The organism is Salegentibacter maritimus (assembly GCF_016236915.1).
GTDB lineage: Bacteria > Bacteroidota > Bacteroidia > Flavobacteriales > Flavobacteriaceae > Salegentibacter > Salegentibacter maritimus.
Window position 1 is genome coordinate 1 of the sequence record NZ_JAEHOK010000020.1, and the last position, 57671, is coordinate 57671.

General features: G+C 37.2%; 40 protein-coding genes (1 of these 40 running past the window's edge). 13 read left to right on the forward strand and 27 right to left on the reverse strand.

What is annotated here, in order from left to right; translation table 11 throughout:
- The first annotated feature begins 213 nt into the window (after positions 1-213).
- On the forward strand, positions 214-1194 hold the full coding sequence (locus I6U49_RS13490) for an IS110 family RNA-guided transposase (protein ID WP_198627550.1): 981 nt from the start codon (positions 214-216) through the stop codon (positions 1192-1194).
- 36 nt (positions 1195-1230) lie between these two features.
- Here the strand turns inward: I6U49_RS13490 and I6U49_RS13495 are convergent, their stop codons facing one another.
- The 15 genes from I6U49_RS13495 to I6U49_RS13565 form a co-directional block, all read right to left on the reverse strand.
- A complete protein-coding gene (locus I6U49_RS13495; protein ID WP_198629206.1) occupies positions 1231-2088 on the reverse strand; it encodes a 5-oxoprolinase subunit C family protein in 858 nt (285 codons plus the stop codon).
- Positions 2078-2809: a 5-oxoprolinase subunit PxpB gene (pxpB, locus tag I6U49_RS13500; RefSeq protein ID WP_198629207.1), complete on the reverse strand. Its 732-nt coding sequence runs from the start codon at positions 2807-2809 to the stop codon at positions 2078-2080. The genes I6U49_RS13495 and pxpB overlap by 11 nt, the downstream gene beginning before the upstream one ends.
- Positions 2802-3545: a 5-oxoprolinase subunit PxpA gene (pxpA, locus tag I6U49_RS13505; protein ID WP_198629208.1), complete on the reverse strand. Its 744-nt coding sequence runs from the start codon at positions 3543-3545 to the stop codon at positions 2802-2804. Before pxpA ends, pxpB begins: the two co-directional genes overlap by 8 nt.
- Before the next feature lie 72 nt (positions 3546-3617).
- Entirely contained in the window at positions 3618-4838 is a 1221-nt protein-coding gene (locus tag I6U49_RS13510; protein WP_198629209.1) for an Nramp family divalent metal transporter, read from the reverse strand.
- The gene (locus I6U49_RS13515) at positions 4838-5989 is read right to left on the reverse strand and encodes a DUF2891 domain-containing protein (protein ID WP_198629210.1); all 1152 of its coding nucleotides are present in this window, start codon (positions 5987-5989) and stop codon (positions 4838-4840) included. Before I6U49_RS13515 ends, I6U49_RS13510 begins: the two co-directional genes overlap by 1 nt.
- Positions 5990-6158: 169 nt before the next feature.
- Complete coding sequence (locus I6U49_RS13520; RefSeq protein ID WP_193709989.1) at positions 6159-7697, reverse strand: YifB family Mg chelatase-like AAA ATPase; 1539 nt, start codon at positions 7695-7697, stop codon at positions 6159-6161.
- A 48-nt stretch (positions 7698-7745) separates the two neighbouring features.
- Positions 7746-8606 (reverse strand): N-acetylglucosamine kinase, encoded by an 861-nt coding sequence (locus tag I6U49_RS13525; protein WP_193709990.1) that lies wholly within the window; start codon positions 8604-8606, stop codon positions 7746-7748.
- Positions 8607-8697: 91 nt separating this feature from the next.
- Positions 8698-9696: a type I glyceraldehyde-3-phosphate dehydrogenase gene (gene gap, locus I6U49_RS13530; RefSeq protein WP_193709991.1), complete on the reverse strand. Its 999-nt coding sequence runs from the start codon at positions 9694-9696 to the stop codon at positions 8698-8700.
- Between the two features lie 19 nt (positions 9697-9715).
- A complete protein-coding gene (gene pfkA, locus I6U49_RS13535) occupies positions 9716-10702 on the reverse strand; it encodes a 6-phosphofructokinase (RefSeq protein ID WP_193709992.1) in 987 nt (328 codons plus the stop codon).
- Positions 10703-10825: 123 nt separating this feature from the next.
- Positions 10826-12265: an alpha-amylase family glycosyl hydrolase gene (locus I6U49_RS13540; protein WP_198629211.1), complete on the reverse strand. Its 1440-nt coding sequence runs from the start codon at positions 12263-12265 to the stop codon at positions 10826-10828.
- A gap of 163 nt (positions 12266-12428) precedes the next feature.
- Entirely contained in the window at positions 12429-14285 is a 1857-nt protein-coding gene (locus I6U49_RS13545; protein ID WP_198629212.1) for a glycoside hydrolase family 13 protein, read from the reverse strand.
- 153 nt (positions 14286-14438) lie between these two features.
- Entirely contained in the window at positions 14439-16745 is a 2307-nt protein-coding gene (locus I6U49_RS13550; protein ID WP_198629213.1) for a glycoside hydrolase family 65 protein, read from the reverse strand.
- A 79-nt stretch (positions 16746-16824) separates the two neighbouring features.
- Positions 16825-17523 carry a beta-phosphoglucomutase gene (pgmB, locus tag I6U49_RS13555; protein WP_232804724.1) on the reverse strand — a complete coding sequence of 233 codons (699 nt, stop codon included), beginning with the start codon at positions 17521-17523 and terminating at the stop codon, positions 16825-16827.
- Positions 17524-17642: 119 nt separating this feature from the next.
- Positions 17643-18989, reverse strand: coding sequence for an MFS transporter (locus I6U49_RS13560; RefSeq protein WP_198629214.1), 1347 nt, complete (start codon positions 18987-18989; stop codon positions 17643-17645).
- A 130-nt stretch (positions 18990-19119) separates the two neighbouring features.
- Positions 19120-20148 carry a LacI family DNA-binding transcriptional regulator gene (locus I6U49_RS13565; protein WP_198629215.1) on the reverse strand — a complete coding sequence of 343 codons (1029 nt, stop codon included), beginning with the start codon at positions 20146-20148 and terminating at the stop codon, positions 19120-19122.
- A gap of 225 nt (positions 20149-20373) precedes the next feature.
- On the opposite strand from I6U49_RS13565, the gene I6U49_RS13570 reads away from it, so the two are divergent.
- From I6U49_RS13570 to I6U49_RS13590, 5 genes are all read left to right on the forward strand, one after another.
- Positions 20374-23292, forward strand: a complete 2919-nt coding sequence (locus I6U49_RS13570) for a SusC/RagA family TonB-linked outer membrane protein (protein ID WP_198629216.1) — start codon at positions 20374-20376, stop codon at positions 23290-23292.
- 24 nt (positions 23293-23316) lie between these two features.
- Positions 23317-24903: a RagB/SusD family nutrient uptake outer membrane protein gene (locus I6U49_RS13575; RefSeq protein ID WP_198629217.1), complete on the forward strand. Its 1587-nt coding sequence runs from the start codon at positions 23317-23319 to the stop codon at positions 24901-24903.
- A gap of 18 nt (positions 24904-24921) precedes the next feature.
- Positions 24922-26064: a SusF/SusE family outer membrane protein gene (locus tag I6U49_RS13580; RefSeq protein ID WP_198629218.1), complete on the forward strand. Its 1143-nt coding sequence runs from the start codon at positions 24922-24924 to the stop codon at positions 26062-26064.
- 165 nt (positions 26065-26229) lie between these two features.
- Positions 26230-27684, forward strand: coding sequence for an alpha-amylase (locus tag I6U49_RS13585; RefSeq protein ID WP_198629219.1), 1455 nt, complete (start codon positions 26230-26232; stop codon positions 27682-27684).
- Positions 27685-28286: 602 nt separating this feature from the next.
- The gene (locus I6U49_RS13590) at positions 28287-30842 is read left to right on the forward strand and encodes an adenosylcobalamin-dependent ribonucleoside-diphosphate reductase (RefSeq protein ID WP_193709994.1); all 2556 of its coding nucleotides are present in this window, start codon (positions 28287-28289) and stop codon (positions 30840-30842) included.
- A 259-nt stretch (positions 30843-31101) separates the two neighbouring features.
- Here I6U49_RS13590 and I6U49_RS13595 read toward each other — a convergent pair whose 3' ends face one another.
- From I6U49_RS13595 to pabB, 9 genes are all read right to left on the reverse strand, one after another.
- Positions 31102-31998, reverse strand: coding sequence for a hydroxypyruvate isomerase family protein (locus I6U49_RS13595; protein ID WP_198629220.1), 897 nt, complete (start codon positions 31996-31998; stop codon positions 31102-31104).
- Positions 31999-32203: 205 nt separating this feature from the next.
- Complete coding sequence (locus tag I6U49_RS13600; protein ID WP_193709996.1) at positions 32204-32908, reverse strand: NUDIX hydrolase; 705 nt, start codon at positions 32906-32908, stop codon at positions 32204-32206.
- Between the two features lie 209 nt (positions 32909-33117).
- Positions 33118-34794 (reverse strand): sodium/sugar symporter, encoded by a 1677-nt coding sequence (locus I6U49_RS13605; RefSeq protein ID WP_198629221.1) that lies wholly within the window; start codon positions 34792-34794, stop codon positions 33118-33120.
- Positions 34795-34876: 82 nt separating this feature from the next.
- On the reverse strand, positions 34877-35872 hold the full coding sequence (locus I6U49_RS13610; protein ID WP_227740288.1) for an aldose epimerase family protein: 996 nt from the start codon (positions 35870-35872) through the stop codon (positions 34877-34879).
- A 10-nt stretch (positions 35873-35882) separates the two neighbouring features.
- Positions 35883-37706: a DUF885 domain-containing protein gene (locus I6U49_RS13615; protein ID WP_198629222.1), complete on the reverse strand. Its 1824-nt coding sequence runs from the start codon at positions 37704-37706 to the stop codon at positions 35883-35885.
- Between the two features lie 3 nt (positions 37707-37709).
- Positions 37710-39557 (reverse strand): CocE/NonD family hydrolase, encoded by a 1848-nt coding sequence (locus I6U49_RS13620; protein WP_198629223.1) that lies wholly within the window; start codon positions 39555-39557, stop codon positions 37710-37712.
- Positions 39558-39753: 196 nt separating this feature from the next.
- A complete protein-coding gene (locus tag I6U49_RS13625) occupies positions 39754-41772 on the reverse strand; it encodes a protein-disulfide reductase DsbD family protein (RefSeq protein ID WP_198629224.1) in 2019 nt (672 codons plus the stop codon).
- Positions 41769-43079 carry a tRNA lysidine(34) synthetase TilS gene (gene tilS / locus I6U49_RS13630; protein ID WP_198629225.1) on the reverse strand — a complete coding sequence of 437 codons (1311 nt, stop codon included), beginning with the start codon at positions 43077-43079 and terminating at the stop codon, positions 41769-41771. Before tilS ends, I6U49_RS13625 begins: the two co-directional genes overlap by 4 nt.
- A 96-nt stretch (positions 43080-43175) precedes the next feature.
- Positions 43176-44474 carry an aminodeoxychorismate synthase component I gene (gene pabB / locus I6U49_RS13635; RefSeq protein ID WP_198629226.1) on the reverse strand — a complete coding sequence of 433 codons (1299 nt, stop codon included), beginning with the start codon at positions 44472-44474 and terminating at the stop codon, positions 43176-43178.
- Between the two features lie 209 nt (positions 44475-44683).
- Between pabB and I6U49_RS13640 the strand changes: the two genes are divergently transcribed.
- Entirely contained in the window at positions 44684-45640 is a 957-nt protein-coding gene (locus I6U49_RS13640) for a sterol desaturase family protein (protein ID WP_198629227.1), read from the forward strand.
- Here I6U49_RS13640 and I6U49_RS13645 read toward each other — a convergent pair.
- Complete coding sequence (locus I6U49_RS13645; RefSeq protein WP_198629228.1) at positions 45637-46185, reverse strand: NADPH-dependent FMN reductase; 549 nt, start codon at positions 46183-46185, stop codon at positions 45637-45639. The genes I6U49_RS13640 and I6U49_RS13645 overlap by 4 nt on opposite strands.
- A gap of 497 nt (positions 46186-46682) precedes the next feature.
- On the opposite strand from I6U49_RS13645, the gene I6U49_RS13650 reads away from it, so the two are divergent.
- From I6U49_RS13650 to I6U49_RS13660, 3 genes are all read left to right on the forward strand, one after another.
- A complete protein-coding gene (locus I6U49_RS13650) occupies positions 46683-48032 on the forward strand; it encodes a DEAD/DEAH box helicase (RefSeq protein ID WP_198629229.1) in 1350 nt (449 codons plus the stop codon).
- Complete coding sequence (locus tag I6U49_RS13655; protein ID WP_232804725.1) at positions 48007-48912, forward strand: aldose 1-epimerase family protein; 906 nt, start codon at positions 48007-48009, stop codon at positions 48910-48912. The genes I6U49_RS13650 and I6U49_RS13655 overlap by 26 nt, the downstream gene beginning before the upstream one ends.
- 567 nt (positions 48913-49479) lie before the next feature.
- Positions 49480-50001 (forward strand): DUF4494 domain-containing protein, encoded by a 522-nt coding sequence (locus tag I6U49_RS13660; protein WP_198629230.1) that lies wholly within the window; start codon positions 49480-49482, stop codon positions 49999-50001.
- A gap of 117 nt (positions 50002-50118) precedes the next feature.
- On the opposite strand, the gene I6U49_RS13665 is transcribed toward I6U49_RS13660, so the two are convergent.
- Complete coding sequence (locus I6U49_RS13665) at positions 50119-50286, reverse strand: Lacal_2735 family protein (protein ID WP_198629231.1); 168 nt, start codon at positions 50284-50286, stop codon at positions 50119-50121.
- Positions 50287-50616: 330 nt separating this feature from the next.
- Here I6U49_RS13665 and I6U49_RS13670 point away from each other — a divergent pair, with 330 nt between their 5' ends.
- Positions 50617-55113 (forward strand): excinuclease ABC subunit UvrA, encoded by a 4497-nt coding sequence (locus I6U49_RS13670; protein ID WP_198629232.1) that lies wholly within the window; start codon positions 50617-50619, stop codon positions 55111-55113.
- A gap of 110 nt (positions 55114-55223) precedes the next feature.
- On the opposite strand, the gene I6U49_RS13675 is transcribed toward I6U49_RS13670, so the two are convergent.
- Positions 55224-57107, reverse strand: a complete 1884-nt coding sequence (locus tag I6U49_RS13675) for a S9 family peptidase (protein WP_198629233.1) — start codon at positions 57105-57107, stop codon at positions 55224-55226.
- Positions 57108-57277: 170 nt separating this feature from the next.
- On the opposite strand from I6U49_RS13675, the gene I6U49_RS13680 reads away from it, so the two are divergent.
- Positions 57278-57670 carry a hypothetical protein gene (locus I6U49_RS13680; protein ID WP_198629234.1) on the forward strand — a complete coding sequence of 131 codons (393 nt, stop codon included), beginning with the start codon at positions 57278-57280 and terminating at the stop codon, positions 57668-57670.
- A protein-coding gene (locus I6U49_RS13685) for a helix-turn-helix transcriptional regulator (protein ID WP_198629235.1) crosses the window boundary here: on the forward strand, positions 57667-57671 show its start. The gene runs 193 nt beyond the window's last position; only the first 5 of its 198 coding nucleotides appear in the window; its start codon is at positions 57667-57669; its stop codon lies off the right edge, out of view. Before I6U49_RS13680 ends, I6U49_RS13685 begins: the two co-directional genes overlap by 4 nt.

Consider the following 57671-nt stretch of genomic DNA (forward strand, 5'->3'; position numbering starts at 1 on the left):
TTCCTTTAGACTTGCAAGAGTAAAATTTGTGTAAATTAAGGATTAAAAAAGAGTAGGCTAACTATAACAAGTTCCAGTTAAAAGAGCTATATGCTGATTCAGTACCTACTCTTTCCCTAAATAGTAACTCAAATAGAAATTCGGGATTAAAAGCCCATTATTAAGGAATTGAGTCCTATTTAATTTAATCCATTCATAACTAAAACCAAAATTATGAAAAATTCATTGACTTTTGTAGGTATTGATATCAGTAAAAACACATTGGATATTTGTTCTATAAAAGGTGAGAAGAAACTGGCCAAACGTATTGATAACAACAAAAAAGCTATAAAAGTTTTTTTTAGTGGCTCAAAGCCACAAAGTTTAAAAGTCTGTATTGAGAATACGGGGCGATATGGCCGTAAGATTATTGAAGTCTTAACCTCTTTAAATATCGTTTTTTACGAAGTAAATCCTTTGCATTTACACAAAAGTATTGGACTCACCAGAGGAAAAGATGATATTATAGATGCCTTCCGTATTGCTAAATTCCTGGAAAAAAACCACACAGAACTCGAACCACATCAAAAACCAGAACCGGGAATAGAAAAGCTGAAAGCACTTATATCCCATAGGAACCTGTTAATTAAGCAAAGAGCCCAACTCAAAGCAAAAAACAAAGAAAACCTACTGATTGCAGATCTTGACTTGCCGCAACTGGAAGAGCACGGAGCTGAACTTATTCAATTACTAACTGAAAAAATAAAACAAACCGACAAATCAATAATTGAGGTTATTGAGCACAATAGTGTATTGAAGCACCAATACCATTTAATACGTGCTATTCCTGGAGTAGGTCCTATTTTATCGTGGAATATGTTGATTAAAACAAATGCATTTAAATCGATCACAAATCCTCGTAAATTTGCCTGTTATGCTGGAGTGGCGCCATTTTCAAAAAGTTCAGGAACTTCTGTTTTTGGTAGGGCATCGGTTTCTATCTATGCAGATAAAGGCATTAAGAAAATACTGCATTTAGCAGCCATGAGGGCGATCCAATTGCCTTCTGATTTAAAACAATATTACCATCGAAAGGTAAATGAAGGCAAAAACAAAATGAGCGTCTTAAATGCTGTAAGAAATAAGATCATTCATAGAATTTTTGCCATCATAAAAAATCAAAAAATATATAATAATAACTTGCAAGTGTCATAGAAATCAGCATGACGTAAAAAGAATAGTAAAGAATAGTTAGGATTTCCACAAAAACCCTATACTATCTCCCGCCTTTTTCTGCGCCATCATATTAATTCCTTTTTCGCTTAGTTGCAAAACCCTGGGATAACCACCGGTGGTTTGACAATCGCGCATAAGAACGATTAATTTTCCGCCGGGAGTAAGTTGAACAGTACCGGGAAGCACCGGGCCGGTAATAATTGGCTGCAGTTCGTTCTCTAAGATCTCGCTCAGCTGAATCGCCATTCTATTATTATTTTTATCAATACTAAACTTACTCTGTCTCAAATGACTTTTTAAAGTTTCAGGCAGTTTTTCAAATTCAGGGCCGGGAAAAACTTCTATTTCTTCTGAACTCAAATATTCCTCATCAAACTTTATCCCAGCGTGAGTCTCATATTTTTCCTCCTCAGAAGCTTCGTATTGCAACTTCATCCCTTTCTCTAGCTTTTCGTGGCTGGTAATATCTTCGTACCAACTACGGCTTCCAAGAATCTTTTCAGTTTTAAATCCGTCGAGGATTGCTAAATAAGAACGCATCCCAAGTTTTGGCCTGCCAAAAGATAAAATATCACCTTCGTGAATTTTCACCACCTGGTTATTGTCAATTTCAATATCGTTCAGTTTTGGAGAAAGATTTGCTCCGCTAATGGCAATTTTTGTAGCTGCCGAAAATTTAAGTTTTGGCCCCATTTGGGTAATTTCCATCACCGCGGCGTCGGCCTGATTTTGCAAAATAAGGTTGGCGATTTTTAAAGCGATTCTATCCATCACTCCACTTAAAGGAACTCCATATTTTTGAAATCCGCGACGGCCAAAATCCTGTATCGTGGAAAATAATCCGGGATGTAACACTTTAACTTCAGCCTTCATAATTTTCTTTTTTTAGTTGAAAAGTTCCTTCGGAAATTTGCTCTGAAATCTCTTTAAATTCCTCTCTGGAAACCGAATAAAATTTCACTTTATCTCCGGCCGAAATCTCACATGGAGGATTGTTATTTTTATCAAAAAATTGCACGGGACAATTACCTAAAATCTGCCATCCACCGGGACTGGATTTCGGGTAAATTCCGGTCTGGTTTTCGCCTATTCCAACAGCCCCTTTTTCGATCTTCATTCGGGGTTGATCTTTACGCGAAATTTGAAGCTTTTTATCCAACCCTCCCAGGTATAAAAATCCGGGTAAAAATCCAGTAAAAAACACGGTATAAAACGGCTTGGTATGAAACTTAATAATTTCTTCTGTAGAGAGCTTTTTTTCTTTAGAAATGTATTCCAGGTCCCAACCAAATTCCTCATTATAGCAAACCGGCAAATAGAAAATTTGTTGGTTATTTATTTTTCCTATCTTGGCCTCTCCAAACAGCTTTTTGATGGCTAAAACCTCATTATAGATGTTTTCTATAGTAAACATATAACTAATTAATAACGAGTTATATGTATTGATTACCTCAATGTTTACTTCATCATAAAACTCCTCCAACTTATTTTTATAAAAAATCAATTTTTCAAGAAGATTTTCATCTATTTTAGGCTCAAATTCTATTAGAATTCCCCGCTCCCCCATCGGTGTTATCTTAGGAAAATCATTCATTCACATTCTTAATTTTAACGTTATGCTCAGCAAATTTCTGGTCTAAAAAACTCATAATTTCCACTGAATTTGGTGTGTCGCTATGCAGGCAAAAAGTAGTGGCACTGCAACTGATTTTCGACCCGTTATCGCTGGTAATTTTCCCTTCAAAAAACATAGAAAAAAGATGCTCAAAAACAGCTTCTTTTTGGCTTATCAAGGCGTTGGATTTTGAACGCGACACCAGGCTATAATCCGGGTTATAATTTCGATCTGCAAAAGCTTCAAAAACTATTGGAATTTTGCCTTTCGCAAGTTTAGAAATCACTGAATTTAATGGACAAAAAAGGGCTAATTTTTGATCGAATTCCAGTAAGGAATCTATGATGATTTGAGCTGCTTTTTCGTCTTTTGCAGCTTCATTATAAAGTGCTCCATGAGGTTTTACATGGGTAAGTTTTACCCCTTCTGCTTCGGCCAATTGTTTTAAACTTAAGATTTGCGCAACAATAGAACGCTGCAATTCTTCCGCAGAAATCTCCATAGTTTTTCTTCCAAAATTCTCTTTATCGGGATAAGAAGGATGTGCTCCTATTTCTACCCCATGCTCTAAAGCAAGTTTAATAGTTTGCTGCATAGTGTCCAAATTTCCGGCATGGCCTCCACAAGCAATATTACAGGCAGAAATATGCGGCATTAAAGCGGCATCAAAGTCGCCACCTTCACCTAAATCGCAGTTTATATGGATTTTTTTCATCTTTTTATTTTAAATTTTGCAATTCCTCAAAGCTATAAAAGCCTCTTAGTAAGATAGAATATTCGGAACTTATTAAAAACTTTGTAAAACGCTTAGAATCGCTTTAATCCCTAAAAATACGGAAAGTGCAATAACAAGTAATCCCAGTACATTCTGCAGCTTAGAATTGCGGTGTTTACCCAAAACCAAAGCTTTATTGACTACCCAAAATAAGAAAATGGCAATTACCGGCAAGAGGATTCCGTTAGCGATTTGAGCAAAACGTATAATTTCAATCGGATTAATTTGCAGGGAAGAGAAGAAAACGCCTAAAATAAGCACTGAAGCCCAAACCATTTTAAATTTTAATGATTTCATTCCCCCCTTCCATCCAAAACAACCTTTTACTACGTAAGCGGCCGCCAAAGGTGCTGTAATAGAAGAAGTGATTCCGGCAGCCAAAAGTCCCAAAGACATAAACCAGGTGGCAAATTTTCCAAATAATGGCTCCAGGCTCACCGCCATATCAGCTGCAGAATTTACATTAGTTAATCCCGAGGAAGCCGCACTAATAAGAATCGCCATAGAAACAGTACCACCAAGAATTATAGAAACTATAAGTTCTTTCCTGGCAATAGATAAATAGGAAGCTTCTTTCCATTTTTCACTAACAAGAGAAGCGTGTAAAAACAAGTTATAAGGAACCACCGTTGTACCTACAATAGCCATTACCGTAAGCAAACCGGCAGCATTGCTTGTTGGAATAAGTCCGTTTAAAATTTCTAAAATATCCGGTTTTGTAAGAATAGCAGTAAGCACAAAACTTATACTCATTAATAAAACCAGGCCAATAAAGACCTTTTCAAGGGTTTTATAACTACCGGTAAACAAAAGTATAAAAGCGACAGAGCCAATAAAAATACTCCAAAGGTTGAGCTTAAAATCACCAAATTGGATGTTTTGAACTCCGAAAATAGCTTCTGCCCCTAAAACGGCACCGGTTATATTACCTGCTTCATAGGCAGCATTACCAATAACTATCGCTGAAAAAATAAGAATAATCGCTAAAACCCTGAAGGCTGGTTTTTTAATCTCTTCCCGAATAACATCGCTTAAACCTTTTTGAGAAACCACACCCAACCTGGCTGCCATTTCCTGTAAGATTATACAGGAAAAAATAGAAAGTAATAACGCCCAAAGCAGGCTATAACCAAATTCAACCCCGGCAAGTGTACATACTGTAACTGTCCCCGGACCAATAAAAGCCGCAGAGACCAATATTCCCGGACCCAGATTTTTAAGGAAATTTCGCACTATTGACCTTTAGATTCCTGCAAAGCATAAATAGCAAAAGACCCCAACCAATGGCCACCTTCGTAGCTATCGCCTACCAAATTGGGGAAGGAGTAAGCCATATGCTTATCGGCCAGAACTTTTAAATGAGAGAACTTTTCAGGATATTGATTGATAAGTCCGTAGAAAACCCAGGCACGACTAAAGTTAAGTCCGTCAAGGTGTACCAATTTTCCATCAGTCCTATCTGAAACTTCCCCAACTTCCATTTGAAAATCTTCCGATCTCAATTGCGGAAGAAAATCATCCAGCCACATTTCAAACGCATTTTTAGGCAGAACCCGGCGCATAATATTTATTTCTTCCAGGCAGGGAGAAAGAAAATCGAAACCACTAGGTTCCCAGCTTAAAGGACAATCGTCGTCTTTTAAATAAAAGTCTTTAGCGCGTTTTGAAATGAGTTGTTCTAACTCGGCGTTTTCTGCAGCAATAGCATAATCGTAAGCAAAGCTAAGTCCGAAGGCCGTATTGGTGTGCTCCCCCACTCTAATAGGGTAATTCAATTTTGGCAGGAATTCTATATATTTTTCAACTATAAGATTGGTTAAGGGAGCTAAATTTTCACTAAGCTCTTCTGCAAGAGGATCGTTCCAGGTTTCTAATTCTTCAGCCAATTTTAATAGCCAGGCCCACCCGTAGGTACGCTCAAAAGAAGTACTTTCCTCTCTTTGAAAGTAGGCTATTTCCCCCTGAATATTTTCTGCAGAAAGAGACTCCTTTAATTTTCGTCTAATAGTTTCTGCTTTTTCCAAATCGGGAAACTGTTTCAGCAAGCTTAACATAGACCAATGTGCATGCACGGAAGAATGCCAATCGAAACACCCATAAAATGCCGGGTGAAGCTCTGAAGGCTCACCCAATGCTCCTTTATTCTCCAAGGTTTGGCCCAATTTGTTTGGATATTCGGTATTAATGCAATTTAACGGAAGCTCCGCCAGGTTATTTGCTTCTTTTAGCGTAAATTCCACCCGATTTTCTTCAAGCAATTCACTATTTAAAATACTTTTGTCTATAATACTATCGTTTTCAATTTTTGAAGCATCTTTCCCTTCAGGGTCACCTTTACATGCAAAAATTAAAATCAATATTAGCAAGGATAAACTTTTTTTCATAATAGTCTGGTCTTAGCAAACAAACTCCTTCAAATGCTCTCACGAGCCAACGAAAGGTTAAAACAAGCTGAATTTAAATATATGTATTTCTTTAAGAGGTAAATATAAATTAAAAGTTGACAAAATTTAAAGAGCAAAGCTTTTAAAAATATCAAAATTTACTTAAAAATTAACCTAGCCACCCATCACGATCCAGGCTTCGGTATTGAATAGCTTCACTGATATGATTTCCATGAATATTTTCTGAGTTTTCTAAATCGGCAATGGTTCTGGAAACTTTTAAAATACGATCGTAAGCACGTGCAGAAAGGTTTAAACGCTCCATCGCGGTTTTAAGCAATGCTTTTGAAGCCTCGTCTAAAGCACAAAATTCCCGAATTTGCCCCACACTCATTTGCGCATTATAATGAACCGAATCAGATTCTTCAAAACGTTGGGTTTGAAGCTGGCGTGCCTGTGTTACCCTTTTCCTAATTTCCACACTGCTTTCACCCCGTCTTTCTTCACTTAACTTTTCAAATGGCACCGGGGTCACTTCAATATGAATGTCTATTCTATCTAAAAGGGGCCCGCTAATTTTACCTAAATAACGTTGCATTTCTGCGGGAGAAGATGTTGCCGGCGCATCTGGATCATTAAAATAACCACTGGGACTGGGGTTCATACTAGCCACCAACATAAAACTCGAAGGATAAGTTACGGTAAATTTAGCCCGGGAAATAGTAACCTCCCTATCTTCCAACGGTTGGCGCATCACCTCTAAAACACCGCGTTTAAATTCGGGTAATTCATCTAAAAACAAAACCCCATTATGAGAAAGCGAAATTTCACCCGGTTGAGGGTAAGCTCCACCACCAACCAGCGCTACATCTGAAATTGTATGATGGGGACTCCTAAAAGGTCTTTGAGACATTAAACCTACATGCTCCTTCACCCTTCCCACCACACTATGTATTTTTGTGGTTTCCAGGGCCTCATGTAAACTCATTGGAGGCAAAATACTAGGCAAGCGTTTAGCAAGCATGGTTTTCCCTGCTCCAGGAGGACCTATTAAAATAATATTGTGTCCACCGGCTGCAGCTATTTCCATACAGCGCTTTATAGATTCCTGACCTTTTACATCGGCAAAATCATGTTCCGGATGATCCAGGCTTTTATAGAATTCTTCGCGTGTGTTTATTAAGGTAGGTTCTAAAGCTTCATCTTTGTCAAAAAAGTTAATGACTTCGGTGATATTTTCCACCCCATATACATCAAGTCCGCTTACTATTGCAGCCTCTTTTGCATTTTGTTTAGGAAGGATAAAACCTTTAAAACCCTCTTCCTTAGCCTTAATAGCAATGGGCAAGGCTCCCTTTATAGGTTGTAAGCTTCCGTCTAACGAAAGCTCACCCATAATAATATAGTTTGATATATTTTTAGCATTGATTTGGCCTGAAGCTGCCAAAATCCCAAGACTTAAGCTAAGGTCGTAGGCAGAACCTTCTTTTCTAAGGTCTGCCGGTGCCATATTAACAATAATTTTCTTTCCGGGAAATTTATACTTGTTATTCTGAAGGGCTGCCGCAATTCTAAAACTACTCTCCCTTACGGCATTATCGGGTAGCCCTACCAGATGATAACCAATACCAGTTGCCACATTTACCTCTATGGTAATTGTTGTAGCCTCTACCCCAAATACAGCACTCCCATAAACCTTTACTAACATTTAAGAACAAAATTTCCTAAATGTACTAAATTTTATAAGAAAAACTTACTATTTAGCAACAAGCACTTTTTCTCTATAATATTCTATTAACCCATCAATGGGTCTGCGTACAATATTTCCTATTTCAATCCCGTAAGGTTGCGCTACTGCCCGTATGATATCTTCGCTAAAATGAGCAATTGTTCCAATAAAGTGTACCGGTGTATTTTGCGCTTGTTTGTAACACATTACGCGAGAATGCATAAAATCGGTAATACCCTCGTGAACTAATTTATAGAAATATCCATTACGTTCGTTAGAAAAGATAAATTCAGCAAATGATGCTAAATATGTATTTGGATTTTCCTTACGATAAAGGTTTTTCTTAATCTCATCAGAATCAAGATTATATTTCTTACCGAATTCTACTGAAAGTTCAGGAGGCATTCTTTTGTAATAATAATCTCTGATAAGCCTTTTCCCAAAGTAGTTTCCACTGGCTTCATCCATAAGAATATATCCCAGGGAATCAACTGACTGATGTATATCTTTACCGTCAAAGAAACAGCTATTGGATCCTGTACCAAGAATACAAACAATTCCAGGCTCTGTAGTCGCCGCATAAACAGCAGCCACCATATCTTCCAAAATTATCACTTCCTCTACATTGGTGAAGAAATTGGTGAAAATTCCTTGTAATAGTTTACTAGGTGTTTCAGTACCACAACCAGCACCGTAAAAATGTACTCGTTCTACTTTATCCTTTACTTCTCTTAAATCGGCATTTTCTTCAACACGTTGTTCCAGCACTACCTCTGGAAATACCGCGGGATTTAAGCCTTTAGTACGGGTTCTAAGCAATTCTTCTCCCGTTGCACTAAGTAAAATCCAGTCGCATTTTGTTGATCCACCGTCAGCTATTAGTATCATTTATATGAATATGATTTAAATTAAAAAGCCTGAGGAAAGTGCTAAGAGGAAAAACCTAAGCATAACTTTCTTCAGGCTCTAATGTAAAATATTAAATTGAATTAACGTGTGCCGCTAAATCCAAAAGTTTGGCTGAATAACCATACTCGTTATCATACCAAGCGATTAGTTTAAAAAAGTTATCGTTAAGAGCTATACCAGCTTCAGCATCGAAATTACAGGTATGTGCATCTGATACGTAATCTTGAGAAACCACAGCATCCTCTGTATAAGAAATCACTCCATTGTAAGAGCCTTCTGAAGCTTTTTTGAATGCAGCTTTTACATCGTCGTAACTTACAGATTTTTCAGTTTTAACTGTAAGGTCTACCACAGAAACATCGGCAGTTGGAACTCTAAAAGCCATTCCGGTAAGTTTTCCATCTAACTTAGGAATTACTTTACCTACTGCTACGGCTGCTCCAGTTGAAGAAGGTATAATATTCATAAGTGCACTTCTACCTCCTCTAAAGTCTTTTGCTGATGGCCCATCTACTGTAAGCTGAGTAGCTGTAGTTGCATGAACCGTGGTCATTAAACCTTCAACAAGACCAAACTCATCATCTATTACTTTGGCAAGTGGTGCAAGACAGTTAGTTGTACAAGAAGCATTAGAAACTATAGTATCTTCCGGCTTTACATCCTGGTGGTTTACACCCATTACAAACATAGGTGCGGTTTTAGAAGGTGCAGAAATCACAACTTTCTTAGCACCTGCTTTAAGGTGAGCACTTGCGCTATCTTTTTCTTTAAAAATTCCGGTACAATCAACAACAACGTCTACTCCTACATCTCCCCATTTAAGGTCTTCTGGATTTTTTTCTGCTGTAATACGAATATCTTTACCGTTTACTACAAGGTTTCCGTCTTTAACAGCAACATCTCCTTTAAATTTACCGTGAACAGAGTCATATTTCAGCATATATGCCAAATGATCTACATCTAACAAATCGTTTATTGCTACAACTTCTACGTCACTTTTTTCAGCCGCGATTCTAAACGCGATACGTCCAATTCGGCCAAAACCATTAATTCCAATTTTTGTACTCATAATTTAAATTTTAAAAAATTTACACAGAAGTGATGTTTGCCACCCTTCTTAATTCCTGATCAAATTCCCTGTCTTCTTTTAAAGCGGTTTCCAAAGGCACATGCACCACTTTTTTATGATCCACTCCCACCATGATATTGGTTTTACCATCGGTTAATGCTTCAACCGCACCAACGCCAAGCTTACTGGCCAGAACACGATCAAAACAACTTGGGGAACCTCCTCTTTGAATATGACCCAGCACAGAGACTCTAATATCATATTCTTTGTGACTTTCCGAAATAACTTCGGCTAATTGAAAAATATTTTTACCACTCTTCTCCCCTTCAGCTACTACGATAATACTGGAAGTTTTTCCTGATTTTTTACTTTTCTCCAAAGACTCCATCATTCGCTGAATCCCGCCGTCTTCTTCGGGAAGCAATACTTCTTCGGCACCAGCCCCAATACCACTATTTAAAGCAATATCTCCTGCATCACGCCCCATAACTTCAATTAAAAACAAGCGGTTATGAGAACTTGCTGTATCGCGAATCTTATCTATAGCCTCTACTACCGTATTTAAAGCGGTATCGTAACCTAAAGTATAATCGGTTCCATTAATATCGTTATCTATGGTAGCAGGAATTCCTACAATTGGAAAGTTGAATTCACCACTAAAGTAAAGGCCACCCGTAAAGGTTCCATCACCTCCAATGACCACCAAAGCATCTATACCGGCATCCGAAAGGTTCTTGTAAGCTTTTTTTCTTCCTTCTTTAGTTTTAAATTCTTCAGATCTGGAAGATTTAAGAAAAGTTCCTCCTTTATTAATAATATTCCTAACCGATCTAGCGGTAAGATCTTCAAAATCCTTTTCTATAAGCCCCTGGTAGCCTCGGTAAACACCAACACACCCCAGGTTATAATATGAACAGGATCTAACAACCGCTCTAATGGCGGCATTCATCCCGGGAGCATCTCCACCGGATGTTAAGACTGCTATTTTATTAATTTTCTTTGCCATTAGGTCAAAGCTATTTTAATTCTACCATATAACCTAATTTCCTAAAAAACTAAAACGTTTTCGGTTAATAACTAAGAAAAATAACTTTTTGCGAGACCTGTTTTTATTTTTTTAGTAAAAAAATTATTTATTTATCAAGATCAGATACTCCCAGGCTTCTAATTTCATATCTTTTTCTTTTGAGATTGTAAATGTCTCTCCTGAAAAATAATTTTTAAATATTCCATCTAATTCAATATTAAAATTGATATTTATCTCATTCATATTCGCTATAAAAATGAGTTTTGCCCCGTCTTTTTCTCTCTTAAAAGCCAAAACTTTTTCTTCTTCTGAAGTTTTAATACTCTCATAAGAAGCAGCTTCTTTTGCCCCGTGAAGAGCTTTATTCTCATTTTTTAATTTACCAAGTTCTTCCAACAATGGCCAAACTTTACCTTTGCCCTTCGGAATAGTATCTTTTTCAAAAAACAAAAGTCTTTTATCCATGTCATATTCCTGTCCGCTATATATTAAAGGCATTCCCGGCAATGTGTAAGATAGTGCCAGCATAGCTTCTGAAGCTTCCCCCATTCGCTCCTTTACCGTACCATTCCAGGAGTTTTCATCGTGATTAGTTACAAAATTCATCAAATAATCATCGTCCTGGTAGGTAGAATCTATCTTCTGCATATAAGCATCCCAGTCTTTGGCGGTCTTTTTGCCTTGGGCCATTTCATTCATAATGTGATGACCCTCCCAATTGTAACCCATATCAAAAGCATTTTCAAAAAGATCTTTATCTTCTGATTCCGCTAACATAAAAACCGGTTTTATCTCTTTTAATTGCGGCACAATACTTTCCCAAAATTCGGTTGGGACTTCCCCGGCAACATCAGCTCTAAAACCATCAACATCATAGTTCTCTACCCAAAATTCCATTTCTTCCCCCATAGCTTCGTGAAGCTCTTTATTTTCAAAATTTAGATGAGCCACATCTGTCCATCCCCAGGATTCCCCTGTTGCTGGATTAATAGGATCTGTAACTTCACCTTTCTCATTTTTATGATAGTAATCAGGATTTTCTTTTATCCATTTATGATCCCAACCGGTATGGTTGGCTACCCAATCCAAAATCACATACATCCCATTTTCGTGAGCAGTTTCAACCAGTTCTTCGAAATCCTCAAAATTTCCGAATTCGGGATTTACATCTGTATAGTCTGAAATTGAATAATAGCTACCCAGATATTTTTCTCTTTCTTCCGGATCTTCAATATCTTCTACGGAAAGATCACCTGTAGCTTTCCTATTTTTCATCGAAATAGGATAAATAGGCATTAACCAAATCACTTTTACTCCTAATTCCTTTAGTTGCGGAATATCTTTAGTAAAAGCATCAAAGGTTCCTTCCGGTGAATACTGGCGAATATTAGCTTCATAAATGACCGCCGATTCTAAAGCTTCGTTAGAAACAGGTGTAACTGCCTGTTCTTTTTCTTTTTGTTCTGGCTGCTCTTGATTTTCATTCTCCTTGCAAGAAAGCATGGCCGTAAAAGCTAGCAGCATTATTAATGTTTTTTTCATTATTCTTTATTTAATTGATATTATATTTTTACTATATTTCATTATTGACGTCATCCTGAACTTATTTCAGGATCTAATATGCCTAAACTTAAAATCATGTTAGAAGCCGAAACAAGTTCAGCTTGATGTAGCCTTTTATATTTTTATTCCCCCAGGGGCTCTTTTATTCCATTTTAGTAGTAAAAAAATAAACGCCTTCCCCTGGTAATTCCAAAGAATCTCCCCATACGAAAGTTTCTTCTGAAATTAAATTTTTAAAGGATTTTCCTTCTAAATTCAATTCGCTGAAACGTTCCAGTTCTAAAGTAACTGCCTCTTCATTTTTATTTAAAATTAATACTACAACCTCATCTCCAGCCTTTCTGGAAATTAAATAAGTACCATCCTCTGGTGCAAAATGTTTAGTTTCTCCTGAATGAATAGCCTTGCTGTTTTTGCGATAATTCATCACTTGTTTAACGAATTTCTGCATATCAGCCTCTTCTTCTGAAAGTCCTTCGCCGGTAAAAGCATTCACTTCGCTATCGTCCCACCCACCTGGAAATTCAGTTCTAATTAAACCATGATCGCCGGGGTTTTCGCTGTCGTCCATTAAAACTTCGGTACCGTAATAAATTTGGAAAATCCTTGGCAGAATAGCCATATAAGCAACGGTCATTTTAGTTTTGGTGACATCTTCTCCTAACTGAGTATAAATCCTGCTTTTATCGTGATTATCAGGAAAGATCATAATGTTTTCAGGATCGGCATAAGCGAAATCGTTAGCTAAACCTTCGTAAATTTCTATAAGGCCGGTGCCCCAGGTTTCTTCGGCTTCTAGGCCGGTTACAATTTTATTTTGCATCGCAAAATCCATGGTAGATTTCAGGTTAGAATCATAACCATTATCCACACCATCCTGCCAATAGCGAATAAGCAACGGATTTAAACTCCATTCCTCGCCTACAATATTAAAGTTTGGATATTCGGTCATAATTGTACCCGCCCAATCACTCATAAATGCTTTATTGGGATAAGGATAGGTATCCTGGCGGATTCCGCCCAAACCAAGGGTTTCTATCCACCAAATACTATTTTGAATAAGATACTTGGCCATAAATGGATTTTCCTGATTTAGATCTGGCATGGTTTCCACAAACCAGCCTTCAGTCATTCCTTTTTTATCGGTTTCAGAAGCGTATAAATCCTGATTGGTCGTTCTACGGTGATTGGAATACACCAAGTCTTCTCCATTTTCAAATTTCTCCTGAAAATTAATCCAATTATCAAAAGGTAGATCGTCCATCCACCAATGCTCAACGCCGGCGTGATTTGCGACCTGATCCATTATTAGTTTTATTCCACGATCGGCGGCTTTATCTGCCAGTTCACGGTATTCTTCCAGCGTTCCAAACCGCGGATCTACCTTATAAAAATCGGTCATCGCGTACCCGTGATAAGAACCCGATTTCATATCGTTAATCAACAAAGGCGAAGGCCAAATAGCGGTAAAGCCCATTTCGTCTATATAATCAAGGTTATCAATTATTCCGCGGATATCTCCGCCGTGACGCCCATAATCATCTTCACGATCTATGGTTTTTTCATTTAAAAAATCAAAGCTATCATTTGATTTATCTCCGTTTGCAAATCTGTCTGGTGTGATTAAATAAATCGCATCGGTATTATTAAAACCTACATATTCGGATGCAGGTTTTTCCCGGTTTTTCAATTCATATTCATACACTTCTTCCCAACCATCTTTCAACTTAAATCTAATATCAAAAATTCCGGCTTCTGCCTCGCCAATCTCTAAATCAATAAACAAGTAGTTTGGGCTATCGGCTTTTTCAACATTTTCAATGCTAACACCCGGATAATCAATGTTCGGAATGGCATTTCCTATATTTTCACCGTAAAGCATTAACTGGAGTTTGTTTTTTTCAAAACCCGTCCACCAGTTTGGTGGTTCTACGCGCTCTATTTGCGCAAACCCGGTTAATCCCACAAGGAGCATTAGAATGATTAGTGTTTTTTTCATGATTTTTTGTTTAAGTAGTTCTGTTCTAAATCATTGCGATGAACGAAGCAAACTTCTAATTAGCAGCTAACTTCTATCGATAAAAATCGGGATCGCAACGACCTTGTAAACCTACAAGGGTAAAACCCTGCAGGAATTTCATATCACAATAAATTAAACCGCTAGTTCTTTATTAGGCGGTACTTCAATAGCTTTTCCATCTACAATAATTTCAATCCCTTTATCGCCTTCGAGGAAGAAAACCGTTTTATCTTCAGCAACTTTCACTTTTAATATCTGGTCTCTAAAATTCACTTTAAAGGAATAGGTTTTCCAATCATCGGGAATTGTAGGATTAAAAGAAAGCTGATCGTCTTTCACCCTCATTCCGCCAAAACCTTCTACAATACTCATCCAGGTTCCGGCCATACTCGTAATATGGCAACCCTCCTCCACTTCTTTATTATAATCGTCCAAATCCAATCTGGAAGTTCTTAAATAAAACTCATACGCTTGTTTAGTTCTACCCAAAAGCGAGGCCTGAATGCTATGTACGCAAGGTGAAAGCGATGATTCGTGAACGGTAATGGGTTCGTAATAATCAAAATGTTTTTCAAGCTCATTTTTGCTAAAATGATCCTCAAAAAAGTAGAAACCCTGTAATACATCGGCCTGTTTAATATAGCAAGAACGCAAAATCCTGTCCCAGCTCCATTTCTGATTAATAGGTCGTTGCGCTTTGTCTAACTCAGCGATTGGAATGATCTCTTTATCTAAAAATCCGTCCTGCTGAAGGAAAACTTCGTGCTTTTCAGAATATGGGAAATACATATTTTCAGCAACTTCTCTCCATTTTGCCAATTCGCCCTCATTGAGTTTGGTTTTGCCTATTACCCGCTCATAATCTTCAGTATAAGCCTCCTTCACCTTTTCAATGGTTTCCAGGCAATATTCGATACACCATTTCGCTAGATAATTGGTGTACCAGTTATTATGCACGTTATTTTCGTACTCGTTTGGCCCGGTTACACCCAACATTACATATTTATTTCTATGTTCGCTGAAATTCACTCTTTGTTGCCAAAATCTTGCAATTGCTATCATAACCTCCAAACCTTTTTCCGGGATATAATCAAAATCACCGGTATAGCGAACATAGTTGTAAATGGCGTAAACCATTGCGCCATTTCTATGAACTTCCTCAAAAGTAATTTCCCATTCGTTATGGCTTTCCTCGCCATTCATCGTCACCATTGGATAAAGCGCCGCACCATTGCTAAATCCCAGATTTTCGGCATTTTCTATGGCTTTGTTTAAATGATTATAACGATAGGTTAATAGATTCCTGGCTACCTGCTGATCTTTGGTTGCCATATAAAAAGGAATGCAATAAGCTTCGGTATCCCAATAAGTGCTTCCGCCGTATTTCTCACCGGTAAAGCCTTTTGGACCAATATTTAAACGCTCGTCTTTTCCTAAATAAGTTTGATTTAACTGAAAAATATTAAAGCGAATTCCCTGTTGGGCTTTTACATCACCCTCAATAGTGATATCTGCCATTTCCCATATTTTCGCCCAGGCTTCTTTTTGCTCGTGAAGCAATTTGGAAAATCCAGCATTAGTGGCGTAATCTAATACTTTAACAGCCGTATCGTCCAAATTTTCACGTTTATGGTTCATATCGGTTACGTAGCCCGCATATTTTCTAAGGCCTACTTTTTGTCCCTTTTTAGCATTAATTAAATAAGAAAAAGTAAGTTTATCTTCGGCTTTCGTTTCAGTAAAATCTACATCCTGTTTTTGCCCATTTAGCAAAACTTCAGATTGCATATAGGTATTCACGTGAAATTCGGTTTTCAGGGTTTTAGAGAGCACAAAACCTTTGTTGCCTTCAGATTTCACTTCTAAAGTCTTCCAGAAGCGTTCTTCCCAGTTGGCATCGGTATTTTTGATTCCCCCATCTAGATAAGGCTCAAATCTAACTTCAGCATCATTATTTAAAACTTCAATTTCAAAATCTATTGCGCCAAGTTCATCTTCAACAATAGAGAGAAAACGAGTGGCTTTTACCGAAACTTCAATATCGTTTGGTAAAGTGGCTACAAAACTGCGTTGGTGAAAGCCTTCTTTCATATTAAGCTCACGCTTAAAATCCTCGACTTTTTTACAGGTAAAAAGGTCTAAAGCTTGATCGTTTACAAATACATTAATCCCAATCCAGTTGGGCGCATTCAATACTTTGGCAAAATATTCAGGATATCCGTTTTTCCACCAGCCTACTTTGGTTTTATCGGGATAATAAACCCCGCCAATATAGCTTCCCTGGAAACTTGGCCCAGAATATTCTTCTTCAAAATTGGCTCGCTGGCCCATAACGCCGTTACCTATACTAAAAAGGCTTTCAGAAGATTTTACGCGTTCTACATTAAATCCTTCTTCCAGAATGGACCACTCGTTTGGTTGTATATAATCTTGGTTCATTACTTTATTTCTGTCTCGTTTGTAATTAAATAACACCAGCACAAGGCCGTAAGGTGCAAATTCTAATATTTTAAAAATCTTACTTAGTGAGTAATTTCTTTATAAATTCTATATTAATTTCGGTGAAATCAGTAAACACATAATCGGCTTCGCCCAGTGTTTTTTGTGCTCCAATTCCAATGCTAATCATGTTTGCATTATTTGCTGCCTGCACTCCGGCAACCGAATCTTCAAACACGATACTGTTTTCAGGTTTAATATTTAGTTTTTCTGCAGCAATAAGAAATACCTCAGGATCGGGTTTTGCTTTGCTAACATCTGTACCATCCACTATTGCATCAAACTCATCCAGTAAGTTGATTTTTTTTAGAATATTTCGTGCATTTTTACTTGCCGAACCCAAAGCGAAAGGAACATTATTATCAATTAAATAATCGAGTACTTTTTGAACGCCGGGCAAAATTTCGTCCTCATCCATCTTAGCGACATAAGAGAGATAATTTTCATTCTTAAGTGTCATTTGGCGCTTAAACTCTGTTTTAGAGAGCTCAAGTTCTCCCCAATCCAGTATTTTCTTTAACGAATCCTCACGGCTTACGCCCTTAAGCTGTTCGTTTTGCTCTTCGGTAAAATCGAATCCCAAATCGTTAGCCAATTTTCTCCAGGCTAAAAAGTGAAATTTAGCGGTATCTACAATTACCCCGTCCAAATCAAATATTACTCCTTTATTTATCTCCATCATTTTAAATATCTCAATCTGTTTTACTTTAAGTATCATTGTTTGTAAGTAGCGTCTAAACCTTAATTAAGACTGTCAATTCGGGTAATATTTATGCGAAGTGTTCGATATACTTTGATTTTTATTTCGCTTAATCAAATCGAACTGACGTTTTAATTCTATGCTTTAACCGGTTCATCTACGTCATCTATTCTAAAAGTTAGTATAGCAGCTATTAAAAAGGCAATTCCACTGGTTACTAAGGCGTAGATTGGATTTCCATCGTATAGGTATTTTACCATTAGTCCGCCAACCAGCGCGTTTACAATTTGCGGAATCACAATAAAGAAATTGAAGATCCCCATATAAACACCCATTTTTTTCGCTGGAATAGAACCGGCAAGAATAGCATAGGGCATCGCTAAAATACTGGCCCAGCCAATTCCTATCCCGACCATTGAAAGCAAAAGCCAATATTCGTTTGGCATTATGTAAATGGAAAGCATTCCCAGTGCACCAATAAATAGGGAAACGATATGAGTGTTTTTTCTTCCTATTTTTAAGGCTATTGCAGGAAGAAAAAATGCAAAAACTGCTGAAACGGCATTATAAACCCCGAACAAAACACCAACCCAATCGCCGGCATCCTGATAGATTTCACTGCTATTATCTGAAAGTGGTAATCCATAAATATGGTGGGCAATTGCAGGAGTTGAGAAGACCCACATGCCAAAAAGCCCAAACCAGGAAAAGAATTGCACCCAGCTAAGCTGCCTCATGGTATGCGGCATTTTAGCAAAATCTGAAAATATATCCAGCAAACTGGATTTTTCCTTTTCATCGACCGGTTCTTCAATATGGTCGTCCATTTTCTCCAGTTCTTCGGGAGAATATTCTTTGGTTGTAATTACCGTAACCAATATACTCCCCACCAGTATAGCTGCTCCTATTACAAAAGAAAGTAAAAGGTTCAGCGGGACTTCTCCTATTACTGCTCTATTACTTATATCAAACCAATTAGCTAATACATAAGGTAACCAGGAACCAATTACGGCTCCAATTCCTATTAAAACAGTCTGCACGCTAAAACCAAGGGTTCTTTGATCTGAAGGTAATTTATCGGCCACCAGGGCGCGAAAAGGTTCCATCGCTATATTAAAGGAAGCATCCATAATAAAGAGCATCCCGGCACCTACCCAAAGAGAAGGTAAAATAGCTATAAACCAATCGGCATTGGGCATTAAAATCAAACCTATTCCCGCTAAAATTGCTCCGGTTAAAAAGAATGGTCTTCTACGTCCAAGGCTTGTCCAGGTTCTGTCGCTGTAGTATCCAATAATGGGCTGAACGATTAAACCGGTAACTGGTGCAACTAACCAAAACCACGAAAGTTCGTGAATATCGGCACCAAAAATTTGTAAAATTCTACTTGCGTTGGCATTCTGGAGAGCAAACCCCATCTGAATTCCTAAGAAACCAAAACTCATGTTCCAAATCTCCCAGAAATTTAATCTGCGTTTTTGCATATCGCTCAATTAAGAATTACGATAAGCGGAAAGCTTATCAAAACTTATTTTTAGGTAGGAAGTAAAAATATAAGTCCTGATAATCTAATTAAGATGCTGTAAATATATAGAAAATTTTAAATCTGAGATGTTAAATTAAAGATTTGGTAGAATTTCTTTCTATTAAACTGGTTTCCACAATCACTGTTTTATAAGACTCTCCTTCATCTGGTTTTCTTTCCAGTTTATCTATTAAAAGTTTTGCAGCTTCGCCTCCCATACGCTCACCGTGCTGACTTACTGTAGTAAGACTGGGAATAAATCTTTTGGAAAGTTCACCATTCGTAAAACCAATTACAGATACATCTTCTGGAACTTTTAGACCTTTTTCTTGTATAGCCTTTATGGCATGAATAGCGAAGTGTTCATTTACCGCAAATACTGCATCTACTTCATTCTTATTAATAAAATCCTTTATTTCGGCTTCACTACTATCCATATCTTCTATTTTAAGGATAAGGTTTTGATCAACTTCAAGATTATTTTCCCTTAAAATTTCAAGATAACCACGGGTTCTTAGTTTCCCTACACTCACATAATCTACAGTAGAGACAAGGCCTATTTTTTGTGCCCCGGTATCTAATAAGTACTGTACTGCTTTTTTAGCACCAATCACATCGTCTATAATCACTTTATCACAATGAATCTCATCTATTACACGATCAAACAAAACCAAGGGCATTCCTTGATTAATAACTTCAGTAAAATGATGGTAATCCTCTTTTTGTAATGTCTCTTTAGCCATAGACATAATAAAACCATCTGTACTCCCATTGGCTAAAAGCTCCATATTAAGTACTTCTTTATCGAAAGAGTTATTGGAAAGGCATACTATTACATTATAGCCTTTCTCGTTAGCTACCTTTTCTACTCCACTAATTACTGTAGTAAAGAAATAATGAACTATTTCCGGAATAATAATTCCTATAGTTTTTGTTTTTCGGTTTTTTAAGCTTAATGCTATATTGTTTGGCTTGTAATTATAAAATTTCGCAAAAGCTTTGATCTTTTTTCGTGTTTCTTCCCCAATTTCAGAACTATCTCTTAATGCCCTGGAAACTGTAGAAATTGACACGTCTAATTCTCTTGCAATTTGTTTTAAAGTCAATTTTGGCCTCATAGCAATCTTTTATTTAAAAATAAATAAAGGGTTATTTTTAAGATATCGTAAAAATACTATAAAATTTACGCGATACCCTCAAAATTTAAAAGTTTTCAACACTCAAACGTTTGCGCAAAATAGTCGTAAGTAAGTTCCTATTTCTTCACATTCTATTTACATACATTTAACCTCAGGAAGTAAAAATATGAGCCAAATTTTTAGTAACAATCAATAGAAAAATTTATGAAAACACTATTCAAAAGCACGTTGATGTTGCTCCTTATGCTACCAATAAATTTTTTCGCACAGGAAACAGTGAGCGGTGTTGTGAGCGAAAGCACAACTGGTCTTCCCATACCGGGCGTAAACATTATTGTTAAAGGAACAACCAATGGTGCCGTTACAGATTTTAATGGTAATTATACCATTACTAATGTAAGCGAAGACGAGGTTCTTGTCTTTTCATTTTTGGGTTTTGCTACTAAGGAAATCCCCTTTACAGGGCAGGAAACTTTAGATGTTCAATTAGACGAAGATCAGGCTACTTTAGAAGAAGTAGTGCTTATTGGTTATGGTAGTACTTCAGAGCAGGATGCTACTGGATCAGTAGAAAAGATTTCTTCGGAAAGCTTTAACCAGGGTGCAGTAGTTTCACCAGAACAGCTAATTGCAGGTAAATCTGCCGGGGTTAGAATTACTCCCGGAAGTGGTGAACCAGGTGCCGGATCTGAAATTAGAATTCGCGGAGGATCTTCTCTTTCAGGAAATAATTCACCCCTTATTGTAGTAGATGGCATTCCATTAGATCAAAGAGGAGTTCAGGGTGTAAGAAACCAGTTGAATTCTATTAACCCAAATGAAATTGAAGATTTTATAGTTTTAAAAGATGCCGCAGCAACCTCTATCTACGGCTCAAGGGCATCTAACGGGGTTATTTTAATTACCACTAAAAAAGGTAAAAAGGATAGTCCTCTTTCTTTAACTTATGATCTTAAAGTTTCTGCCGGAAGAATTATAGACAAAGTAGATGTTCTTAACGCAGAACAATTCAGAACTTTAATTGAAAATACTCCGGGTACAGATCCTTCATTATTGGGAGACACCAGCACCGACTGGCAAGACCAAATTTACCAAACTTCTGTAGGAGCAATTCATAATTTTACAGCTACACAGGGTTTCGAGGATTTCTCTTACCGTGTTAATTTTAACCACACTTCTCAAACAGGGGTTTTAAAAACAGATGTTTATGAGAGAAATGCATTAAACATAGCTCTTAACCAGGATTTATTTGATAATCACTTAAAGTTGACCTTGTCATCTAAAGGAATTGTAGATGAAAACCGTTTTGCCGATGATGGAGCTATTGGCGCCGCCATAGCTTTTGATCCTACGCAGCCGGTTTACAAGGAGGGAAGTTATTTTGATGGATATTTTGAGTTCACTACCTCTCCACAACAACAACAAATACAGGCTACACGTAATCCATTAGCACTTTTGGAGCAATTAGATGGACGTGGTACCACAAAGAGAAATATCACAAACCTAAATGCTGAGTATAAATTTCATTTTCTTCCGGAATTGAAGTTTAATGTAAATGCAGGTTTTGATTATTCAGAAAATGAAGGGTACAATAGAAGACCTTTAACGTCTGCAGCAAATAACCAGGATATTCCTTATTTTGAAGACTATGGTGGATTCAACAGAAATACACTGCTTGATTTCTATTTCAACTATAAAAATGATATAGATTTTCTAAATACCGAGTTAGATCTTACAGCAGGACATTCTTACCAGGAATTTTATATAACCAGCAAAAGAATTGCAACGATCTCTAACGATATCCAGGATTTCCCTAGAGAGACCAATCGTAATGCTTTGGAATCCTATTTTGCCAGAGCCAGTTTTGATATTTCCGATAAATATTTGGTTTCAGGCAGTGTGAGACGTGATGGTTCTTCAAGATTTGGAGGAGATAATAAATGGAGTATTTTCCCTGCGGTTTCTGTAGGTTGGAAATTACAAAATGAAAATTTCCTTTCAACTTCTAATGTAATTAACAAATTGAAACTTCGAGCAGGTTACGGGGTAACCGGCAACCAGGAAATTGGACCAAATTATGGTTACTTTGGAGTTTACAATCCTAGTGTAGGTGGAGCGCGTTACCAATTTGGTAATCAATTCTACAATACTTTACGTCCAGAAGCTTTTGACTCTGATCTTAAATGGGAAGAATTAAAAACCTATAACCTTGGTATTGATTATGGTTTATTCAATAATAGAATTTCAGGTACGGTAGAAGCTTATTACCGTGAAACCGAAGATCTTTTGGCAACAGTACCGGTACCGGCAGGTGCTAACCTTACTGATCTTTTGGTTACTAACGTTGGTAGCACAGTAAGTAAAGGTTTAGAGTTTGCAATAAATGGTGCTATTATTCAGCAGGAAGATTTTAACTGGGACGTAAACTACAACATAACCTTTCAGGACCTGGAAATTACCAACCTTACTTTAGGTGAAAATCCAGATTTTGAGATTGCTCAGGGAGGAATAAGCGGAGGTGTTGGTAACAATATTCAGCTTTGGAAAGAAGGTTACGACCCTACAACTTTTAATGTATTCCGCCAGGTTTACAATGAAGATGGGCAGCCAATTGAAGGCGCTTATGCCGATATAAATGGTGATAACCAAATTACCGAAGGAGATCGTGTTCCTTACAAAAAGGCCACCCCAGATTACTTTATGGGGCTAACCAATACTGTAAATTATAAGAACTTTGATTTCAGCTTTACCTTTAGAGGTAACTTCGGAAATTACATGTATAACAACACACAATCTGGAGCAGGATTTGTTGGAGCGGGTACGGTAACCCCGCAACCTTACTATTCCAATTTTAACAGTAACGTTTTAGAAAGTAACTTCAAAAACAATCAGTTCTTTTCAGATTATTACATTCAGAGTGCAGATTTCGTAAAATTAGACAACATCTCTGTTGGGTATTTATTTCCAGGAGAAGATTTGGATGTTAGAACTTCACTAACCGCTACCAATGTATGGATCATAACCAACTATGAAGGTTTAGATCCTGAAATTGCTGGAGGAATAGACAATAATTTTTACCCAAGATCAACTACAGTTGTACTTGGCTTAAATCTTTCATTTTAAGAAATAATATTTAATAAAATAGTTATGTTAAAAACACTAAAAACATTCTTCATACTTTTTATAAGCGCAGGTTTATTCTGGGCTTGTGAAGACGATTTAGATTTGCAGCCTGAAGATAACAGGCTTACGGCAGAAACTACTTTTGAAGATCCAGAGTCTTATAAGCAGTTTCTAGCTAAACTGTATGCCGGTCTCGCGGTTAGTGGCCAGGAAGGCCCAGCCGGAGATCCAGACCTTATAGGCCTTGACGAAGGTTTCTCCCAGTATTTAAGATTATACTGGTCTATGCAGGAACTTACTACAGATGAAGCAGTAATTGGATGGAACGATGGTACTATTCAGGATCTACACGCCCAAACCTGGACCGCAGGAAACGAGTTTATTAGAACTATGTATTCTAGAATAATGTATCAGGTTGCCCTAACCAACGAGTTTTTGAGACAAAGCACTCCAGAACTTTTGGAATCTAGAGGTATTGCCGCTGAAGCAAGAGATCATATAGCTAGCTATCGTGCAGAAGCTAGATTTCTAAGAGCTTTACACTATTATCACGCTTTAGACCTATTTGGAAATGTACCCTTTGTAACCGAAGAAGATCCAGTGGGGGCATTTCTTCCGCAGCAAATTAAGAGACCCGCTTTGTTTGATTACATAGAGAGTGAACTTCTAGCTATAGAGAGTGAAATTGTTAGCGTAAATTCTAATGAATATGGACGTGCAGACCGGGCAGCAGTTTGGATGTTACTTTCTAAACTCTATCTAAATGCTGAAGTTTATACCGGTGAAAATCACTATACTGAAGCTTTAGACTATTCTGATAGAGTAATTAATGCTAATTATTCTTTAACTGATGATTACCAAAAATTATTCCTTGCAGATAACGACTCCAACGGGGCACAATCTGAGGTAATCTTCCCTATCACTTTTGATGGGCAGGAAACACAATCTTATGGCGGTATGGCATTTATTATCCACGCCTCAATTGGTGGTGATATGGATCCGGAGGATTTTGGTGTGAGCAGTGGCTGGGCGGGACTTAGAACTACATCTGCCCTGGTAGATCAATTCCCTGACGGAGCAGATTCTGAAGACAAAAGAGCACTGTTCTTTACCGAAGGGCAAACAAAAGAAATTGAAGATATTTCTAGCTTTAATGATGGGTTTGCAATTGCCAAATTTAAAAACGTAACTGTAGATGGAGAGCAGGGGTCTGATGATACCGGAGAATTTCCAGATACCGATTTCCCCATGTTTAGACTTGCAGATGCTTACTTAATGTATGCAGAAGCTCACTTAAGAGGTGGTGGTGGTAGCCAGGCAACTGCTTTAGGATATGTGAATGAATTAAGAGAACGAGCTGACGCTGATCAAATTGGTAGTTCAGACTTAAGCCTGGACTTTATCCTTAGTGAGCGTGCCCGTGAATTATACTGGGAAGCTCATAGAAGAACAGACCTTATTAGGTTTAACCAATTTACTGAAAATGGAGTTTGGCCATGGAAAGGTAATGTTCCCCAAGGAGCCACTACTCAAAGCTATAGAGACTTAATGCCTATCCCTGCTTCAGATTTAGGAGTAAACACCAACTTAGAACAAAATCCAGAATATTAATTTTTTAAAAGAATTAAAATGAAAAAAAATTCAATTTTATTTTTAGCATTTGTCGCGCTACTAAGTTTTAATGCGTGTTCACAAGACGACGATATTGTGTTCGTTGCGCAACCAGATCCGGAAGGAATTCAATTTAGTAATTCTTTACAAAGCACTTATGTATTACCGTCTGCAAATCCTGATAATCTTGCCGAAAGATTTGTTTGGAACGAAGTAGACTTTGAGGCTCCTACCACCATCTCTTACGAACTCCAGGGGTCTGCCACTGAAGCTTTCGATAACTATATGGTAGTAGGAAGTACTGGAAGTAACAATCTTGGTGTAACTATTGCCCAGATGCTGGATCTTGCGGAAGAAGCAGGTTTAGATAACGATCCTGAAACAGAAATGCCAAATACAGGTACTGTTTACTTCAAAGTACGTGCCTTTGCCGGTGATGGTGAAGGAAATGCGCTGGAAGAATTTTCAGAGATCTTAAGTGTGAATGTAGAACTTCCTGAAGCTGAGGAAGAAGGTGAGCCTGCGAAAACCAATCTTTACTTTGTAGGAGATGCTACTGTAGCAGGTTGGAGTAACAACAATAATAACACCCCTATGTTTCGAGATGCAGAAAATGACAATATTTTCTACTTCCAGGGAAGATTTGCAGGAGGCCCTGAGACAGAAGGCTTTAAACTTCTTGAAATACCTGGTGCGTGGCAACCACAATGGGGAGGCACCAATGGAATTCTTGCGGTAAACGCAGGAGATTCTGAAGATCCGTCAGCTTTTTCTGTTAATAATGATGCTTATTACTCCCTATTGGTTAATCTAGATGATTTGACTTATACCTGGGAAATAATAGATGAAACAGGAACCGATGTACAAACCAATATCGGTATTATTGGAACTGCAACTTCTGGAGGTTGGGATGCAGATACTGACATGACTCAATCTGAATTCAATCCTCATATCTGGTATCTACAGGATATCGAGTTAGTCGATGGTGAAGCCAAATTTAGAGCAGATGATGCATGGGACCTTGATTGGGGAGGAGCAACTCCAATAAGTGGGGAAACCGCAGTAGCTGGAGAAAATATTCCGGTAAGTGCAGGAACTTACGATGTTTGGTTTAATACACTAGATGGTCGATATATCTTTATTCCTCAAGCGGAAGAGTAAGAGACTAAATTAACTTAAAGGGCTGCCTGGAAGGTTATATTACCGTCAAGCTGAACTGGTTTCAGCTTCTAACTTGTTTTGAAAATCAAAAACTTAGATTCTGTAATAAATTCAGAATGACGTTCTAAAAACCTTTCAGACAGCCCTTCTTAATTCTTATCTATTATGAAAAAAACTAAAATGTTATTTCCTTTTCTTTTTAGCCTGCTATTAATAATATCAGGTTGCTCTAAAGACGATGATGAAGTTGTTGACTCAACAGATGACATCGTTGACGGCGAAGATCCGGAGGAAACTCCTAATGATCCTGAAGCCTTAGATCTATCACAATATTCCAGTGGGCAAAAGGTAATGATGCAAACTTTTTATTGGGATGTAGAACCACGTTTTGAGTGGTGGAACAATCTTTCAGATAAAGTTGAAGGCTGGGCAGATGCCGGCATAGACAGATTATGGCTTCCCGTGGCTACCAAAGGGCAGTCTGGAGGTTATTCAATGGGCTACGATCCTTCAGATTATTTCGACTTTGGAGAATACAATCAGCATGGAACTGTTCCTACACGTTTTGGAACACGCGAAGAACTAGAACATCTTATTGCTAAATCTCACGATCTGGGGTTAGAGGTTATTGCAGATATCGTTCTAAATCACAATTCAGGCGGCGGCCAGGAATACAACCCATATCGCGAAAAGGATACCTATACCCTATTCAACGAAAAGAATGGAAACGCCTCGGGAATGTTCAATAGAAATTACGAGCATTTTCACCCAAATGATGTAAGCCAAAGTGATGAGGGTAATCTTTTCTTTTCTGAACAGGATGTAGATCATGATGTTCCTTATGTACAGGACTGGCTGTGGAAAAATGATAATTCTGTAGCTAAATATTATAAAAATGAAATGGGCTTTGACGGCTGGCGATTTGATTATGTAAAAGGCTTTGGAACCTGGGTGATCAAAGACTGGATGAACGAAGTTGGTGGTTTTGCCGTTGGAGAAAATTTTGATGGAAATGCCGATGTTTTGATCAATTGGGTTGGCGCCACCGGAGTTTCAGCTTTCGATTTTGCCACATTCTATAAAATGGAAGAAGCTTTTGATCGTTTTGACGACCTAAATTATTTAGATGGAAATACACTTCGTAAGGTTAATCCCGACAAAGCTGTGACTTTTGTAGCAAATCATGACACCGAAAAAGACGAAAATGAAGACAACCGAATCGCTACGGAAAGTAAAATGAAGGCCTATGCTTATATTTTAACACACGATGGATATCCCACAATTTTCTATTCAGATTATGAAGATGAAACCTTTAACGCAGAAATTAAAAAGTTAATTGATATTCATAACAGCCTGGCAATTGGCGATGTAAAGGTAATTCACGTAGATAAAGACGAATATATAATGAAAAGAGAAGGGAATGCTGAAAACCCCGGATTAATTCTATATATTAGCAGCGGAAACTCTACTTTACGTAGAAACGTTCAAACTAATTGGAATAACGTTACGCTATTAGATTACAGTGGCAATACAACATACACCCCTACCTCCGATGAAAACGGAATGGTCACGATTGAAGCTCCGGCGAATGGATATTCAATTTATTCCATAACAAAATAGGTTTTATTTTGAATTTTCATAGGTGTTAATTCAAAGATTGGCTGGTTGTTAGCTCAACCAGCCTCTTTATTTTTATAAACCCACGTTTATCTTAAACCAGATTAGCCTTTTTTTTTCAGGCTTTGCCACCCCTAAAAATTAATTGATATCGGCCGGTAGGAAATCATTGGCTGTGGCGACATAGTATTAAACCCCATTTTTCACATTCAATTATTTATTGGCACCGCCAAAGAATATAATATCCCGAGGCTTTCTTCGAAATTAAAAACTTGTTTCCAACGAATGCCTCGTTGGCTTACCCAGAGGTAGTTTACTAATTAATTAAAATTAAAACACTGTAACACCTCAATTTATAACAAAAAATAACATTTAGGTCGTTTAAGCTTAACAAAAAAGCAGTTATTTAATGCACAAGTTTAAATTATATTTTTTTACAAATTTGTCAACTTACAAATGTTGATAAATTTACAATTTACTGATAAACAGTTTATTAACAATTTTTGTTTGATAACTTTTTTCAACAGGATTTTATATTCTTATACTTCTTTGTCTATATTTACAGTCTGCTTGAAACTATTACTAATCCAAAATTTAAAATTAATATGGGTGTGAACACTACTACCGCCACTCCTAAAATCTATAGCCAGGAAGAGGCCTTTAAAGCTTCGCTTGACTATTTTAAGGGAGATGATTTAGCCGCACGGGTGTGGGTAAATAAGTATGCGCTTAAAGATTCTGAAGGGAATATTTATGAGCTTACGCCAAACGATATGCATCGTAGAATTGCAAAGGAAATTTCCCGTGTAGAGCAACGCTACCCAAACCCAATGAGTGAAGATGAGGTTTTTGACCTTATTAAAGACTTTAAATATATTGTTCCCCAAGGTAGCCCTATGGCGGGTATAGGAAACCCCTATCAAATTGCATCCCTTTCTAATTGTTTTGTTATTGGCAACGATGGTGATTCAGACTCTTATGGCGGAATCATGAAAATAGACCAGGAGCAGGTGCAACTTATGAAGCGTCGTGGTGGTGTTGGGCATGACCTATCTCATATTCGCCCAAAAGGATCGGCAGTTAAGAACTCGGCCCTTACATCTACCGGGATAGTTCCTTTTATGGAACGTTACTCTAACTCTACCCGCGAAGTTGCTCAGGACGGCCGTCGTGGAGCACTAATGCTTTCGGTTTCTATAAATCACCCTGATTCTGAAGATTTTATAGACGCTAAAATGGAGCAGGGCAAGGTAACCGGGGCCAATGTTTCAGTGAGAATTGATGACGATTTTATGCGTGCGGTTAAAGAGGAGCGCAATTATGTTCAGAAATATCCAATTTTTAGTGAAAATCCTAAGAAATCTAAAGAGATTGAAGCCAATAAGCTTTGGAAAAAAATAGTACATAACGCCTGGAAATCGGCAGAACCGGGAATCCTTTTCTGGGATACGGTAATTAACGAGTCGGTACCAGATTGTTATGCAGATCTTGGTTACAAAACGGTTTCAACCAACCCTTGTGGTGAGATTCCACTTTGTCCTTACGATTCTTGCAGGTTATTAGCGATAAACTTATTTTCTTATGTAGAGAATCCGTTTACGAAAGATGCTTCTTTCAACTTTGAACTTTTCAAAAAACACATCGCAGCTGCGCAACGTATCATGGATGATATCATTGATCTTGAACTAGAAAAGATTGATGCTATTCTTGCAAAAATTGAAGCAGACCCTGAAGGAAATGAAATTAAAGGTGTAGAATATAACCTTTGGAAGAATATACAAGCCAAAGCAAAAGAAGGTAGAAGAACCGGAATAGGAATCACCGCAGAAGGTGATATGTTAGCCGCTTTAGGTATAAAATATGGAAGTGACGAAGGTGTAGATTTTTCAGTAGAAATACACAAAACCATTGCTTTAGAAGCATATAGAGCTTCAGTTTACGCCGCGAAAGATAGAGGTGCTTTTGGAATTTTTGATTCTGAAAGGGAAAAAGAAAATCCATTTATCCTTCGACTTAAAGAAGCCGATGAGAAATTGTATTACGATATGCTGGAATATGGTCGTCGTAATATTGCATTACTCACTATAGCCCCTACCGGAACTACCAGTTTAATGACGCAAACAAGCTCTGGAATTGAGCCGGTATTTATGCCTGTTTATAAAAGAAGAAGAAAAGTAAATCCGAACGATAAGGATTCACGAGTAGATTTTGTAGACGAAGTTGGCGATTCATGGGAGGAATACGTGGTTTTCCACCACCGTTTTAAAGAATGGATGCAAGTAAACGGTCACGCCATAACCGATGATTATACGCAAGAAGAATTAGATAAGCTGGTTAAAGCTTCTCCTTACTATAAGGCTACTTCTAATGATGTAGATTGGCTAAGCAAGGTAAGAATGCAAGGGGCAGTACAAAAATGGGTAGACCACTCTATTAGTGTGACTATTAATTTACCAAACGATGCCACCGAAGAATTGGTAGGCGAATTATATCTAGAGGCCTGGCAAGCAGGCTGTAAAGGTGTTACAGTATACCGTGATGGTTCTCGTTCTGGAGTTTTAATTTCTAATGACGAGAAAAAAGAAGAAACAGAAGAAGAAAATAATACACCATTCCCAACTACACGTCCGCAAACATTAACCGCAGATGTAGTTCGTTTCCAGAACAATAAAGACAAATGGATTGCTTTTATTGGCTTGATAGACGACAGACCTTACGAAATATTTACCGGTTTTGCCGACGATGAAGAAGGAATTTTATTGCCTCGTTGGGTTACTGAAGGTGTTATTATTAAAGCCAGAAATGAAGACGGAACTTCTCGTTACGATTTCCAGTATCAAAATAAACGAGGGTACAAGACAACTATTGAAGGCCTGTCTCATAAATTTAATCCAGAATACTGGAATTATGCGAAATTAATCTCTACTACTCTTAGGCATGGTATGCCAATTGAAAAGGTAGTAGACTTAATAAGCAGCTTACAACTGGACAGTGAATCTATAAACACCTGGAAAAATGGAGTTGCCAGAGCCTTAAAACGCTTTATTGCAGATGGTACTGTTGCAAAAAAACAAAAATGCCAAAATTGCAATTCATCTAATCTTATCTATCAGGAAGGTTGCCTTACCTGTCAGGATTGCGGTTCTTCTAAATGTGGATAGATAGCTCTTGTTAGATTAGATAAAAAACAGCCTTTTGAAAATTTCAAAAGGCTGTTTTGTTTATTGCTCTAAAATATTTTAAAATGAACTCTCAAAAATACTATCACCAAGCTTGTCTTGATTAGAGCTTATTTGAATTATTTAAAAGTTAAAATAAATTCAGTGTAAAGAATATATAAACTAACCTAAGCCGTTTTATATATTTTCCGTTTTCTAAGTTTATTTAAATGATATTCCCTCGCCATTTTTATTTTTGAAACTAAACATCACAAATTTCAATGGCCTTTCTTAGCGATAAAATTTCATCAGGGTTGGTGGGAATAAATTCCTGGGCTACATAACCGGTAAAGCCGGTATCTACAATTGCCTTCATAATTGCCGGATAAAATAACTCCTGAGTATCATCAATTTCGTTTCTCCCCGGAACTCCGGCTGTATGATAATGACCAATATAGTTATAGTTCTTTTTAATACTAGCAATTATATCACCTTCCATAACCTGCATATGGTAAATATCAAAAAGAAGTTTAAAATTATCTGCCTGGATTTCTTTAGCCAGGGCAACCCCCCATGCAGTGTGATCTGCCATATAATCGGGATGATCAACCTTACTATTAAGAAGCTCCATAACCAGAGTAACATTTTTCTTTTTTGCATACTTCAGTAGTGGCTTTAATCCTTTTGCACAATTTTTAATTCCGGTTTCCTCATCCATACCTCGTCGGTTTCCAGAAAAAACAATCACGTTTTTTATATTATGCCTGGAAGCTTTATTAATTAAGCCGCGATATTTTTCCTGAAGATTACTATGATTTTCCGGCTCATTAAATCCGTTTTCAATACTGGCAAAATCATCAGTAGCCATAGAACAAACCAATCCATACTCCTCTACTGTCTCCCACTCGGAAGGTTTTAAAAGGTCTATTGCCTGAATCCCCATGCTGGCACAGGTTTTTGCAAATTTATCTAAAGGAATATCCTGAAAGCACCAACGACATACCGAATGCTTGATGTTGTTTTTAGGCTTATTTAACAAAGTGTTATTGTCTATATAATTCATAGCAGCAAAAGAAGAGGCTACACCACCAATACTTAAAACTCCTGAGCCTATGGCAATGCTCTTTAAAGCATCTCTTCGTGAAAAATTTTTATTCATAATAATTGGTTTTGGCTAGTTACTATTTTCGAGATAAAAACTGCAAACTTTTAAGCTTAAAAGCAATTATCTCAGTAAATTGTAATTTGCAAAGCATTTTACAATAAATGTAAAATTTACTATTATTATTTAGAAAAAAAATTTTTCGATAAATTATTTTTTAAATTTTTCTTAACTAATTTTTACATGCTGTTTTTTTTAGGTCTTAGGCTATTTTAAAATCATAACCTGACTCTAGAAGCTCCTGATAATTCTCATGATCAAATTTATAGAGAAAAGCCCCTCTACGGGAAGTAGATTTATCTTTTTCGTCTAGTTTTACAAGCACATTAAGAGATAACACCTTTTTACGAAAGTTTCGTGCATCCAATTCTTTCTGGTAAATAGCTTCATAAAGCTGTTGTAACTGCGGAATAGTAAATTTTTCAGGGAGTAATTCAAAACCAATGGGTTTATACCTGGCTTTTCTTTTTAATCGCTCTAAAGCATCTTCCACCATTTGATTATGATCCAATACCAATTCTGGTAATTTATCTATTTCATACCAATGTGCCCCATGCTTTTTAACCAGTTCTTTATCATATTCATCTAATCTAATCAATGCATATTGCCCTATGGAAATTGAACGGAAACCGGGATCCCTTTCTGCTTTGCCGTAGCTTCTAAGTTCTTCCATAAACACATTTTCCAAACCGGTGATTTCTGTTAGCACACGTTTTGCCGCCTGGTCTACATCCTCTTCCAATCTTACAAAACTCCCTATTAAAGACCAGGAATTTTTTAAAGGTTCAACCCTTCTTCTAAATATTAATAGCTTTAGTTTACCTTCATCGAAACCAAAAATTATACAATCGGTAGCGACATACATTTTATCGTTCTTACTGTAAAAATCTTCCTGGAGTCGAATCATTTATATTTTAAAAGTTTGGGTTTACATAGGTTATCCCTTAAAAATACTCAGGATTAAAAAATGATTATTTCTCAATTAAAAACCTCTTATTAGTTCCGAAAGCATCATTTAAGATATATTCCGTAAAAAGAGAGATTGTCTAAAAAGCCTTAAGTATATACAAATTTCAAAGTTTAAAAACTTTCCAGACAATCCCTTTATTTTTTTATTTACCAGAACATGGCGTAAAGCATAGTAACAATTAAAAGGATTGCAAAGGCACCAATATTAAATGCCGGGCCAGTATTAAACAATTTACTGCTAAGTTTAATCCCTTTTTCGTGATCACGCCCTTTATTTTCAGCCAAACTAATTACTACCATAATCAGCATGGTTAACAACCAGGTTATCATCATTTGATGCATAAACGGAAGGGTTACAAATATAGCACTGTCTATCCATCCGTTAGGTCCTACTTTAAAGAATAAAGCTATTGGGATAGAAGCCAGCACACCAAATATAGCAGCTTTGTTTGTGGTCTTTTTCCAGAATAAACCTAACATAAATACGGCTAAAATTCCGGGACTAACCACCCCGGTATACTCCTGAATATACTGGAATACCTGACCTAAGTTCTTTAATTGCGGAGCAAGAATTACGGCTATCACCAAAGCAGCAGTTGCAGAAAGCCTTCCTACTTTTACAAGATTCTTTTCAGAAGAATTCTTACCAAAATATGGTTTATAAATATCCATGGTAAAAATAGTGGCTGTAGAGTTAAGCATAGAAGCTACCGAAGAAACAATAGCTGCAGCAAGAGCTGCCAATACCAATCCTTTTAAACCTGCCGGTACAAATTCCTGAATAAGCCATGGGGCGGCGTTATCATTTATAATATTTCCAGTATCACTAAAGAAAGAACTATCGGTAAAATCCAGGGAAATAGCACCATCTGGTCCCGTATTCATTACGAAGGCAATGATCCCGGGAATAACTACAATTAACGGAACAATTAACTTTAAGAATCCGGCCAAGATAATCCCTTTTTGCGATTCCCTAAGGCTTTTTGCTGCCAGGGTACGCTGAATAATATATTGGTTAAACCCCCAATAGTATAGGTTTGCTACCCATAAACCTCCAATTAAAACAGCAAGGCCTGGAAGGTCCCACCAGGCATCCTTTCCATTTGGTGTTATAATTTCACCTTTATCAAGAATCATAGAAAATTTTTCGGGAACCTGCTCGTAAACCGCAACCATTCCAGAGATTACACCACCATCTTCGGTTACGTGAGACAATGCGATAAAGGTAGTAATAAGCCCTCCAATAATTAGTAATACCACCTGTACAACATCGGTCCAGGCCACTGCCGAAAGTCCGCCATACAAAGAATAAGCAGCCGCAAAAAAGGCAAGACCAATAATTGCATATATAAAGAAAGAGCCATCACCGGTACCCATAATAGTATCTAGCGCAGTAGCTCCAAGATATAGTACCGAGGTTAGGTTAACAAATACAAAAAGGCAAATCCAAAAGACTGCCAAAATTGTTTTTAAATTAGAGCCATACCTAACTTCTATAAACTCCGGGATAGTATACAAGCCTTTATCAATAAAAATGGGCAGGAAAAATTTCCCAACCAATAGTAAGGTAATTGCCGCCATCCACTCATAGGAGGCAATGGCAAGGCCAATAGCAAAACCCGAACCAGACATACCAATAAACTGCTCGGCAGAGATATTGGCAGCTATTAAAGATGCTCCAATGGCCCACCAGGGCAAGCTTTTGTCTGCCAGAAAATAACCTTCGGAAGAATCTCCTTTTCCTCGTGACACGTACAAACCTACGCCCACAATTAAAAGTGCATATGCTGCAAAAATAATTTGATCTAGTAATCCAAATTCCATAAGTAAGCTGTTAAAAACCCATATTTAATTGGGTGTTAAAATTAAATGTTAGAAAATTTTATAAGGGTGAAGTTCAAACTTGTTATTTCGAGACTAAAAACTTATAACTTATTCTGTTATAATATGTTTCTCCTGGTTTTAATACGGCATCAGGAAAGTTCCTAAAGTTTGGGGCATCAGGAAAATTCTGAGCTTCCAAACATAGCGAAGGATACTCTTCTGCAATTGGCGTATAATAATTTAGGTCTTCGGGAAGAGTCTCAGGAGCATAAGCTACCATGGCTTTTTGATTGGTCTTTACCTCCATTTTTATGCCGGTTAGTGGTGCAAAAAGCCTTGCAGCCACTTCATCTTCTCCAGATTTCAATACAAAACTATCATCCAGGCTCCTATTACCAATTAATTTACTTTCGCTAAAGTTTTTAGGGTGCTTTTTTAGTTTGGTTAAATTTCCGGTTGGCATTAAGTTTTTATCTACCTCCAAAATCTTTTCAGCATTAATCTTTAAAAAGTGATCGCTTATACTTCCTCCGCCATTAAGGTTAAAATAAGTATGATTTGTAAGGTTAATCACCGTCTTTTTATCGGTGTGTGCCGAATATTCTATTTGCAGTTCATTTTCTTCTGTAAGAGTGTATTTCACTTCAACCTCAAGGTTTCCGGGATAATATTCTTCTCCATCCTTACTAAGGTAAGATAGTGTAACCGAAGGATTGGGGGCTGTAGTTTCCTCCTTAATTTCCCATATTTTATATTGAAAACCTTCCCGGCCACCATGCAAATGCACTCCATCCTTTTCAAAAAGCTTATAAGTAGTTTCGTCCAATTCAAACTCGCCATTAGAAATCCTACCTGCGTAGCGTCCCACTGAAGCACCAAAACATTTATTGTGCTCTTTATAAACCGAACGAATAAATTCTTCTGCACGGGGACTCACTACTACGTTAACAAGGTTCCCGCTTTTATCTTCCAGTTTAAATTTAAGCACTGCAGCACCGTAGTTTAGAATATCCAATTGGCTACCTTTGTTATTTACAAGGCTTACGGTTTTAAGGTCTTCTTTTTGTAAAATTTTCAATTTCTTTATTTTAAAGGTTATTTTTAGAAATCCAGGCGTTTACTTTTTCTGTAAGGATATTCAAAGGTAAGGCTCCATTAAGAAGAATCACATCGTGAAACTCCCTAATATCAAAATCTTCTCCTAATTGCTCCTTAGCATGCTCCCTTAGCTCTAAAATCTTATTCATTCCAATTTTATAGGCTGTTGCCTGGCCGGGCATTACAATATGCCTTTCTACCATTTTAATACAATCACTTTCAGCATTTGGGGTGTTCTCTTTATAATAGGCTACCCCCTCTTCCCGAGTCCATTTCTTAGCATGAATTCCGGTGTCTACTACCAGCCTACAAGATCGCCAAAGCTCCATGGCTAATCTTCCAAAATCTGAATAAGGATCCCGGTAATAACCTATTTCCTTCGGCAACAATTCACTGTAAAGTCCCCAACCTTCAACATAAGCCGTGTAAAAACTAAATTTTCTAAACTGTGGCACATCCTCTAATTCCTGCGCGATAGCAATTTGCATATGATGCCCTGGGATACCTTCATGATAAGCCAAAGCTTCCATTTGGTAGGTAGGCATTGCTGCCATATCGTATAAGTTTGCATAATAGGTTCCCGGTCTGGAGCCGTCTTTTGCCGGTTGTTGATAAAAGGCTTTTCCTGCACTTTTCTCCCTAAAAGGCTCTACCTGCTTTACTACCAATGCTGCATTAGGAGTAGTTTTAAAAAGTTTATCTAAATCTCCTTTCATCGTATTGATGATAGCTGTAGCCTCTTTTAAGTATTTTTGCCTCCCTAAAGAATCATTGGCATAATAAAATTGCTCATCTTCACGCATAAACGCAAAGAAATCCTGCAATGTTCCTTTAAAACCAACTTCTTCCTTTATTTTTTCCATTTCAGCATGAATTCGGGCAACTTCGTTTAATCCTATTTCATGAATTTCATTTGCTGAAAGATTTGTAGTAGTGTTTGTTTTTAAAGCATAGGCATAAAACTCCTCTCCTTTTGGAAACTTCCAGGCTCCCGCATCGCTATTTGCTCGTTTTTGTTGGTTTTCCAGAAACAAAATTAAAGTTTCATAAGCCGGTTTCACTTTTTTAATGAGCGCAGTTTCAGCTTTGGCCACCAGGTCTCTTTTTAGGTCACCAGTAATTTTAAGCTCGTTTATTTTTAATTTAAAATCTTCAAGCAAAGCGCTGTTCTCTGAAGATTTAACAAAGGGTTTAGCCTTAATCAAATTTCTACTGGATTCCAAGACCCTATCAAAAACAAATTTTGGAGGTACAATACCATTTTGCTCTCGTATTTTCAGGTTCCCAATAACGTCTTCCATAACCTCAGGAAATCCTTCTAATCTTGAAATATAAGCTTCGGCATCACTTATTGAATCTATACGGTGCATATTGATTAAAAATGCGGGAAGTTCTGCATGGTAACCATGCATTTGGTTTACCGGGTAATTGTAAAACCTATAATTATAATCTTCTAATTGATTTTTCTGCTTTTGAAGATACAACTCATAACTTAAACGAGTTTCCCGGTTTAGGCTGGAGGCATCTATTTTTTTTAAGTACTCTAAACGTCTTTTTGCCTTATTACGTTCTTCTACGTACTTTAAATGAGAAAAATCGTCCCATTTCCCATAGTTGGTTTTTTGCCCAAGCCGGGTTTGCATCATGGGAGATTCAGCCACATCCTTTTGAAACTCTTCCTCAAAATACCGATTCAATTCGGCCGAATTTGCTTCAATTTCTTCTGCGGAATAATTTTCTTTTTGCTGATTACAGGAAATAATAAAAACCAGAATACCAAAAAAGAAGATTTTATGAATTAGTCTGAAGCTCATAAGCTATTCTTTAATTACTGAAAATTCTATCGAAGAATCCCCAAAAACTGTATGTGTTTGGGCCTGAAAATCTTCTACTTCAGCTTTAAAAATATTAGGCACATAAGTTTGCGGGTTTCTATCTATAAGCGGGAACCAGGTACTTTGAACCTGAATTTGCAATTTATGGCCTTTTTTAAAAGTATGATTAATATCCTGAAGCGTGATATTAACCTCTGTTTTCTTATTCGGTTCAAATGGCTCTGGGTTTTCGAAACTATTTCTAAACCTACCGCGCATCACTTCACTGCGCACCATCATATGGTAATTATCCATATCTAAATGTTCCATAGTCTCCTCATAATCTTCGGCATCTGGTGGATAAACATCTATTACTTTTACAACCCAATCTGCCGCAGTTCCGGTAGTGGCCACTTTTAACAGGGCTTTAATCTCCCCGGTTAGTTTTAAATCTTCTTCCAAAACTTCGGTTTCAAATACCAATACATCGGGCCTTCTGGCCGCGAAGCGCTGGTCTCCTGTCATATATTCTCTTGGCGTAAAAACAGCTTTAATTTCGTTGTTGTAAGAAACCGGTTTTGCCGGGTCACTTACAAAGCTTTTTTTATTATTGGTAGCTTCTAAGCTTAGATCCTGATTATTCCCAAGATAAAAAACTTTCTTTTCTGTGTTTTTTGGAGGCCAGGCAGTATAAGAGTTCCATTTTTTGGCCCCGGTATCGTAAACATAGGCTTCAGCAAGATCTAAATCTCCTCTAGCATCGCCTTTTAGAAAATGATTAAAGAATTTAGTTTCAATATTCTTTTGGTAATCTTCAGAGATATTATCACCAAAATATACATTCCCTACGGCCTGTCTTTTCGTTTGCCTGGCCCAATCGCCGTGACTCCAGGGACCAAAAACCATAATATTGTAGTTATCGCTGGTTTCTTCAATCTTTTTGTAGGTATTAAACGGGCCATAAAGATCTTCGGCATCAAACAAACCACCCACAACCATAACCGCTGGTTTAATGTCTTCTAAATGCTGGATAATTCCGCGAGATTGCCAAAACTCGTCATAATTAGGGTGCTCTTTTAGTTGTTGCCAAAAAATATTGTCTTCGCCATAATGTTTATCCAGGTTACTAAGAGGCCCTACATCTAAAAAAAACTGATACTGATCTTGCGTTCCTAATTCGGGTAAACTGTACCAGCTTTCGGTAGTAGGCCCGGTTTTATCGTATCCAAAAAGTGCCGTTGCCCGCCAATAACTTAATAGATAAGCTCCATTATGGTGAAAATCATCAAAAAAGAAATCACCAATTCCCGCTTGCGGTGACGAAGCTTTTAGGGCCGGATGCGCATCTATCAAAGAAGCCACCGCATAATGCCCGGGGTACGAAATGCCCCAGGTTGCCACCCTACCATTATTGTTTTCAACATTATTAATAAGCCATTCTATAGTGTCGTAAGTATCACTGGACTCATCAAATTCATTTCCTTTTTTATTGGGGATTATAGCACGCATATTGTCGTACTTTCCCTCGCTCATCCAACGGCCACGAACATCCTGATAAACAATAATATTGCCCTCTTTCATCAAATACTCATTAGGCCCAATTAGGGAGCGAAATTGATCTTCGCCATAGGGTCTTGAGCTATATGGAGTACGCTGCATTAAAATTGGATATTCTTTAGAAGTATCTTTTGGAGAATAAATAGTAGTGTGCAGCCTGGTACCGTCGCGCATAGGTATCTCCACTTCTGTTTTATTGTAATGTTCTTTTACATTATATTCTTCCTGCGCATAAACACAAAAAGTTAAGAAACTAAAAAACAGAAATATAACACTAAATCGGAGTGATTTCATAAATAAGGCAGATTTTAAGCCCCCTAAGATAGAAATTACACCGGTAAACCTAAAAGAATTTTACTCGATAATCGAGTTTTAAATAAATCAGGCTTTGATTCTAAATTAAATAGAAATTCTAATCGATAACTTTTAAGCCTGCCAGGAAATAAATTCAGGTTAATCAGTACATGGTTTATACAAATTCTTAAGAGGTTTATTTCGATGTTTCCTGAAACTTTGCAAGTCCCTCCTTTAACCACGCCAGGTATTCTGAAGCCTTTGGGGTATAACCTACCGGTTCATTCAACATATCAACTTCGTTATCTAAAAGCACATAAAATGGCTGGGAGTTATTCTTAAAGTTCAGCGTTTGAAAAGTAGCCCATTTATCCCCAATAGTTTTAATGGGTTTTATACCACCTTGCGGCTTCATATAATTAAATTGTGCTTCTTCCGGAAGTTCTTTTCTATCATCTACATAAAGAGAGATAAGTACATATTCATCATTCAATATATCAAAAACTTCAGGGTCGCTCCATACCTGTTCTTCCATCTTTCGGCAATTCACACAAGCCCAGCCGGTAAAATCAAGAATAATAGGCTTATTTTGCTGGCGGGCAGCTTCCAGGCCTTTATCCCAATCTTTATAAGCTTCCAAACCTAAAGGTGCTTCGGTTCCTTTATCGTAGATACTATAAAATAAGGGTGGAGGAAAACCACTAAGCAATTTAAGGTTTGCTGCAGAAGTATTGGTTAAACCCGGAATTAAATAAAGTACAAAGAAAAAAGTAACGACACCTGCTCCAAACCTGGCTTTACTAATCCTCTTTTTAGGACCATCGTGCGGAAAGCGAATAAGCCCGAATAAATAAGCCATAAGTCCCAATCCTACAAGCACCCAAATTCCTATAAAAATCTCACGCTTTAAAAATCCCCAATGCTCCACAAGGTCGGCATTAGAAAGAAATTTAAAGGCTAAACCTAGTTCGATAAAGCCTAATGTAACTTTTACGGTATTTAACCAACCACCACTTTTTGGTAAAGAATTAAGCCAATTGGGGAATAATGCGAACAATGCAAAAGGCAGTGCCAGGGCAAGGCCAAAACCTCCCATACCCATAGACAATTGCATAGCTCCGACATCGCTGGTTAATGAGCCTCCAAGTAGCGAACCTAAAATAGGGCCGGTACAGGAGAAAGAAACCAAAGCAAGGGTAAGCGCCATAAAAAAGATCCCTACAATTCCCCCTACACTAGAAGCTTTATCGTCCATTTTATTGCTCCAGGAACTAGGTAAGGTAATCTCGTAATACCCGAAAAAGGAGAAAGCAAAAATGATAAAAATGATAAAGAAAACGATATTTAGCGTAACATTGGTAGAAATATTATTAAGTATTTCGGGGTTCACACTGTCTAATAAATGAAAAGGCAGGCTAAGCAAAAGGTAGATGGCGAATATAAAAACCCCATACAGAATAGCATTCACCAAACCTTTTTTTCTGTTTTTAGCACCTTTCGTAAAAAAAGAAACCGTTAACGGAATCATTGGAAAAACACAGGGAGTTAAAAGCGCAATTAACCCCCCTACAAAACCAAGCAGGAAAATATTTAAAAAGTTATTTCCTTCTTCTTCCTCTTCGGGAGCAAATTTTTCCATTCCTGAAACATTAATATTCAATGCTTCGGTAAGTTCTTTATCTTTTTCTGAAATTTCCAGATTGGTAAAACCTTCGGTAATTTCATTATCCTGGATGGAAATATTAAAACGTTCGGTATCGGGAGGCAAACATTTTTCGTCATCACAAACAGAGAAATAAATCTCGGCAACAATCTTAGGATTACTCCCGGGTTGCACTTTAATTTGTTGTGTAAATACAGCTTCACCTTCAAAATAGATAATATCGGCTTCAAAAACCTGGTCGTAAATAGGTGCTACATCAGGTTCTTTGGTATCTTCTATTAGCTCATAATTTTCCTCTTCATAATTATAGGAAAACGAAGTAGGTATTGGCGCGATATCAATATCGGCTTCTTTTTGGGAATATAAATGCCAACCTTCTTCCAGGTTCGCCGTAAAAACCAAATTAAATATGCTATCGTTTTCTTTTTCTACGGCAGCTTCCCAGGTAATAGGATCGTCCATTTGGAAGTCTTCGCTACCATCGTTAAAATATTGCGCCTGTAACTGAAGAAATGGAATAAAAAACAAGAGCAGACTCGATAGATATTTCATAAACTAAAAGTAATTTTTATTATTTTTTGATCGGGTGAAGTTATGGAAAACCGTCTATCGGCCCGCTGATTTACCACCCAAACAATTTTTTCGCCAGAGCACAGCAACCAGCTGTTTTCTTTTTGCGGCAAAGATAATTTTTTGTTTTTAAAGAAGTCGCTTAACTTTTTCTTTCCTTTCATACCAAAAGGATAAAATATATCCCCCTGCTGCCATTTTCTAACTTTAAGAGGAAATTCCAGTTTATCGGGATCTACATAAATGCAATTTGAAACTTTCTCATCTATATCAGCTACTTCTAAAAATGAAAATGTTCCCATAGGAAGCATCACAAAATCTTCATCTTTGGAGATTTCGTAAATTTTATCTTCGGTTTTATCAATTTCTGTAAGCAACAAGTAATCCCTATCTTTCACTAACCTGTGGGAAGTAGAAAAAACCATTTTACCGGGTTGAGCGTCTAATAAATGGTACACATCATTCCACTCGGTAAAACCAAAAGATTTTAGTAATTGGTATAAAACTGCAGTCTTATTAGGGATTTTTTTTAAATAATTTATATCCAGGCTATAGCCATAATCTGTTTTCTCAACAATTTTTGGATAAAGCAAGCTTAAATAATCCTCAACCAATTGTTCATTTTCTTTTAAATGCGATTGGGTCTTTAAAAAAGTATCTAAAAATTGCGGGTTCATTTCTTCTAAAATAGGTACCAGATCGTGCCTTATTTTATTGCGAAGGTATTTAGTGGAGGCGTTGGTACTGTCTTCCTTCCATTCAATAGTATTCGCTATGGCAAAAGCCTCAATTTCCTTTCGGGAAAACTTCAACAAAGGCCTTATTATGTAATTGCTATCCACATTTATTCCGCTTAAGCCCTCCAAACCGGTTCCCCTTATTAAGTTAATAAAAAAAGTTTCCAGGTTATCGTTGGCATGATGTGCGGTTAAGATAAAATCAAATCGATGTTTAAGGCGTAGCTCTTCAAACCATTGGTACCTGAGTTCACGTGCCGCCATTTGGGTAGAAAGCTTATTGTCTTTTGCATATTTTACAGTATCAAAATTCTCTACAAAAAGCTCTACTTGCAGTTCTTTTGCAAGATTGGCAACAAACTCTTCATCGGCTTTACTTTCTTTGTCCCTGAGATTAAAATTACAATGTGCCAGGCTCAAATCCAGTTTAGCTCTTTTACATAGATGAGTAAGAACCACGCTATCTACACCACCACTTACGGCAAGTAAAATTTTACTGTTACACAAATAAGGAAATTGTGATTTAATCTCGTTTTTGAAAGCTTTTTCCATAAGAAATCAAAGATACAAAAACAGTTGGCAGTGTTTTAGCAAGCAGCAGGCAGAAATTAGAATACTGGTTTTTATAGCAAACTATATCGATCTATACTAAGAAAGCACCTTTCTCATAGCCAGGGCTTTTAGCAAGCATTCTTCGTACTCCTTCTCTGGTATAGAGCCGGCAGTAATTGCGCCACCTACCGAAAAAGACACATATTTTTTATTCGAATTATATAAAATACTTCTTATAACCACATTAAAATCGAAATCGCCCTCTGGGGTAAAATAACCTACTGCCCCACTATACAATCCGCGTTTGGTTTCCTCCAGCTCTTCAATAATTTTCATTGCTGAAATTTTTGGAGCACCGGTCATGCTCCCCATGGGAAAAGTAGCCCGCAACGCCTCTACCGGTGGAATACCATTATCAATTTCAGCCGAAATGGTAGAGATCATTTGATGCACTTGTTTAAACGAATAAACTTTACAAAGTTCATCTACGTTTACACTGGCTTTTTTCGCAATTTTAGAAAGGTCGTTTCTCACCAAGTCTACAATCATCACGTTTTCCGATTGTTCCTTGGGATCTTTTGAGAGTTCTTTTGCAATTTGAAGGTCTTCTTCGGGATTTTTAGAACGCCTTGCGGTACCTTTAATGGGTTGGGATATTAATTTAGAGCCTATCTTTTTTAAATAGCGTTCCGGCGAAGCCGAAAGCAAATAATGCTCTTCCAATTTTAAAAAAGTAGCAAAGGGAGGGCCCGAAATTTCGTTAAGGTCCCGAAATACTTCAAATGGTTCTATTTCCCTGTTATCTACAAAAAATTCCTGGCAAAAATTAGCTTCATAAATATCGCCACGCTGAATATAGGCGAGCATTTTATCAAGCTTTTGCAAATATTCTTCTTTTGAAATTCGGGATTGTATTTTCGCTTTTAAATCATCTCTTTTCGGTTGATGGCTATCGGCGACTGAGAGGTTTAAAATTTCACTGAAATCTTCTTCTATTTCATCATCCAGCATTCTTAGGTAGCGCATTTCCAATTGATCGCCTTTTAGCAAAAATAATTTTTGAGGCTGAAAAAAATAAAGATCGGGAAAAGCTAAACCATCAAAATTCTTAGAAGAAAGATTTTCCACGTCATTCTTAAGGTCATAAGACAAATAGCCAAAAATCCAGTCTTTGGTGGTTTGCTGGTACTCCTGAAGCTTTGCAAAAGCCTGGTGATAATCAGTTTTTACAGCTGTAAATGCGCCTACGGCCAGCAATGCATCAAACTCTCCGTGATTTTGATGATAATTATTACTATCTAGCCACGCAATTTCCTCAAACCGCTTGCTCCATTGTAAAAGTTGCTTTTTAAACCTTAAAGGCTCTTTTAAAGTAAAGATAGTTGTTGTGCGCACCGACTATTAATTTGGAGCGCAAAGGTAAAAACAATTTAACGTAGTGCCTACTTTAATTCTTTTGCAGTTTAGCTTAAAAGCTTTTTAAAATATCGGCATTTAAAATTTTACAGAAATAGGTCTAAATACTTATTGCGGTTCAAATAAAAATCTTTACTATACCAAATCGTGATTACGTGCGCGATAAAAATAAGAATTAACTATTTTCTATGCTTACAGATACTGAAAAACTTACTTTAGCCGATATTGAAAACCTTGACTTCACCACTGTTATTTGGGTGGTAGCCCCACTAATGTTCTTTTTTGTACTACTTGAATTTCTAATTGGAAGAAAAAAATATAAAAACCTATACTCCGGAAAAGATTTTCTTGCCTCTACTGCCATCGGGATTGGAAATTTAATTTTGAACGGTTTTATGAAAATTGGGGTTTTTATGGTGTTTCTATTCTTTTTTAATTTGGCTCCCTTTAAAATACCACATACCTGGTGGTCTTATGTTTTATGTTTAGTTCTATTGGATTTCAGCAGATATTGGGCACATAGATTGGCGCATGAACAACGGTTTTGGTGGTCCACACATGTAGTACATCATTCTTCTGAACATTACAACCTATCTACTTCTTTTAGATTGTCCTGGACACAGAATTTAAAAATAATCTTTTTTCTACCTGTGGTTTTATTAGGTTTTCATCCCCTGGTATTTTTTATTGTACATCAACTGGAAGTGCTGTATCAATTTTGGATTCATACCGAATTGATTAAAAAATTACCCAGACCTATAGAATATGTATTTACCACACCATCGCATCACCGGGTTCATCATTCGGTAAATGAAAGGTATTTAGATAAAAATTACGGCTCTACTTTTATAATTTGGGATCGGTTATTTGGAACTTTTCAGGAAGAAGATGAAAAACCTCGTTATGGCATCACCAAACCGGTAAACTCTTACAATCCCTTTTTCCTGGTTTTCCATGAATGGATTGAAGTTGGTAAAGATATATGGAGAGCAAAGTCGCTTAAAGAAGCCTGGATTATTCTATTTGGCAGCCCCGTTGATAAGCATAAAGAAGATATGGGAATTACCGGGAAAACTGAAGCCGAACTAAACAATTTGGGAAAAGCCAATGAGAAATTTACTCCTGAAATGAAAAAAGCAAATTAACTGTATTTATCAGATTTCAATTGGTGAGAGAATGTGGTTAATACATCTTCTATTCCCATATCCAGCACCTCATTTAGTATTTTTCCGTTTTTAAAATTATCCTGAAAAGATGGTAGACTAAAACTTTCTATTACCTCACCGCCAAATCTTGGTAAAATACCTTTTGTATATTCTAGCGCAGATGCTGCCCCTCGCCTACCTGGAGAAGTGCTAATTAATAATATGCGCTTATTGGCCAGAAAATTACGGTCTAATCGTGAGAGCCAATCTATCATATTTTTAAAATAAGCAGATACATTTCCGTTATGTTCGTTCACGGCAAGAAGCAGTGCGTCGTGCTCCTGGATAATTCTATTGATTATTTTAACACTTACAGGAATACCTTTTTCCCTTTCCCTATCGGCACTATACAAGGGTAATTCATACTGACTAAAATCCTGGATTTTGATGTCGTGGCCGGCAAGCCTTTTGGCCACGTGCTGTAATAATTGAAAATTAATTGAGGTACTGCTATTGGAACCGGCAAAGGCAAGAATTTTTTTCATCTAAATTATTTTGATTAAAAATAAGGAAATAAATGATGTAACTGCTTATTGATAAATCGAAAAACTTGTAAACTCTCCTTTATTCTTAGTTTGTAATTCATCGTCAACTTCTACTGGTTTCAGCGCCTGCTACAAAATATAGTTGGAGGTATACTTGAGTTTTACATTTATTCATGCTAGATGCTGAAACAAGCATGACGGTTTTTGAAAATAAATTAATTCAGAAAGTTTAAAGATTATTTCCCCCCTACGGCGAGATTAGTTCAACTAAACTAACTACTTTAAAAGTGCCACAGAAGAAAAAAGGCACTTGAGATCCCGCCCTGCGGTGGGATTAGCTCAACTAACTACTTTAAAGTTGGCACTGAACAAAAATAAAAAGGCACCTGAGATCCCGCCCTGCGGCGGGATTAGTTCAACTAACTACTTTAAAAGTGCCACGGGCAATTTTAAAGTAGAGTTTCACTAACTTTGTGCATTCATAAAAACTTCATTTAGTGACTTTTCAGGATTTAAATATTACCACACCCTTGCGCAATGCGCTGGAAGATATAGACATTACCACGCCCACACCTATTCAGGAGCAATCTTTTTCTACTATTATGTCTGGAAAAGATATGGTAGGAATTGCACAAACCGGTACCGGGAAAACCTTTGCCTATATGCTTCCCATTTTAAGAATGCTTAAATATTCGGAACAAAAGAATCCCCGGGTTTTGGTTTTGGTACCCACACGGGAATTGGTGGTGCAGGTGGTAGAAGAGATCGAAAAGTTAACTGCATATATGAATGTTCGTATCGCCGGTGTTTATGGTGGGGTAAATATAAATACCCAGCATCAGTCAATTATGCAAGGCCAGGACATTGTAGTGGCTACTCCGGGCAGGTTATATGATCTTGTACTTAGGCGTGCCATCCAATTAAAATCTATTCAGAAATTAGTAATAGATGAAGTAGATGTAATGTTAGACCTGGGCTTTAAATTTCAGATCAATAATATTTTGGAATTGCTTCCCCAGAATCGGCAAAACATTATGTTTTCGGCCACCATTACAGAAAATGTAGAAAAGTTAATCGAAACCAACTTTAAAAGTCCGCAAACTATTTCTGTGGCCGCTAGTGGAACTCCCCTCGATAACATTCAACAAACCGGTTATAAAATACCAAATTTCTATACCAAGGTAAATTTGCTAAAATATATTTTGGCCGATAAAGAAACCTACTCTAAAGTCTTGATTTTTGTAGCTTATAAGCGAATGGCAGACAGACTTTATGCAGAATTAGAACAATATTTCCAGGATGAATGTACGGTAATTCACTCCAACAAAACCCAAAACTATAGATTGCGTAGTATCAAACAATTTGGCAACGGATTTTGCCGAATTTTAGTAGCCACCGATGTTATGGCACGTGGGCTGGATATTGAATCGGTAAGCCACGTGATTAACTTTGATACGCCAAAGTATCCCGAAAATTATATGCACCGAATTGGCCGTACCGGTAGGGCCGAAAAAGAAGGAAATTCTATATTAATGACTACGGAAGCTGAAATGGAATCTTTAGAAAAAATTGAATCTTTAATGCAAATGGAAGTTCCGCAAAAGGAACTTCCGGTGGAAGTTGAAATTTCTTCAGAATTAATTCCCGAAGAACAACCGAAGGTTTTTGAAATTAATAACCCGGGGAAAAATATAGACGAAAACGCTCCCGGCCCAGCTTTTCACGAGAAAAAAGAAAAAAATAAAAAAGTTAATCTGGGTGGTTCTTACCGCAGGGAAATTGCCAAAAAATATAAAAAGCCAAAAACTCGCGGCGATAAAAATGCAAACAGAAGAAAGAAAAAATAATTTTGAAATGCACGAATTACAGAACGATTTTTTAAGTATACAGGTAAAGCAGGTAGGCGCTGAATTAGTTAGCCTTAAAAATAAAGAAACCGGCATTGAACATATATGGCAGGGCAACCCCGAGTTTTGGACCGGCCAGGCTCCCAATTTATTTCCCGTAATTGGTATTTTAAAAGATGGGAAGTTTATATATGAAAACAAGGAGTATACTATGCCCAAACATGGTTTTGTAAGGCATAATGAACACATTCAGTTAAAAGAGAAAACAGCCGATAAATTGGTTTTTCAATTAGATTATTCTGAAGAAACCCTGGCTATATATCCTTTTAAATTCAGGTTTGAAATTTCTTTCCAACTCAAAGGTAAATCCCTTAGTGTAAATCACCAGATCTCTAATTTAGATGATAAACCTTTATATTTTTCCTTAGGTGGGCATCCAGCGTTTAATGCGCCAATTAGCACCAATGAAGTTTATGAAGATTACTATCTTGAGTTTGACAGGAAAATGGATCTTAGAACTTATCTTTTAAATGAAAACGGATTGGTTAGCGATACAACCGAGGGAATTTTGGACAACGAAGATAAAATTAGATTGCATAAAGATCTTTTTATTGATGATGCACTTATTTTTAAGAATATTCCTTCTAAAAAAGTTAGCTTAAAAAGTAAAAATTCAGGTAGCGTTTTAAGTGTTGAGTATAAAGATTTTAAAAACTTAGGAGTTTGGGCAAAACCGGGAGCACCCTACGTATGCATAGAACCCTGGCTGGGCATTGCCGATGTTGAAGACACCGATCAAAATCTAAAAACCAAGGAAGGGATTGAAAGCCTGGCAGTAGGAAAAGATTTTCAGGCGTCCTATACAATTGATATCGCCTAGAAAGAGAATGAGACTGTCTGAAATGTCTACTTCCGTCAAGCTGAACCTACCCATCCGGTCAGGCGAGCTTGTTTCAGCTTCTAACGTGTTTTTAATTTATCGACACGTTAGATCTCCGAATAAATTTCGGAGCAGGCCTTGAAATAAATTCAAGATGACGGTTTTAAAAACCATTTCAGACAGCTTCAATGATTTTAAAAACTTTTCAGACAGTCTCTTTTATTTAAAACCTTTATTAAGTTCTATTCTTTTTCTTTGCGGCCTTCGCAGCGCGCTTTTCCTTTAAGCTCAAAACAGGCTCTTTCCTGGCCGATTTCTTTGAGGGTGATTTTTCTTTTGGCATAACTTCCGAATAATTAAAAATTAACCTGATAAAGATAATGAAAGAAAGCATTCAAAATTTAAAATTCAGCCATTTCAGTGCTATATTTTCAGAGTTAATAAATGCCTATTTTAAGATTAAATATTTGGTGAATTAAGAAATACAAGATTGTGAATATCTATTCCTATTTTTTATCAGGGAGGCTGCCTAGAAATTCTATTTTTGGCTTCCTAAAAAATATAGAAATGAGCGTAACTTGGTTTGAATGTAAGGTGAAATACAAAAAAACACACGAGACAGGAGAGCAAAAAATGACTACAGACACCTATCTTCTTGATGCAGTATCTTATACAGAAGCAGAAGCGAGGATTACCGAAGAAATGACGGCTTATACCAGTGAAGATTTTAGAATAATGAATATAAAAGTAGCTAATTTCTCAGAGGTTCATCCTTTTGAAAATTCAGATCGATGGTTTAAATCTAAAGTTTCCCTGGTAGCGATGGATGAAGAAAGCGGCAAGGAAAAAAAGACCAATATTTATTTGCTGGTTCAGGCCAACGATATCAAAGAGGCTTTTGAAAATACTACTACCGCTATGGAAGAAACCATGGGAGATTATAGTATTCCTTCTATCACAGAATCTCCAATACTGGATGTTTTCCCATATTTTACGGGAGAAGAGGAACAATTAGAAAAATTTAATGTGCTGGATTCTGTTGAGATAGAAAAAGAGGGAGGTACAAAAGAAGAAGAAGAAACAGCTTAAATTATCTAAAACTTATTTTTAAAGAGGCTGTCTAAGAATGTTTCTTCATAAAATTGGACTGATTTATATTTCCTTTAGACAGCCTCTTCTTAATAGGTATTTCAAACAGCAGTATTCCTACTTTCTAATCCCTTCAATCTCCTTTAAAACCTCGTTTGCTTCATACATTTTTTCATCGCTTTTACTACGATTGCTAGTAGAGAGCTGATGCGCTTCTTCCAGAAGTTTTTTGTATTTCACTTCCAGTTTTTCAACTTTTGACTTTTTCCTGAATAATCTGAACATTTCCTTTTTTACTTAAATATATTACAAACACTAAAGCAAATAAGAAAAATCACACTAATTAACCTTTGTTTTATCCCTGCTTTACAAAGGTGAAATTTGAAATCTCTTCTCTATGGGAAATAAATATTTTGGGATTTAGTCAATTTTAATTACGATTATTCCTTCAACAATTTTTTCCATCCTTCAAGCATCCTTAGTTTTGCTTGTTGCTGAATCAACAATGAAATTCCATGTTAAAAAAGATTAATAGTTTGCTTTGAGTTGTATAATACTCATTTTAAACTATTATAGTCTTTCTATATTTTTCGAAAATAGAACCAAAAAGCCTGTATGCACATAATTAATGCCCATCAAAATAACTTAAAAAATATTGATTTAAGTATTCCTGAAAACCAACTAATAGTAGTCACAGGTCTGTCTGGATCGGGGAAATCTTCCCTGGCTATGGATGTTATTGCAAACGAAGGCTATCGTTATTTTTTAGAAAGCCTTCCTGCCTACAGTCAACAAAACGGCCAATTAATTCCAACTGCCGAAGTAGATGATATCAAAGCACTGCCACCTGTTATTAAGGTAGCGCAATCTAAACGTTTCCAGTCTATAAACACCACCTTCGGTACACTCTCAGAACTCACAGCCATTTTTAGAATTTTATTTGCACGCTTTTCAGCTACTAAATCTATGAGTAAGTCACTATTTTCCTTTAATCACCCAAAAGGTGCTTGTGAGGTATGCCGTGGCATTGGGGAAGCAGAATATATTGATCTAAAGAAGTTAGTGGGAGACAAAAATAAAACGCTAAGAGAAGGTGCTATTACCACTACCCTACCAAATGGTTATATTGTTTACTCCCAGATTACTGTAGAAGAATTAGACAAAGTTTGCAAGGCGCACGGTTTTAATGTAGACATTCCCTGGAAGGAACTCACTGCCGAGCAACAGGATGTAGTGCTAAACGGAAGCAATCGTATCAAGGTTTTCTTTGGTAAACACGGCCTGGAATCCCGACTTAGATGGAAAGGTATTAAGGCCAAGCCCCGCGAAGAAGGATTTTATAAAGGAATGCTTCCTATAATGAAAGATATTCTAAGGCGGGATAGAAACCCTAATATCTTAAGATTTGCCAGCTCCAAAATTTGCCCGGCCTGTAAGGGAGCCCGAATTAAAGCCGAACATTTAAACTACAAATGGAAAGGTTTAAATTTTAAGGCCTGGATGGAACTTTCATTAAGTGAATTATATGATAGACTAAAGTCACAAACCTACAAGCCCGGGGAACAGGTATTAGTAGATAAAATGAGCAGCCAATTATATGACCTTATTCGCCTGGGGATGGAGCAATACAAGTTAAGTACACCAAGCCATGCTATTTCTTCAGGCGATGGGCAGCGTATTAAACTCGTTAACCAGGTAAATAGTAAACTACAGGGTATTTTATATGTTTTTGATGAACCCTCTATTGGTCTATCTCCAAACTACCAAAAATATTTGCTTCATATTCTAAACCGACTAATACTTAGAGGAAATACAGTTATGGTGGTGGAGCACGACTTAGATTTTATAAAATCGGCCGATTGGGTCTTGGAATTAGGTCCGGAAGCCGGGGTACACGGTGGCGAAGTAATTTTTAACGGCCCCATAAGTAACTTTTTACAAGCAAAAGACCTAAACAGTCCAACTTTAGCAGCATTAAAGGAGGTAGGAAATGAGAAAAAACTAAAAAACCAGCCCAAAAAAGTGTCGGCTAATTCCTTTCAACCCGGTAAAAAGGAGCTTACAACAGTCAGTCGCAAAACACCTCAAATTATTGATAGCATCACCGAGTTTTGTAAAAATGAAAGTCTAAATCTTCTAACCGTAAACGACCAGCCCATTGGTAAAACTCCCCGAAGCAACCCGGCGACTTATACAGGCCTGGCAGATAAAATAAGAGACCTGTTCGCCAAAACGAATGAAGCAAAAACTTCAAATTTATCCAAAGGGGCCTTTTCCTTCAACAATAAAATCGGTAGATGTGAAACCTGCGAAGGAGCGGGCGTTATCACATTATCTATGAGTGCCCTGGGCAGTATCAACCAGGTTTGCCCTGGCTGTAATGGTAAACGTTTTAAGCCGGAAGTACTTCGTGTTGAATGGAAAGACAAGAATATTGCAGATCTTTATAAGCTAAGTATCGAAGAAGCTTATGATTTCTTTTCCGAGGAAAAGAAAATCAAAGAAACTCTGTCTTTAATGCTACAGTTAGGACTTGGCTATATTAAACTGGGGCAGCCCTCCAACACCTTATCAGGTGGTGAGGCGCAACGCATTAAACTCACTAAACATTTTGCTAAAAAATCAGAAAAAACACTTTTAGTATTAGAGGAACCAAGTATAGGACTGCACCAACAAAATGTGCATCAATTGCTGAATGCCCTGCATCAGTTAAAGAAACAAACCGCCGGCATCCTTTGCTTCGAAAACCATTCACTTTTTACATCTTCCTGTGACAGTCTGGTAGAAAATGCACTTAAGGATCAACCTATTAAACTTAAAAAAGAAGTCCCCCGGCAATTAGATAAAATTTCCATTAGTGGAGCGCGAACGCACGCGCTTAAAAACCTCAACCTAGAACTACCTAAACATAAATTAACAGTAGTTACCGGGATTTCGGGATCGGGAAAATCTTCTTTGGTTATTGACACCCTACACGGTTTTGGGCTACAGGAAATGAGCCGCCAATTTTCCAGCTATCAACAGTCTAGAGTGGGGGTGAATTTTCAATTAGAGGTAGATACAATTGAAGGACTTAGCCCTACTATTTGTATTACGCGCAAGCACAAAAATTACTCACAACGTACAGATATAGCAAAACAGACCGGAATTGATAAAGTTTTACGTTTTGCTTTTTCCAGAAAGGCGCAATATGAAGGCCTTGAATTATCGGCCAGTCATTTTTCGAATAACCATGAATTAGGTAAGTGTGCTGTTTGCGAGGGACTTGGAGAAGAACTACTCCCCGATCTAAACAAACTTGTTTTAGATGAAAATAAAAGTATTGCCACTGGGCTATTTGCCCATAATAAAGCAACCGCTTATTATGGAGATCCGCACGGCAAGCATATGGCTATTCTAAAAGAGGTTGGGAAAGAAAATAAATTTAACCTGGAAACTCCTTTTAAAGATCTAAAAGAGGATCAAAAAGAAATCTTACTTCAAGGAACCGGCGACAAAGTATGGAAAGCCAATTGGTTGTATAAAACCAAAACAAGGGAAGGCGTACAGGCCTTACAGATGAAATGGGAAGGTCTTTTTCCATACCTACAGGAAGAATATTATAAAACCCGAAAGAACAAAAATATTAGTCAGCTCACCGCGCTCTTTTCTAATAAGAAATGCGGGCATTGTAATGGTAGTGGGCTAAAAACTGAACGATTGAATTTCAAAATAGCCCACAAATCTATTCACGAGATAAAATCTATGGATTTTAGGGTATTTGGGCGATGGATTGCACAAAATTCAAAAAAGGAAAATATAGATGGTAAACTATTGTCTAAAATAGCTCCGCACCTAATTAATACTATTAACAGGGCTAAACAATTACACATTGATCACCTTCAATTGAGCCGAAAATCACCTACACTCTCAGGAGGCGAAAATCAAAGAATTGAGCTAATAAAGCAATTGAATAGCCCTCTTAAGGGCATTACTTATTTACTAGATGAGCCTTCTGCAGGATTGTCTAATAACAATATTCACGATTTAATAGAACTGCTAAAGGAACTTATTGAAAAAGGGAATACTGTAGTGGCTATTGAGCATAATAAAGATATTATTCACCAGGCAGACCATATAGTTCAAATTGGCCCTAAGGCAGGAAAGTTTGGGGGGTACATCACTTACGAAGGCAATACCAAAGGTTTATTAGAACAAAGCGATTGCCATCCTTATCTAAAATCTCCTTCCCAAAAGCCGAACCTTAGAGACGGCGATAATCATATTAATATTGGCAAAGTGGCAAAGCACAGCCTGGTTAGGGAGTCTATAGCATTGCCTATAGGAGGAATTACTGCTCTTACAGGGAAGTCTGGTATTGGGAAAACCACGCTGGTAAAAGAAATTTTGATTCCCAGCATTAAAAAAGCCCAGCCGGTAAATTGTAAGCGCATAGATTTTCCTAAAAAATATAAAGAGATACATTATTTTGAACCTAAAAAGTTAAGATCACACGCGGCCACTTTATTGGTTTCGTATTTAGATATTCTGAAAGACATCAGTAAAATATTTGCTACCAAAACCAATTTAAAAGCAAAGGACTTTTCGTATAAAACAAAAACAAGTCAGTGCCCAAACTGCAAAGGAAAAGGCTATATAGAAACCAGCCTGGATATTGTCGCCAATATTATTGAAGAATGCGAAGTTTGTAAAGCACAACGTTATCAACAGCATATTTTAGAACATAGTGTTGAAAATAAAAATATAGCAGAGGTGCTTGCCCTGAATATTCTAGAGCTAAAAGACTGGCTAAAAAAGCTGAAGCTTTCTGCTAAAACCAGGCAAATTCTAGATCAATTGAAGGAAATAGGCCTGGCACACCTTAGTTTAGAGCAACCGGTACAATCGCTTTCTTCGGGAGAAAAACAACGCTTGTTATTATTAAACTGGTTGCAGGAAGAGCGTAGCGATGTCCTATATATTTTAGATGAACCCAGCACCGGGCTACATTATGCCGATATTGATTTGTTGTACACCATACTTCAAAAGCTCGGCCGGAGCAACGATATTCTTATTATTGACCACAACCCATACCTCTTAGAAAAAATTGGGATTGGCCTGATTTTAGAATGATTTATTATTAAAATTAGCTAAACAAAAAACTCCCCCGGGAACAGGTTCTCGAGGGAGTTAATTCTAGTTTCAGGGCAAAATACGTATCCTTCTACTTTATTATTTTTAAATTACAAGGTTTCCTCCAACCATTTAAAGAATTCTTTTTGCCAGATGATTCCGTTTTGCGGGCTTAAAATCCAGTGGTTTTCCATAGGAAAATAAAGCAACTTGCTTTTTAAACCTCTTAGCTGGGCTGCCTGAAAAGCTTCCAATCCCTGCCCAATAGGAACTCTAAAATCTTTACCTCCCTGAATAATTAGCATAGGTGCATTCCACTTTTCAACAAAATTAATAGGATTAAATTCGGTGTAAGCTTTAGGGCTTGGCGTTTGCCAATATGGGCCTCCCATATCTTTATTTACAAAGAACAACTCTTCTGTAGTACCATACATGCTACGCGTATTAAAAATACCATCGTGAGCAATAAAAGTTTTAAAACGATTATCGTGATGACCTGCCAGGTAATACACCGAATAACCACCATAACTTGCACCCACTGCGCCTATTCTGTCTTTATCTATAAAGTCTTCTTTACTCACTTCGTCTATTGCCGAAAGATAATCTTTCATATTTTGGCCACCCCAATCGCCGCTTATTTGTTCATTCCAGGCTACACCGTGACCCGGCATTCCACGTCGATTTGGTGCAACCACAATATAACCATTGGCAGCCATTAACTGAAAATTCCATCTAAAAGAATAAAACTGCGATAGTGGAGATTGTGGTCCCCCCTGTAAATAAAGAAGTGCCGGATACTTTTTATTTGGATCAAAATCTGGCGGATATATTACCCAGGTAAGCATTTCCTTCCCATCGGTGGTTGGGACCATTCTTTTTTCTATCTGGCTTAATTTGATAGTATCATAAAAACCATCGTTTACATGACTAAGCTGGTCCATCTTTCCGTTTCTAAGATTTACCGTATATATTTCTGAAGCGTGGTTCATATCGGTTCTGGTCACCACCATGGTATTATTTGACTGCCCTACCATTGCTGTGATATCGAACTGACCCTGAGTAATTTGTTTAATTTCAGCTGAAGCTTTTTTAGGAAGATTCACTTCAAATAATTGCTTTGTTCCCGCAATAGGAGCTATAAAGAAAAGTTTCTTTCCATCCTCAGCCCATAAAAAACTACTCACTGTTCCATCCCATTCTTTGGTAAGATTTAGTTTATGACCATCTCTAAGAACTATAATATCATTCTTATCGGCTTCATAGCCCGGCTCATCCATTTGCAACCAGGCAAGTGTTCCATCTTTAGATATGGCAGGCGAAGTATCATAACCTTCATTATCATCGGTTAAATTCGTTGTGGTTTTTGAAGCTAAATCGTAAGCATAAATATCGGTATTGGTGCTTTCAGCATACTCCCTTCCTTTTACTTTTTTAGAAACATAAAATACCTTGCTACCATCCTGATTCCATATATAATCTTCGGCACCTCCAAACGGCTGCAAAGGAGTGTCATGCGGCTCTCCTTGCATAATATCCCATTCTTCACCAGTAGAAATATTTTTTACAAATACATGGCTGTACTTACCATCTTCCCAGGTGTCCCAATGCCTGTAATTAAGATCATCGTAAATATAGACATCAGACTTTTTCATTTCAGGATAAAAATCGTCTCCATAAACCGGCTGTATTTTCACTTCTTTAGAAAATATTTTGTATTCGCCTGAAGGAGATACCTTTGAATCTTTGAAGATACTATCATAATTTGTTACCTGGATTGGCTCACCTCCTTTAAGAGAAAGCACAAAGGTTTTGGCACTACTGGTATTACTGTTAATATCGTAAGAGCTGCTGGAGTAAATAACCTGCTCTCCATTAGTGGTTAGACCTATTGGTGAGATTCGTTTTAGTTCCCATAGTTTTTCTGGAGTCATTGTTTGGCCTGTAGCAGACAGGCATATTCCCGAAAGTATCAGGAAAATATATAGCTTTTCCATTGAATAAAAGATTAATTATAAACGGCTATAAAGATACACAGGAAGCGGGAGAAAGTTTAGTATACTAATGAAATATTCTTCTTTTTTGTAAATAAGACTTTACATTGAAAATTTTTTGCTAAATTTGTAAAGTAAACATTACATTTAGTAAACTCTTAATTACAACTAAAATGAAAAAAGAACGTAAAAAAAACCTTTACAACCTGGCCATTTGGACCTGGACCTGGGTAGCTACTTTGGCAATTGCCACATTTGGGCCTAAGTATATTTGGGACGATCATACTGTTTTAACTGCTTTGGCGGTTTCAGTAAATTTTGTTCACGGCATTCTAATGATTGTGGCCAACCGAAAAGTGTTTAATGATTTTGATGAGTTGCAGCGGAAAATTCATTTAGAATCTTTGGCTTTAACATTGGGGTTAGCGGTAGTAGTAGGATTATCGTACTCTCTACTTGAGGTTACCAATCTAATAGCCAATAATGCAGAAATAAGTTATCTTATAATATTTATAGGTTTAACTTACTTGATACTGGTTACTATAAATACCAGACGCTACGCATGAA

What these genes read in the sequence shown, in the direction of transcription:
- I6U49_RS13520 (WP_193709989.1), bottom strand. Translation starts at nt 7,697, where the DNA reads ATGTTAGTAAAGGTTTATGGGAGTGCTGTATTTGGGGTAGAGGCTACA.
- tilS (WP_198629225.1), bottom strand. Translation starts at nt 43,079, where the DNA reads ATGGAAAAAGCTTTCAAAAACGAGATTAAATCACAATTTCCTTATTTG.
- gap (WP_193709991.1), bottom strand. Translation starts at nt 9,696, where the DNA reads ATGAGTACAAAAATTGGAATTAATGGTTTTGGCCGAATTGGACGTATC.
- I6U49_RS13660 (WP_198629230.1), top strand. Translation starts at nt 49,480, where the DNA reads ATGAGCGTAACTTGGTTTGAATGTAAGGTGAAATACAAAAAAACACAC.
- pgmB (WP_232804724.1), bottom strand. Translation starts at nt 17,523, where the DNA reads ATGATACTTAAAGTAAAACAGATTGAGATATTTAAAATGATGGAGATA.
- I6U49_RS13515 (WP_198629210.1), bottom strand. Translation starts at nt 5,989, where the DNA reads ATGAAAAAAAGTTTATCCTTGCTAATATTGATTTTAATTTTTGCATGT.
- I6U49_RS13580 (WP_198629218.1), top strand. Translation starts at nt 24,922, where the DNA reads ATGAAAAAAAATTCAATTTTATTTTTAGCATTTGTCGCGCTACTAAGT.
- I6U49_RS13570 (WP_198629216.1), top strand. Translation starts at nt 20,374, where the DNA reads ATGAAAACACTATTCAAAAGCACGTTGATGTTGCTCCTTATGCTACCA.
- I6U49_RS13540 (WP_198629211.1), bottom strand. Translation starts at nt 12,265, where the DNA reads ATGAAAAAAACATTAATAATGCTGCTAGCTTTTACGGCCATGCTTTCT.
- I6U49_RS13680 (WP_198629234.1), top strand. Translation starts at nt 57,278, where the DNA reads ATGAAAAAAGAACGTAAAAAAAACCTTTACAACCTGGCCATTTGGACC.
- pxpB (WP_198629207.1), bottom strand. Translation starts at nt 2,809, where the DNA reads ATGAATGATTTTCCTAAGATAACACCGATGGGGGAGCGGGGAATTCTA.
- pxpA (WP_198629208.1), bottom strand. Translation starts at nt 3,545, where the DNA reads ATGAAAAAAATCCATATAAACTGCGATTTAGGTGAAGGTGGCGACTTT.
- I6U49_RS13525 (WP_193709990.1), bottom strand. Translation starts at nt 8,606, where the DNA reads ATGATACTAATAGCTGACGGTGGATCAACAAAATGCGACTGGATTTTA.
- pfkA (WP_193709992.1), bottom strand. Translation starts at nt 10,702, where the DNA reads ATGGCAAAGAAAATTAATAAAATAGCAGTCTTAACATCCGGTGGAGAT.
- I6U49_RS13575 (WP_198629217.1), top strand. Translation starts at nt 23,317, where the DNA reads ATGTTAAAAACACTAAAAACATTCTTCATACTTTTTATAAGCGCAGGT.
- I6U49_RS13670 (WP_198629232.1), top strand. Translation starts at nt 50,617, where the DNA reads ATGCACATAATTAATGCCCATCAAAATAACTTAAAAAATATTGATTTA.
- I6U49_RS13655 (WP_232804725.1), top strand. Translation starts at nt 48,007, where the DNA reads ATGCAAACAGAAGAAAGAAAAAATAATTTTGAAATGCACGAATTACAG.
- I6U49_RS13620 (WP_198629223.1), bottom strand. Translation starts at nt 39,557, where the DNA reads ATGAAATCACTCCGATTTAGTGTTATATTTCTGTTTTTTAGTTTCTTA.
- I6U49_RS13615 (WP_198629222.1), bottom strand. Translation starts at nt 37,706, where the DNA reads ATGAGCTTCAGACTAATTCATAAAATCTTCTTTTTTGGTATTCTGGTT.
- I6U49_RS13645 (WP_198629228.1), bottom strand. Translation starts at nt 46,185, where the DNA reads ATGAAAAAAATTCTTGCCTTTGCCGGTTCCAATAGCAGTACCTCAATT.
- I6U49_RS13665 (WP_198629231.1), bottom strand. Translation starts at nt 50,286, where the DNA reads ATGTTCAGATTATTCAGGAAAAAGTCAAAAGTTGAAAAACTGGAAGTG.
- I6U49_RS13495 (WP_198629206.1), bottom strand. Translation starts at nt 2,088, where the DNA reads ATGAAGGCTGAAGTTAAAGTGTTACATCCCGGATTATTTTCCACGATA.
- I6U49_RS13605 (WP_198629221.1), bottom strand. Translation starts at nt 34,794, where the DNA reads ATGGAATTTGGATTACTAGATCAAATTATTTTTGCAGCATATGCACTT.
- I6U49_RS13590 (WP_193709994.1), top strand. Translation starts at nt 28,287, where the DNA reads ATGGGTGTGAACACTACTACCGCCACTCCTAAAATCTATAGCCAGGAA.
- I6U49_RS13625 (WP_198629224.1), bottom strand. Translation starts at nt 41,772, where the DNA reads ATGAAATATCTATCGAGTCTGCTCTTGTTTTTTATTCCATTTCTTCAG.
- I6U49_RS13640 (WP_198629227.1), top strand. Translation starts at nt 44,684, where the DNA reads ATGCTTACAGATACTGAAAAACTTACTTTAGCCGATATTGAAAACCTT.
- I6U49_RS13675 (WP_198629233.1), bottom strand. Translation starts at nt 57,107, where the DNA reads ATGGAAAAGCTATATATTTTCCTGATACTTTCGGGAATATGCCTGTCT.
- I6U49_RS13595 (WP_198629220.1), bottom strand. Translation starts at nt 31,998, where the DNA reads ATGAATAAAAATTTTTCACGAAGAGATGCTTTAAAGAGCATTGCCATA.
- I6U49_RS13565 (WP_198629215.1), bottom strand. Translation starts at nt 20,148, where the DNA reads ATGAGGCCAAAATTGACTTTAAAACAAATTGCAAGAGAATTAGACGTG.
- I6U49_RS13585 (WP_198629219.1), top strand. Translation starts at nt 26,230, where the DNA reads ATGAAAAAAACTAAAATGTTATTTCCTTTTCTTTTTAGCCTGCTATTA.
- I6U49_RS13560 (WP_198629214.1), bottom strand. Translation starts at nt 18,989, where the DNA reads ATGCAAAAACGCAGATTAAATTTCTGGGAGATTTGGAACATGAGTTTT.
- I6U49_RS13600 (WP_193709996.1), bottom strand. Translation starts at nt 32,908, where the DNA reads ATGATTCGACTCCAGGAAGATTTTTACAGTAAGAACGATAAAATGTAT.
- I6U49_RS13545 (WP_198629212.1), bottom strand. Translation starts at nt 14,285, where the DNA reads ATGAAAAAAACACTAATCATTCTAATGCTCCTTGTGGGATTAACCGGG.
- I6U49_RS13490 (WP_198627550.1), top strand. Translation starts at nt 214, where the DNA reads ATGAAAAATTCATTGACTTTTGTAGGTATTGATATCAGTAAAAACACA.
- I6U49_RS13550 (WP_198629213.1), bottom strand. Translation starts at nt 16,745, where the DNA reads ATGAACCAAGATTATATACAACCAAACGAGTGGTCCATTCTGGAAGAA.